A 56,269-nucleotide genomic window follows, 5' to 3' on the forward strand; every position below is an offset into this window, starting at 1 on the left:
ACGTCCTTCTTCTGCTCGGTGCACGCGGTCAGCGCGACTCCGGCCACGGCGACGGTGAGCAGCGCGGCGAGGTGCGAACGGCGGACGGACATCAGCGGACTCCACGGGCGGGGGGAAGGACACGGGGAAGGACATGCGGAGGGTGAGGGGCACTTAGGCCACCCTCACCCACAAGTAAAGTAAGGCATGCCTCAGCTCATGCCCACCTCGGGGTGATAACGGATGGGCAAAACCCTCCGCCCGGACACTCCGTCAGGTCCGGCGAGGTACCCGAACGATCCGCCCGACGCCTTGTCGGGCCACCGACACGCACGCTGAGCTGTGACGTTCACCGCAGCCACACGCGTTTCCGGTACGCACGGCCGCACCGGAAAACCGACCGGGCGCCCCGTTCTGACGCACCACCGGTCCGCTTCATGGGCAGGTCTCCGGCCCCGGTGCGATCCTTCCGGCGTGCACAACGGGCGGACCCGCACTCCGCCGTGACGTGCCCTCAGGCCGCCCCGGTGTCCGCTGCTGCGCACTGCCCGCGCCACATCGCCTCCGAGCCGGAGAGAGCTGCCTCCATGCTGTCCGAGATAGAAGCCCCGCCCGTCGCCGCCGCGACCCCGAGACCGCCCTTCTGGGTCGGCCTGCGCCCCCTCCTGCTGCGCCTGCACTTCTACGCCGGCGTCCTGATCGCACCCTTCCTGCTGGTCGCCGCCTGCACCGGCGCCCTCTACGGTGCCTCGTACCAGATCGAGAAGGTCCTCTACTCCGACCAACTGACGGTCTCCCAGGTCGGCACCGCGCCCCGCCCGCTCTCCGAGCAGGTGGCCGCCGCCACCGCCGCCCACCCCGAGAGCAGCTTCGCGCTGGTCCGCACCTACGACGACCGCGAGGCCACCACCCAGGTGCTGCTCAACTCGCCGAACGTGGCCGAGGGCAACCGGCTCGCCGTCTTCGTCGACCCCTACACCGCCAAGGTGCAGGGGGCGGTCGAGAGTTACGGCTCCACCGGCGCCCTGCCGCTGCGCGCCACGCTCGACAAGCTGCACACCAGCCTGCTGCTGGGCGAGACCGGCCGGCTCTACAGCGAACTGGCCGCCAGCTGGCTCTGGGTCGTGGTGCTCGGCGGCCTGGGGCTCTGGATCGGCCGCCGCCGCAAGCGCTACCTGCGCCCGGACGGGAAGGCGACGGGACGCCGTCGCACCCTCTCCTGGCACGGCGCGGTCGGCCTCTGGGCCGCCATCGGCCTGATCGGCCTCTCCGCCACCGGCCTGACCTGGTCCACCTACGCGGGCGAGAACGTCGAGAACCTGCGCACCTCGCTCAGCTGGTCCACCCCCTCGCTCTCCACCACCGTCGGCGCCGAGCACGCCGGCCACCAGGCCGCCGACGGCGGCTCCGGGGAGGCTGCGCCCGGTTCGGTGGGCCTCGACCAGGTGCTGGCCACGGCGCGGAAGGCCGGCCTGGACGGGCCGCTGGAGATCACCCCGCCCAAGCCCGGCAAGGCCTACGCGGTCAAGGAGATCGACCGTCAGGTGCCGGACCGGCTGGACCAGATCGCGGTGGACCCGGCCTCCGGGCACATCACCTCCCGGCTGGACTTCGCCGACTACCCGCTGGCCGCCAAGCTCACCCGCTACGGCATCGACCTCCACATGGGCCTCGCCTTCGGCCTGGTGAACCAGATCGTGCTGGTCGCGCTCGGCCTCGCGGTGATCACCCTGATCCTGCTGGGCTACCGGATGTGGTGGCAGCGCCGCCCCACCGGCGGCGTCATGGGCCGCCCCTACACCCGGGGCGCCTGGCGGCAGAACCCGGTCGCCACGGTCGTCCTGCTCCTGCTGGCCGTCCCGATCGGCTGGTTCATCCCGCTGTTCGGACTCTCCCTGCTGGCCTTCCTGGTCATCGACCTGCTCCTCGGCCTGCGGCACCGGACCACTGCCTGACGGACCGTCCGGGCCGGGGCGGCTGACTGCGGGTCAGCCGCCCCGGCCTGCCGTCCGGGTGACCCGGCCCGGCGTGTCCGGGCCTTCGGGACCGGCGGGCGGGCAGGGTCGGGGTGCCGACGCCCCCGACCGGACAGGACACCTCCCCCATGCCCCGGCCCGCCAGCCGGCGCCTCCGCGCCGCCGCCCTCCCCGCCGCCACCGCGCTGATCCTGCTCGCCGCCGGGCCCGCCAGGGCCGCCGACTCGGCCTACGGGGAGTGGAACGTCGCCGGGGCCGGCGGCACCCTCACCGACCCGGCGATCGGCTTCCCCGCCGCCCGGGTCACCACCGACAGCACCAACCCGACGGTGCCCAGCGGGAACTCGGCCTTCCTGAACGGCGCCACCCCGTTCGGCGCGGCGTACGGCAGCTCCCAGGGCCACACCTACCTGAGCCTGCGCACCGCCTCGGGAGGATCGCCGTCCACCACCACCCTCGCCTTCGCCTCGCCCCCGGCGGCGGGCAGTTGGGCCTTCGCCCTGGGCGACGTCGACGCGGACACCGTCACCGTCTCCGGCACCGCCGCCGACGGCAGCGCGCTCACCTCCGCCGACCTCGGCTTCCAGGGGTCCTTCAACTACTGCACCGGCTCCCCCATGCCCTCGGGCTGCGGCGGCGCCCAGACCGACCGGCCGACCTGGGACCCGGCCGACGCCAAGCTGACCGGCGGCGGGACCGACACCTCGGGCGCCGCGGGCTGGTTCCGGCCCGTCAAGGCGGTCCGCTCCCTGACCCTCACCTTCGCGGTGCAGACCGGCGTCCCGGTGTACCAGGTCTGGGTCGCCTCCGACACCACCGCCGTCTCCGGCCGGGTCACGGCCCAGGGGTGCACCGCGCCCGACGGCGCCACCGTCGAGCTGCTGGACTCCACCGGGGCCCCGGTGACCGGCCCGGGCGGGCAGCCGGTCACCACCACGACGGACGCCGACGGCGGCTACGGCTTCGACGGCCTGGCGCCCGGGGGCTACCAGGTCCGGGTGGTTCCGCCCGAGGGCTACCGCGCCCTGCGGGCCGACCGGAGCGTGACCGCCGGCCCGGCCGTGACCGGCGCCGACCTCTCGCTCTCCTGCCGGCCCGTCAGACTCCCTGCCCCGCCGCCGGTCCGTACCGGCGACGACCAGCCCGTGGTGATCCGGCTCCCGCAGGCCCTCTGCGGCGGCGAGCACCTGACCGTCGTCCGCCCGCCGAAGCACGGCAGCGTGCAGGTCCTGGACAACTGCCGGGTCCGCTACACCCCCGAGCCGGACTACACCGGCCCGGACGGCTTCGCCTACACCGGCCACACCGCGACCGGCGCCCTGGTCACCGGCGAGGAGCGCCTCACCGTCTACGCCCGCCCGCAGTTGGCCGACTCCGGCCGCCCGACCGGACCGCTGCTCGCCGCCTCGGCGGCCTGCCTGGCCCTCGGTGCGGCGGCGCTGTCCGCCTCGCGACGCCTGCGCCGACGGCCCGCCTGACGGCCCGTAGGCTGCCCGCCATGACGGACTTCCTGGTGGTCACCACCACCCACGAGAGCGAGCAGCAGGCCCGGGACCTGGCCGGGGCCGCGGTACGGGAGCGGCTGGCCGCCTGCGCCCAGGTCTACCCCGTCCGGTCGGTCTACTGGTGGGACGGCGAGGTCCAGGACTCCGAGGAGTGGCGGATCGACCTCAAGACCCGCGCCGGACTGGCCGCCGGACTACGGGAGTTCATCACCGCCCGGCACTCCTACGACACCCCCGAGCTGATCGCCGTGCCGGTCACCGACGGCAGCCCCGCCTACCTGGACTGGCTCGCCGCCGAGACCCGCTGAGGAGTCGGCGCCCGGTCCGCCGCTCGGGGCCCGCCGCCTCGCCCGGTCCGGGCCCGGACATGCCTCGGGGCCCGCCGACGGTCGCGCGTGCGGCGGGCCCCGAGGAGTGGAGCGGGGTGGTGCGGGTCAGGCGGCCGGGACGGCGGCCGCCCTCGGGGTGGCCGGGGCCTGACGGGGTGCCAGGAGGCGCTCCGCCAGCTGGCCGAAGACCAGCCCGAAGGCGGCCCAGAGGACGACCTGGATGCCCAGCGTGGCCACCCGGAACTTCCAGAGCACGGCGGCCGGGAAGGTGTCCTTGATCGCGTCACCGTTGCCCGGCAGCAGGACGAACGCCAAGGTGACGGCCACCGCGAAGGCGAGGCCGGCCACCACCGAGGCGTTCCAGTTGCCCAGCCTCGGTGCCAGACGGCGGCCCAGGATCAGGGCCGCCACCCCGAGGAGCACGCTCAACAGGATCATCAGGAAGAAGAGCGTGGTGCGCTTCCCGATGGTGTCCGGATTGCCGACCGCGGGCGGCGTCGCCGGGTACTTGAGGAACGGCACCAGGTAGACGGTGGTGAAGGCCGCCGCCGACACCAGGGCGGCGGACGCCCTGGGCGAGAAGCGGCCGATCCGGCCGAGCGCGAAGCTGTACACCAGAGCGGCGATGCCGCCGAGCGCGACCCCGTAGACCAGGACACCGGTGGCCAGTCCGGCGGTCGACTGCAGCGACCGGCTGACCAGCTCCTCTTCCTCCTCGGCGGCCGGAGCCGCCGGGGCGGCGGCATCGCCGCCGTGGACGTGCTGCGGTGCCGAGGCGGCGCTCTCCTGCGCGATCGACTGGTCGACCGGCCCCTCCCCCACGAAGAAGGCGAAGGCGAAGGCGATCACACCGGCGACCAGGCCCGCGAGCATGCCGCGGACCAGGAGGTTTCTGACAGTTGAGGCAGGCATGTTGTGCGGCGCTCCGTCAGTGGCAGGGGAAACCGAGCAGGTGGCGGGCGTCGTGCACCCACTCGTGCACACCCGCACCGGAGAAGACGGAGGTGGCGCCCTGTTCGGCGCCCACGAAGTAGAGGGCGACGAGCATCAGGGTGCCGACGAACAGCGCCCAGGGCAGGATCGCCCGGACGGGAAGGCTCCCGGCCGCTTCGGCGGCGGGGGAGACGATGGCCTGTGCCATGGCAGGACCTCCTTGGGGAACGCGCGTCCCAGTCGTTGGAGCTCGAACGACGGCCATCGGGTCTGACTCACCGCCAACTCCCGCACCGAGGTAGGGCGCTGTCGGCATACAGTGGCGCGACCGTGCCGGTTTCCCACCGGCTTCCGTCCTGCCGTCGTCATGTCGCTGCGAACCGTACCGCCATTCGGGTGCAGCGGCCAAGGGAGCGCGGGACGGCGCGGGCCTCGGCGAAACGCGCCGTTCCGCTCGCGATCCCGCCCCGGGGAACGGCAGTTGGACAGAACGGGAGTGACAGGTGACCACGCGGGTGACGTTCATCTCACCGGCCATCGGTGCGGAGCTGCGGGCCGCCGCCTTCGAGGACGGCGCAGGTCTCGACCCCTCCGGACGGGCCCGGGCGGCCGAAGCGGGGGCCGCACTGCGAAGCGGCCGTCACTCCGTCACCTTCCGCACCACCGTGCACTCCCCCACGGCCCGCTGCCGTGAGACCGCCGAGGCGCTGGACCTCCCCGCCGTCCCCGAACCCGCCCTGGCCGCCTGGTCGATGGGCCGCTGGCGCGGCCGCACCCTCGAGGAGCTGACCACCACCGAACCGGCCGCCCTCGCCCAGTGGCTGACCGACCCGGAGGCCGCCCCGCACGGCGGCGAACCGCTCACCGCCCTGTGCGCCCGGGTGGCCGGCTGGCTGGACGCGCTCGCCGACGCCCACCCCGACGGCCGCGTGCTGGCCGTCGCCGAACCGGAACTCGTCCGCGCCGCCGCCCTGCACGCCCTCGGCGCCCCGCCGGCCTCCTTCTGGCGGATCGACGTCCCCCCGCTCACCGCCACGGAGCTGAGCGGCCGCACCGGACGCTGGAACCTCCGCTGCGGCCGCCCGCTCGAACTCCTCTGACCCGAGCGCTACTTGCCCTCCGCCAGGGTGGCGGCGACCAAGGCGTTGGCGTGACCGTGGCCGAGGCCGTGCTCGGCCTTCAGCCAGGCGACCAGCTCCATGTGCTTGGTCAGCGGGGAGCTGCGGATCAGCTCCTGCCACTCGGCGATCGGGCGGCCGTACTTCTTCTCGATGGAGGGGAAGTAGCTGGCGGGGCCCTTCACGGCGTTCTCGGCCATCTCGGTCGTCCTGTCTCTCGTGCGGTACGCGATCCGCGTTCTCCTGAGGGTGGACCGTGCGGCGGTCCCCGACTCATCGGCACGAGCCTATGACCCGCGTCACATCCAGGGGGGCGCCGGTGCCTCGTGCGGCACCGGCGCCCCCACCGACGCGGATCAGCCCTTGGCGAGCAGCCCGTTCATGGTCGCGATCTCGGCGCTCTGACCGGTGATCACCGCCCCGGCCAGCTCCTTGGCCGGGCCGAACGCGCCCTTGGCCTTCTCCTCCTCGGCCATCGTGACCGCACCGGTGTGGTGAGCCACCATCAGCTTGAGGAAGGCCTTGTCGAAGGCCGCCCCGGTGGCCTCCCCGAGCGAGGCCATCTCGGCCTCGCTCATCATGCCGCTCGCCCCGGCGCCGTGGCCGGAGTGGACCCCGCCCGCCTGGGGCACCTGCTCGCCCCAGGTGGTCAGCCAGCCGGACATGGTGGTGATCTCCGGATCCTGCGCCTTGCGGATCTGCTCGGCGAGCTGCTTCACCTCCGGCGCGGCGGCCCGCGAGCCGGCCAGCTCGGCCATCTCCAACGCCTGCCGGTGGTGCGGGATCATCCCCTGCACGAAGGCCAGGTCGGTCGCGTTGTACGGCTTGGCGCCGGCGACCGCCGGGGCGGACGCCGAGGCGGTGGCCGGGGCACCGGAGTGGCCGCCGGCGTGCGAGGAGCCGCCGCTGCCGCAGGCGGTCAGCAGCAGACCACCCGCGAGGAGCGCGGCGGTGGCGAGCGAGGTACGACGGATCAGCTTGCTGTTCATGGGTGTTGGTTCTCCTGCGACTGGATCGTTCGGGGGGCTGGGTCGACCGGCCTCCCCTATCTGCGCAGGACCTGCAACTCCGTCAGGTCGGGCGGAGCCCGGCCGCCCTCCGGCCGACCACCCGTCAACCCGCCCACCGGGCAGGCCGTCCGGGCCGCCACCCCCAACGGCGCCGGCCCGGGCGGCGGCGGGGCGAACGGCGCGGCCACCGCACCCGCCAGGCACATCGGCCCGGCGTGCAGGTCGTGCCCGCCACCGCTCCCGGGGGCCTCGTGGTGGTGCTCCCCCGCCGCCATCGCGACCACGGGAGCGGGTGGGGCCGGAACCGCGCCGAGCCCGTGCATGCCGAGCACCCCGAGCAGCGCGACCAGGACGAGCAGCACCCTCGCGGGGGCTCGGCGTCGGCGGTGCTCGGGGTGCACGGTGATGTCCTCAGCGGATCGTGGTTCGTTGCCGGATCAGTGGTGCTGGTGGTGCTGGTGACCCTCGTGGCCTTCGTGGCCGTGGTGACCCGCGTGGTCGTGGTGGCCTTCGTGTCCGGCGTGACCCTCGTGGCCCCCGCCGTGGTAGGCGTGCACCACCGCGTGGCCCTTGCCCCGGGCGATCAGCCAGCGGTTCACCGGGACGGTCAGCAGGAAGGCGACCACCAGCGAGAAGGCCAGCGAGACCCAGAACAGCACGCTGTCCAGACCCGCGTCCATCGCCCCCGGCACACCGACCATGACCGAGTTGTCCACGATCTCCATCACGATGATCGAGACGGTGTCGGCCGCCAGCGCGACCTTCAGGGCGCTGCCCAGGTCGAGCCCCGCCTTCAGGACGCCCCGCATGGTGAGCGCGTAGCCGAAGACGAAGGCCAGGGCGATCGAGATGACCACGGTCGCACCGTTGTGGAGCCCGAGGGCGGTTCCGATGATCATGCCGAGCACCTCGCCGATGGCGCAGCCGGTGAGGCAGTGCAGGGTCGCCTGCGCCGCGCCGCGCCAGCTTCCGCCGCTCGACCCGTGCCCGTGGTGCATGTGGTGCTGGTGCTGGTTCATGAGCTCTCCCCGTGCTCTCGTTCGCCCTCTCGGACGACTCAGAAGATATACCCCCTGGGGGTATCTGGCAATCAGTGCTTGTGCCCGTCGGCGAAGTGCCCGGTGCCGCTCGGCTTCGGGCTCGCCGGCGGGGGTGACACCGGTGGTACGGAGGTGGGCGCCGCCGCGGACGGCGCCGGGGCCGGTGCGGACGCGGGCGCCGCCGGGGCCTCCTCGTGCTCCTCGCCGCCGCTCCCGTGGCTGTGGCCGCCCGACGGGACGTCGAGCCCGGCCGCGACCTGGCGCAGCCCGGCGTACGCCACCAGGGCGACCACCAGCACCGCGAGGCCCGGCAGGCCGAGGATCCGGCGGGCGGGGCGCTCGGCCTCCTTGGCGGTGTAGGCGAGGAAGGAGAGCAGCAGACCCAGCGGGATCAGCACGGCGGCGCGCGCCGGGAAGTCCTCGAAGTGCTGGAGGCCGCCGCTCAGCATCCCGATCCCGAAGGAGAGCGCGAGCGAACTGCCCAGCACCAGCACCAGCCGCCCGGGCGAGGTCCGGCCCGGGCCCTGCACCTCGGCGAGGACGGCCGCGCAGAGGAACACGGCGGCCCCGGCCAGGCCGATCACGGTGTAGCGGGCCGGGTCGAGCGGGTGGTGCACCACGGCCCCGCTGATCAGCCCGGCGCCGACGAAGTAGCCGACGTACCCGAGGTAGCGGCCGAGCAGCCCGGGCTGCCTGGGTCTGGCCCGGCGGCGGCCTCCCGACCTCGGCGGGGCGTGCAAGCCGGACGGACCGGACGGTGGGGGCGGGCCGGGACGCGAACGGCCACGCGTACCGACGGAGGAGCGGACTGGTGGGGCGGAGGAGGACATGGGCCGGCCTTCGGGCGCGTGGCGGAGCCGCTGCCCACGGCGAGGAACGACACGCGGGCACGGCGGAGCGGGGGCGTGACCCGCACGGCGTCCGTCGGTGGAACGCGCGCGGGTGGGCCCCGCTAAATCCGCAGCCTGCCCGGTGACGGCCCGTCAGCCGGAGGTGGCCGGGCCTCGGCCCGCCCAGCCGTCCCGGCGGCGCATTGGTGCCCGGCCGGCTCCGGCAGGGCGAGGGCGACGGCCGCGCCCGGCACCGGCAGGTCGATCCCCTGGTCGGGCTGTCCGGACAGGCAGGCGTGCATGCCGTGCCCGTCCTCCGAGGAGTCACCGCCCTGGTCGCCGTCGGCGGCATGGCCGTGATCACGGCCGTGACCGTGATCGTCGGACGCGGACGCGGTCCGCGGCTCGCCGTGCGCGTCGGCCCGGGCGACCGCTCCGGCCAGGTGGTGCCCCGAGGGGCCCTCGGCGCCCAGCCCGTGCGAGAGCGCGACGGTGAGGACCAGGAGCAGCGCCGCCCACCAACCCACCGCGCTGCCGCGGCGGCGGCCGCGGCTCGGTGACTGGCTGGGGGCTGGCATGGGCGCGATCCTAGCCGAGCCGGGCCCCGGGGCTCAGGGGGTGGCGGATCCCGTCAGCGAGCGGTAGTCGGTGCCGCTGCGCACCAGGGCCTCCACCTGCTCCGGCTCCATCGGGCGGTCGAAGAGGTAGCCCTGGCCGAGCGGGCAGCCCATCTTGGCCAGCAGTTCGCGCTGCCGGGCGGTCTCGATGCCCTCGGCGATCACCCGCACGCCCAGGGTCTCGGCGATCCGGGTGATGCCCTCCACCAGGGCGTACTGCTGCGGCGAGTCGTCCAGGCCGTCGATGAAGGACTTGTCGATCTTCAGGATGGTGATCGGGAACTCCCGCAGGTAGCTCAGCGAGGAGTACCCGGTACCGAAGTCGTCGATGGCCAGGCGGACGCCGAGCTCGCTGAGCGTCATCAGGTCCGCGCGGACCCGGTCGTCACGGCGCATCAGCACGCTCTCCGTCAACTCGAGCACCAGCGAGTCAGGTTCCATGCCGACCCGGTCGAGGGTCTCCCGGACCACGTCCACGAAGCCCGGATCGCGGAACTGGCGGGCCGAGACGTTGACGCTGACGTACCGATCGCACGGAGCGGCGCCGGGGCCCGCCCCGGCCACCGGCCCGGCCAGCCGCCAGCGGGCCGCCTCGGCGGTGGCCCGGCCGAGCACCCAGGCCCCCAGCGGGACGATCTGCCCGCTCTCCTCCGCCAGGTTGATGAACTGTTCCGGCGGCACCTGCCCGCGCTTCGCGTGCGGCCAGCGCACCAGGGCCTCGAAGCCCGCCAGGCTCCCGGTGTCGAGCGCCACGATCGGCTGGTAGAGCAGGTTGAACGAGGAGTCGGCGACGGCGCTGTGCAGGCTCTCCTGGAGCTCGTGGCGCTCGATCATGCCCTCCTGGAGGACCGGCTGGAACCGCCGCCACTGCCGCTTGCCGGCCGCCTTGGCCGCGTACATCGCCAGGTCGGCGTGGGTGAGCAGCTCGGTCGAGTCGCCGCTGTCCTCGGTGGTGGCCACGCCCAGGCTGATCGAGACGTTCAGCGGGCCGCCGCTGAGCCGGAACGGCTCGTCGAAGGCCCGGATCACGTGCTCGGCGAAGCCCTCGGCGTCCTCCGGGCCGCGGGCGTCCTCCAGCAGGACGGCGAACTCGTCGCCGCCGAGCCGGGCGGCGGTGTCGGAGGCCCGGGCCATGCTCGCCAGCCGGAGCGAGACGGCGACCAGCAGCTCGTCGCCGACGCTGTGGCCCATGGTGTCGTTGACCACCTTGAAGTCGTCGATGTCGATCAGCAGCACGCCGGCGGCCTGCCCACCGCGCTCGCCGCGCCGGAACGCCTGGGTGACCCGGTCGTGGAAGAGCACCCGGTTGGCCAGGCCGGTGAGCGAGTCGTGGAAGGCCCGGTGGCTCAGCTCCCGCTCCAGCTGGCGCTGCTCGGTGACGTCGCGCAGGGTCAGCACCAGGCCGGCCACGGTCGGGTCGGCCCGCAGGTCGCTGTGCCGGACCTCGACCTCGATCAGCACGCCGTCGGGGCGCAGCATCCGCCAGTGCTCCTGACGCTCCCGGGTGCCCGGACCGCGCATCTGCTCCAGCGCGCCGACCACCGCGAGCGCCTCCTCGGGGGGCACCAGGGAGACGATCGGGGTGCCCACCAGGCCGGGGTGGCCGAGCACCCGGTCGGCCGAGGTGGAGGCGTACCGGACCCGGTCGTCCTCGTCGAGGATCAGGATCACGTCGGAGGCGTTCTGCACCAGGCTGCGGAAGTAGGCCTCGCTGTTGCGGCGGTTGACCTCCTGGCTCAGGGTGATCCGCTCCAGGGCCAGCGCGGCCTGCGAGGTGAGCGCGCCGAGGGTGTCGGTGAGGGCGGTCAGCTCCTGTTCCGCACCGCCGACGATCAGCACGCCGATCAGCGGGTCACCGGTGGGGCGGTCCTGGAGGGCCAGCGGGCAGACCAGGGCGTGCGGGGCACCGGCCAGCTCGCCGGAGAGCTGGGCGCCGAGGTCCGCGGCCCGGCACTGGTGGGTGCGTTTGGTTGCGGCCAACAGGTGGACTGCGCGCGGCACTTGGAGCAGGGGCACGTCTCCGTCCCGGCGGTGGGCGAGCTGGAACCGGACCCGGCCGTGGTCGCTCAACCCGAGCAGCACCCGGCGGCGCGGGTCGGCCGGGGGCAGCGCGGCCACCGCGGCCCGCAGCGCGGCCGCGACCTCCTCCACCCGGGTGGAGGAGGCCAGCGAACTGACCGCCACCCGCAGCACCCGCTCGCGGGCCACCGCCTCGCGGTGGGTGGAGACCACCAGGGCCAGCCGGGCCAGCACCAACAGGTAGAGCAGGCCGGAGAAGGCGGCCACCACGCCGACGTTGCTGATGTCCCCGGCGAAGGCGTCCACCATCAGGATCGCCGGGGCGACCAGGGCGGCGGCGGTGAGCAGCACGATCCGGCCGCGGGCCACGTCCGGGGTGCGGGCGCGGAGCGCGGGCCTGGTCATGGTGACCATCGACGGGTGCAGCGCGGCCACGCCCCAGGCGGTGTAGAACGCCGCCCAGCCGAGGTCCACCGGCGTGCCGATCCGCCACATGCCGTGCAGCTGGATCAGGCCGAAGGCGATGTCGGAGGTCAGCATCCCGAGGGTGCCGACGGTGAGCAGCCGCAGCGACCAGCTGCGCGGTCCGTGCGGCACCAGCAGCCGCAGCAGCAGGGCCAGCACCAGGATGTCGCCGAGCGGGTAGGCGATCGAGAACGCCTTCTGGGTCCAGGTGAGTTCGGAGTTCTGTGCGGAGGGCAGCACCAGGTAGATCCAGAGCAGCAGCCCCAGGCCGGCGGTGATGGTGAGCGCGTCGAGCAGGCTGCCGCGGTCCCGGCCGGCGCTGCGGCGGCGGACGAAGACCAGCAGACCCGCCGCGTAGAACGGGTAGGTGAGCAGGTAGAAGCCGTCCGAGATCGAGGGGAACGGGTTGACCCTGCCGAGCAGTTCGGTCTGCACCACCTCGGCGACCTCACCGGCGGTGAAGGAGAGGTTGGCCGCCGCGAGCAGGAACCACGGGAGCGGGTGGGTCGGGCGGTTGCGGAGCGTACCGATCACGATGGCCGTCACGCCGCTCAGGCCAATGCCGGTCCACCAGATGATCCGCTGATCCGGGTGCGCGTAGTACATCGACGTCAGGAACGCCATCCAGACGAGGAGGACGAGCGCCGGGTACGGCCAACGCCATCGTGTCATCGCGGCCTCTGGGCACGGAGAGCGAATGGAATTCCCGACCAGGATACCTGTCGGTTATTCAGCGCGTATATTCGGAAACAGATCACCAGGGGGCTCCGGAGCACACCGGGAGGGCCGAGGTGGCAGACCGTGAATCGCGGGTGACGGTGGTCAACGACCAAGGGCAGTACGCCCTCTGGCCCGCGCCGTCGGAAATCCCGCAGGGCTGGCGACAGGTGGGCCCGGCAGGGTCGGCCGAGGAGTGCGCGGCGCGGGTGGACGCGAGCTGGACGGATATCCGGCCGAATTCCCCGGCCGGGCCCGACGTGCGTACGGTACCGGAACTCGTCGCGGACCGCGCGCGGGAAATGCCGGACCACCCGGCGGTGATTTCGGAACACGGATCGCTCGATTACGGGGAGTTGGACCGCAGGGCGGACCTGCTGGCCGCCCGGCTGCGCGCCCACGGCGTCGCCCACGGCTCCGGGAACGGGCACGGCCCCGGAGCGCAGCCGCTGGTGACGGTCTGTCATGACCGGAGCCCGAACCTGGTGGTCGCGCTGCTGGCCGTGCTGCGCGCCGGGGCGGCCTTCCTGCCGCTGGATCCGGGGCTGCCCCGGCAGCGCCTGACCAGGCTGATCGAGGACTCGGGCTCGGGCCTGGTGCTCACCGACTCGGCGCACACCTGGCTGGTGCCGCACTCCCTCGCGGTGGACGGCCCCGAGGAGGAGACCCCGACGGTCCCGCCGGAGCTGGCGCCGCCGGGGGCCGACACCCCGGCCTACCTGATCTACACCTCCGGCTCCAGCGGCACCCCGAAGGGGGTGATGGTCAGTCACCGCTCGCTGGCCACCGTGCTCGCCGGACTGGTCGAGGCGTACGGACTGGGGCCCGGTGACCGGGTGTTCCAGCTGGCCGCGCTCGGCTTCGACACCTCGCTGGAGCAGCTGTTCGCACCACTCACCGCCGGGGCCACGGTGGTGCTGGCGGACCGCCGCGGGTGCGCTCCGAGCGAACTCTGGGGACGGCTGGCCGCGCACCGGATCACCGTGGCCGACCTGACGCCCGCGTACTGGCACCAGTACCAGAACGCCATCGAGCGGGACGACCGGAGCCCGTTCGGGCTGCGCCTGATGATCGTCGGCGGCGAGGCGGTCGCGGCCGAGGACTGCCGCCGCTGGTTCCGCCTGCGGCCCGGGGTACGGCTGGTGAACGCCTACGGACTGACCGAGACGACGATCACCTCCACCCTCTGCGAACTCTCCCCGGCCCTGCTGACCGGGCCGGAGGACGCCCCGGTGCCGATCGGGCACCCGGTGGCCGGCGCCACCGTGCACCTGCTGGACGAGCGCCTGCGGCCCGTCCCGGACGGGGAGACCGGGGAGCTGTACGTGGGCGGGGCCGGGGTGGCGATCGGGCTGTGGCACCAGCCGGGGCGGACCGCCGGTCTCTTCCTGCCCGACCCGTTCTCCGAGGTCCCCGGGGCGCGGATGTACCGCACCGGGGACCTCGCGCGGCGCAGGCCCGACGGCGAGCTGGAGTACCTCGGCCGGCGGGACCGGCAGGTGAAGATCCGCGGCTACCGGGTGGACCCGGCCGAACTGGAGGCCGCGCTGGCCGCCCACCCGGCGGTCGACCAGGCGGTGGCGGTGCCAGAGGACGGCGCGCTGGCCGCCTTCTACACCACCCGCGCACCGGTGACCGAGCAGGAGCTGCGCTCCCACCTGTCCGAGCGGCTCCCCCGCTACATGGTCCCGCCGCGGCTGGCCGAGCTGGCCGAGCTGCCGCTGGACCACAACGGGAAACTGGACCGCCGCGGCCTGCTGCTCTCCACCCCGCCGCTGGCCGGCCGCGAGCCGGACCAGGCCTCCCCGCTGGGCACCGGCGTGGCCGAACTCTGGTCCCGCATCCTCCAGTTGGAGCAGGTCGGCCCCGAGGACGACTTCTTCGTGATCGGCGGCGACTCGCTGCTGGCCACCGAGATGCTGGCCCGGGCGCGGATCATGTTCGGCATCGGCGTCAGCCAACTGCGCTCGCTCACAAGGGCGTTGCTCCAGGAGCCGACGCTGGCCGCGTTCACCCGGCACACCCAGGCCGCCCGGGCCGGGACCCTCGCCTCCGGCGACCGGCCGACCGACTTCGCCGCCGAGTCGGTGCTCGACGTCCCGGTCCGCCTGGACGGCGGGCCGCCGCCGGACTGGCGCCACCCGCGCGAGGTCCTGCTCACCGGCGCCACCGGCTTCTGCGGCATCCACCTGCTGGACGAGCTGCTGACCGGCACCGACGCCCGGGTGCACTGCCTGCTGCGGGGAGACGACCCGAGGGCCGCGCTGGCCCGGCTGCGCGCGGCCGGGCTGCGGCACCTGCTGCGCGATCCGCTGGACGGCCCGCGGGCCGACCGGGTGGTGCCGGTGCTCGGGGACCTCGGGCAGCCACTGCTCGGGCTCACGGAGCGGGAGTTCGGCGAGCTCGGCGACACCCTGGACCTGGTGGTCAACTGCGGGGCCCGGGTCAACTTCGTCTATCCGTACGGCGAGTTGAGCGCCGCGAACGTGGCCGGGGTGCGCGAACTGATCCGGCTGGCCGGGTGGTCGCGCGGGATCCCGCTGCACCACGTCTCCAGCATGTCGGTGCTGGCCGGCCAGGGCGCGGCCGGGGTCCGCCAGGTCACCGAGGACACCCCGCTGGGCTTCCCCGAGCACCTCTCGGTGGGCTACGCGGAGACCAAGTGGGTGGCCGAGGAGCTGCTCCGGCAGGCCACCGAGGCCGGACTCCCGGTCGCGGTGCACCGGTTGAACGACGTCACCGGGGCCCAGGACACCGGGGTGATGAACTCCGGCACCGAGATGTGCGCGCTGATCCGGCTCTTCGCCGACGCCGGGTGCGCCCCCGACGTCGACCTGCCGCTGGACTTCCTGCCCGCGGACTGCTTCGCCCGCGCCCTGGTCCACCTGGCCACCCACCAGGAGGCGACCGGCCAGGCGTACCACCTGACCACCGACCCCGGGCACCCGCTGATCGGCGAACTGGCCGCCCGGCTGCGGACCTTCGGGTACCCCGTGGAGGAACTCCCCTACCGGGACTGGGTCAGCCGCTACGCCGAGTACGCCGCCGGGCACCCGACCCACCCGGCCACGCCGTTCCTGCCGCTGTTCGTTGACCCCTGCGCCGGGCGGCCCGAGCTGACCGTCAGCGAGATGTACTTCCGGCGCACCTTCCCCCGCTTCGGGCGGGAGCGGCTGGTGGCCGGGCTGGCCGGCAGCGGGATCACCTTCCCGCCGGTGGACGCGGCCCTGCTGGACCGCTACCTCAAGCACCTGATCGGCACCGGCTTCCTGCCACCGGCCACGGCCGGGGCGGTGGAGTGACCTGGCGGTGGGGTGACGTGGCCGCCTGGTGGGAGGAGTTGGACCTGGCGGGCGCACCGGCGGACGGGCCGGTGGCCTTCGGCGGGGAGCTGGATCCGGAGACGCTGCTCGGGGCGTACCGGGCCGGGCTGTTCCCCTTCCCGGCGGGCGATCCGGCGGTGGCTGCCTTCAACGAGGTGCGGTGGGAGGAGGGCCCGGCGGTGGTGGTGGGCGGGGCGGACCCGTACGCGCTGGCCTGGTGGTCGCCGGACCCCCGGCCGGTGCTGGCGGCCGGGGGCCTGCGGGTGAGGCTGCCGGCCGGCCGGGAGCTGACGGTGGGGCGGGCCTTCGGGAGGGTGGTGGAGGAGTGCCGCCGGGAGCGTGAACCGCGCTGGCTGACGGACGAGTTGGTGGATGCGCTGGTGGAGCTGCACCGGGGCGGGTGGGCGGAGAGCGCGGAGGTGTGGGAGGACGGGGAGCTGGTGGGCGGGGTGTACGGGGTGCGGGTGGGGGCGGTGCTGAGCCTGGACTCGATGTTCCACCGCGCTCCGGGGGCGGGGCGGGCCGCGGTGGCGGGGCTCGGGGCCCGGTTCGCGGAGGTGGGAGGGCGGGTGCTGGACGTGCAGTGGGACGGCCCGCACGTACGGCGGCTGGGGGCGGAGCCGATGGCCCGGAGCGCGTACCTCGCGCTGCTGCGGGAGCCGGACGTGGGGCCGCTACGGGCCGTCGGAGAGGGCTAGCCCGGCGCCGGGGAGGGCTGGTTCGCGGTCGGGGAGGGCCTGTCCGGGGTCGGGGAGGGCCAGTTCGCGGTCGGTGGTGACGAGGGACCGGTCGTGGGTGATCAGGAGGACCGCCAGGCCGGTGCGGTGGCGGAGCTCGGCGAGGTGGTCGAGGACGCGGGCCCGGCTCGGGGTGTCGAGGCCGGAGGTGATCTCGTCGCAGACCAGGACCCGGGGCCGGGCGAGCAGGGCTCGGGCGAGGGCGGCGCGCTGGAGCTCGCCGCCGGAGAGGGTGGCGGCGCGGCCGTCGGACGGGACGCCGAGGGCGGCGAGGACGGCGGCGGCCTCGGCCCGGGCGGCGCGGGTGCCGAGGCCGTGCAGGCGGACGGCGGCACGGGCCACCTGGTGGAGAACGGGGCGGTGGTCGTCGAAGGCGGCGCGGGCGTCCTGCGGGACGTACTGGACGGCGGCGGTCTGGGCGGTGGACCGGGAGCGGAGCGACGGCGGGAGGGGGTGGGCCTCCAGGCGGACGGTGCCGCGCTGGTGGACGTGCAGACCGGCCAGGCAGCGGCCGAGGGTGGTCTTGCCGCTGCCGGAGCGGCCGGTGAGGGCGAGGCACTCGCCGGGGGCGAGGGTGAAGGAGAGGTCGGTCAGGACCCGGGTGCCGTCGGGGTGACGGGCGGTCAGGCGGTCGACCGTGAGGACGGGGTGCGGGGGCCCGCTCGCGGGTGGCCGGCCGTCGACGGCAGCCGGGAGCGGGGCCTCGCTCCCGGGGCGGCCTTTCGGACCGCCGAGGAGGTGGCGGGTCCACGGGTGCTCCGGGTGGGCGAGGACCTCGGGGGCCGGGCCGGACTCGACCGGTCGGCCGTCCTTGAGGACCACCACATCGTCGGCCAACTGCCGCACCGCGTCCAGGTCGTGGCTGAGGAGGAGCAGCCCGAGGCCGTCCCGGACCAGGGCCGCCAGCTCGGCCACCAGGCGGGCCCGGGTGGCCGGGTCCTGGCCGGTGGTGGGTTCGTCGGCGACCAGGAGGCGGGCGCCGGAGAGCAGGGCCTGGGCGAGCACCACGCGCTGCTGCTGGCCGCCGGAGAGCTGGTGCGGGAAGCGTCGCAGCAGCTCCTGCGGCCGCTCGACCCGGGCCCGGGCCAGGGCGCGCTCGACCGCCTCCGGGCCGCCCAGCTCCCGGAGTTGGGGGCCGATCCGGCGGGCCGGGTTGAGGACCGCCGCCGGGTGCTGGGGGACGTAACCGACCGGGCCGGGAGGGGTGCGGATGGTCCCCGAGACCCGGGCGCCGGGCGGGAGTTCGCCGAGGACGGCCAGGCCGGTGGTGGTCTTGCCGCTGCCGGAGGCACCGAGCAGTGCCGTCACCCGGCCCGGACGGACCGTCAGGCCGACACCGTCCAGCAGCACCCGGCCGGCCACCTCGATCCGCAGGCCGTCCACCACCAGGAGTTCGCTCACCGTCGTCCGTCCTCTCCGTGCAGGGCCGCGTCGAGCAGCAGGTTGGTGCCCATGGAGAGGGCGGCGATCAGCGCGGCGGGCAGGGCCACCGCCCAGGGCTGGAGGTCGATGCCGGGGCGGTTGCGGTCCACCATCACCGCCCAGTCGGCGGCGTCGGGGGCCACCCCGACGCCGAGGAAGGCGGCGGTGCTCACCAGGTAGAGCGAGCCGACCAGGCGGGTGCCGGCGTCGGCGGCCAGGGTGCGGCGCAGTTCGCGCACGGTGTGGCCGAGGGCGATCCGCGCCCAGGACTCGCGGTGCATCCGCATCGCCTCGACCACCGGACGGGCGGCCACCTCCAGGGCGGCGGCGTGCACCACCCGGGCGGCGTCGGGCACCGCGACCAGGGCCACCAGCAGGGCCAGCCCGGCCGGGCCCGGCTCCAGTGCGGCGGCCACCAGCAGCACCAGGATCAGCGAGGGCACCGCGAGCAGCACGTCCAGCGGCCGCATCAGCAGCTCCTCCGCCCAGCGCCGCCCGGTGAGGGCGGCGGCCAGCCCGACGGGGAGGGCGAGGGCGTAGACCAGGGCGGTGGCGGCGAGGGCGACCAGGACCACCGAGCGTCCGCCGAGCAGGAGTTGGCGCCAGAGGTCGCGGCCGGTGAAGTCGGTGCCCAGCCAGTGCCCGGGGCCGGCCGGGGCGTACGAGACCCCGCGCGGCCCCGCCTCCCCGGCCAGCCAGGGACCGGCCACGGCGAGCGCCAGCGGCAGCAGGACCAGCGCGGCGCCCAGCAGGTACCGGCCCGGGCGGCGAGGCGTCCGCTGTGCGGGCTGCGGGGGCGCGCCGGTGTCCGGACCGGCCGCCGTGGGGGGAACCGTCATGCCGTCACCTCCGTGCGGGGTGCGAAGCGGCGGGCCACCAGGTCGGCGGCCAGGTTGAGGACGACCGCGAGCAGGGCGAAGACCACGGCCAGGCCCTGGACCACCGGTACGTCGCGGGCCGCGACGGCGTCCAGCAGGACGCTGCCGAGGCCGGGCAGCACGAAGAGGGACTCGACCACCACCACGCCGCAGAGCAGCCAGTCGCAGGTGCGGGCCAGCTGCTGGGCGGCCGGGGCCAGGGAGTTGGGGAGGGCGTGCAGCCAGTGGATCCGCCACTCGGGCACGCCGTAGCGACGGGCCTGGCGGATGTACGGGCGGGCCAGGGACTCGATCATCCCGGCCCGGACCAGGCGGCTGATCGAACAGACCGGCCGGGCGAGCAGCACCAGGACCGGGAGGACCAGGACCGCCGGGTCCGCGCCGATGCCGCCGACGGCGGTGGGCGGGAGCCAGCCGAGGTGGAGGGAGACGACGGTGACCAGGAGCACGCCGAGGGCGAACTCCGGTGCGGCGTAGACCGCGAGGGTGGTGGAGCTGATCAGGCGGTCCAGCGGTCCGCCCTCCCGGCGGGCGGCCCGCATGCCGAGCCAGACGGCGAGCGGCACCAGCGGCAGCAGCACCAGGGCGGCGAGCAGCAGGGTGGTGCCGAGGCCGTCGGCCAGGTAGTCGGCGACGGGGCGTCCGGTGACCAGGGAGCGGCCGAGGTCACCGCGGAGCAGCCCGCCGAGGCGGTCGAGGAAGCGCTCGACGGGTGGGTGGTCGAGCCCCATCGCCTCGCGCAGCCGGGCGATCCGCTCCGGGTCGGGGCTGTCCCCGGCCAGCGCCACGGCGGCGTCGCCCGGGAGCGCCTCGGTGAGCAGGAAGACCAGGACCAGGACCGCCGCCGACTGGGCCACCCCGAGCAGCAGCCGCCGGAGCAGCCAACTGCCGTGGCGGGTCCGGCTCATGCCAGCCAGACCCGGTCGAACCTCGCCCAGTCCAGGGTGTTGGCCGGCGCCTCGCGGGACACGCCCCGGACCTTGGGCGCGGTGGCCACGATCCAGTCGGCGAAGCCCCAGATCAGGAAGCCGCCCTCCTCGTGCAGGCGCCGCTGCATCCGCCCGTAGAGCGCGGTGCGGGCCGCCTCGTCGCGGGTGGACTGGGCCTGGCGGTAGAGCTCGTCGAAGTCCGGGTGGCGCCAGTGGGTGGCGTTGGTGGTGGAGTCGGAGAGCAGGCGCTGGGAGAGGTGGGACTCGATCGGCATCGCGCCGGAGCGGTAGGAGGCGAGGACGCCGCCGTCCAGCACGTCCTTCCAGTAGGTGTCCTTGTTGCCGACCTTCACCTCGACGGTGACCCCGGCCTTGGCGGCCTGCTCCTTGAGGATCCCGGCCGCCTCCACGAAGCCGGCCGCCACCGGGGAGGTGTCCAGGGTGACCTTGAGGCCCTCCTGTCCGGCCTCCTTCAGCAGGGCCCGGGCCCTGGTCAGGTCCTGCTCCCGCTGCGGGAGTTCGGCGGCGTAGTAGCGGGCGCCCTTGCCGAAGAGGTCGTTGCCGATCTCCCCCGCACCGGAGAGGGCACCGTCCACCAGCTCCTTGCGGTCGGCGATCAGGAAGAAGGCCTTGCGCACCCGGGGGTCGTCGAAGGGCGGCCGGTCGGTCTTCATCACGAAGCCCTGCATGGTGGAGTTGCGCAGTCGGACCACCTCGATCCGCCCCTTGCCCTCGTGGGCCCGGGCGGTGGCGGGGTGCAACTCGTGGGCGTAGTCGGCCTGTCCGCCGAGCAGGGCGCCGATCCGGGCGGACTCCTCGTTGGCCACCAGGACCTCCAGCTCGTCCAGGTGCGGAGCACCCTCCCAGTAATCGGGGTTGCGCCGCAGGAGCAGGGAGCCGCCGGGGGTGAACGAGACGAAGCGGAACGGCCCGGAGCCGATCGGCGCGCTGAACTCCTGGGTCCCCTCGGGGACGATGTAGGTGCCGAACGCGGCCAGCACGTTGGGGAATTCGGCGTACGGACGCTTGAGGCGGAACTCGACGGTGGCCGGATCGACGGCCCGGCTGGCCGCCAGGTCGATCGGCTCCAGGGAGGCCCGGGCCCGGAAGGCCTTCTTCGGGTCGGCGATCCGGCGGTAGCTGTGGAGCACGTCGGCGGCGGTGACCCGCCGGCCGTCGTGGAAGGCCGCCTCGCGCAGCCGGACCGTCCAGAGGTCGAGGGTGGCGTTCGGCTCCCAACCGGCCGCCAGCCGGGGTACGGCGGCCAGGTCGGAGCCCGAGTCGGCGAGCTTGTCGAAGAGCGCCTTGGCCCGGGCGGCGTCCACGAAGAGGTTGGCCAGGTGCGGGTCGAGGGTCTCGTTGGTGCCGCCGCCGGCGAAGACGGCGCGCAGCCGCCCGCCGCTGCGCGGGAGGGTGGCGGCGGCCTCCGACGCGGTGGGCGCGTCGGCCCGGGAGCAGGCGGCGGCGCCGAGGGTGACGGCGGAGGCGAGCAGCAGGGTGCGGCGGGGTATCGGACGGTGCATCAGGATCGGCTTCCTTCGGCGGTGGCGGCGGCGGTTTCAGTGGTGCCGGAGGTGGCGGTGAGGCGGGCGACCAGGTGGATCCGGTCGGAGTCGGCGCTGTCGGCGGGCGCGGCGCCCTCGCTCCAGGCCGGCTCGGTGCGGGGGCCCGGGCGGTCGTACAGGGAGAGCACCTCGAAGCCGTGCGCGGCCAGCAGGTACCGCAGCTCCTGCGGGAAGAGCAGGCGCCAGGCGGAGTGCTGGACGGCGACGGGGCCGAGGTCCGTGCTCCATGCCCGGGTGCGGCGCAGGAGTTGGGCCCCGTGGTCGATCCGCAGGGTGGTGCTGGAGGTGTAGCGGACGCCCTGGTGCTCGACGGTGTCGGTGCGGACGGCGTCCAACAGGTCGGTGCGGCCGAGGAAGTAGGCGCCGTTGCGCATCTCGGCCACCAGCAGGCCGCCGGGGGCGAGGTGGGCGCGGACGGCGGTGAGCAGCGCGTCCAGATCGGCGTTGGTGTGGCAGTACAGCAGGGCGCTGTCCAGGCAGAGGACGGCGTCGAACCGCCACTCCCCCAGGCCGGGTTGGCGCATGTCGCCGAGCAGGTACTCGGGGCCGGGGTGGTGGGTGCGGGCGTGCTCGACCATGGCCGGCGAGCTGTCGAGGCCGACCACCTCGCGGCCCGCCGTGCGGTGCAGCCAGGCGGCGTCGCGGCCGGTGCCGCAGCCGAGGTCCAGGACCCTGGGGCCGGCGCCGTGGGCGCGGAGGACGGACTCGGCCCAGCGGGCGGCCAGGTGGTCGGGGTCGGGGAAGCGCAGCTCGTACAGCGCGGGGGTGTCGGTCAGCAGGTTGCCGCTGGTGGCGGGGCCGGTGGTGGGGTCCGTACCGGTGGAGGTCGTCATGTGGGCGCTCCGAGCGGGGAGTTGGGGTCAGGGAGGGAGTCGCGTCGGCGGGCGACGGCGGCGGCGCAGGCCAGGCCGAGGGCGCAGCAGAGCAGCCAGGGGGCCCAGCGGGCGGCGTCCATGGCCCAGCCGACGGCGGCGTTGCCGAGGGCGGCGGCCAGGCCGGAGATCAGGTAGAAGACGCCGTAGTAGGTGCCGGTGAGCCGTTCGCGGCCGAAGGCGGGTATCAGCTCCAGCACGAAGGGCTGGGAGATCATCACGCCGATCCGCAGCAGCACGACGGCCAGCAGCACCGGCACCGGCCCCGGTATCAGCAGCGGGGGCAGGAAGCCGAGCCCCGCCACCAGCATCCCGACCGCTATCCACCGCCCCCGGCCGCCGAGTTGCTGCAGCCGGGCGGTGATCCGGAGCTGGAGGGCGAGGTTGACCACGGTGCTGACCAGGAAGAGCAGGCCGACCGCGCCCTCCCAGCCGGTGGTCTCCCTGGCCGCCTGCGGCAGCAGCAGGTAGAGCTGGCTCTCCAGGGCGTAGAGGCCGACCAGCGCCAGCGAGAAGGCGAGGAAGGGCCGGTCGGTGAGCACCTCCCGCCAGTCGCCCAGCACCCGGGTGCCGGTCGGCTCCACCCGGTGGACGGGCAGCACCAGGGCCTGGGCCACCGTCAGCACGGCGAAGATCCCGGCGGCGGTGAGCGCCGCGACCCGGAAGTCCACCAGGAGCAGGACGGTGCCGAGCACCGGGCCGAGCAGGGCGCCGGTGTTGGCGAAGACGCTGAACAGCGCGAAGGCCTCGGCCCTGCGCTCCCCCGCCTCCTGGGCCAGGTAGGCCCGCACGGCCGGGTTGAACAGCGCCCCGGCCAGCCCGCTGAGCAGGGAGGCGGCGAGCAGCACCGGCAGCCCGTCGCCGAGGGCGAACAGGCCGAACCCGAGGGTGCGCAGGCCGCAGCCCGCGATGATCACGCCCCGGGCTCCGAGCCGGTCGGCCGCGGAACCACCCAGGATGAACAGACCCTGCTGGCTGAGGTTGCGCACCCCGAGCACCACGCCGACGGCCACCGCCGACATCCCGAGGTCCCCGCCGAGGTGGGTGGCCAGGTACGGGATCAGCAGGTAGAAGCCGGTGTTAACGCCCAGTTGGTTGACCAGCAGCAGCCGGACCGGGAGCGGGAACGAGCGCAGCGCGCGAAGGGTCCTCACCGGGCGGCGGCCTGCTCGGCGAGGTGGACGGGCTCCGCCGGGTGGACGCCGAGACCGGCCCGGTCGGCGGCCCGGACCACACCGTCGGTGCCGCCGATGCCGCGCCAGGGGTCGTGCCGCAGCAGCAGGTGGCCGTCCAGGTCGACCCAGCGGGCCCGGTCCACCAGGTGCACGGCGGGGGCGATGCCGAGCGAACTGGCCGTCAGGCAGCCGAGCATGACCTCGGTGCCGCTGCCGTGCAGGGCGGCGCAGATCCGCAGCGCGGCCGAGACCCCGCCGCACTTGGCCAGTTTGACGTTGACCCCCTGCACCCGGCCGGCCAGCCGCTCGGCCTCCTCCTCGGTCGCCGCGTCCTCGTCCGCGATCACCGGCAGCGGGGAGGCGGCCGCCACCTCGGCCAGCCACTCCGGGTGGCCGGGCGCGGTCGGCTGCTCGACGGCGGTGACGCCGAGCTCGGCGAAGCGCGGGATCAGGTCGAGCGAAGTGCGCACCGTCCAGGCCCCGTTGGGGTCGAGCAGCAGCTCGGCCTCGGGGGCGCCGATCCGCACCGCGGCCACCCGGGCCAGGTCCTCGGCCGGATCGGGCGAGCCCGCCTTCACCTTGACCACCCGGAACCCGGCCACCGCCAGCCTGGCCGCCTCGGCGGCGGCCCGGACGGGGTCGGTGATGCCGATGGTGCGGGCGGTGGCGGCGATCGGCGGGCGGAGCGTTCCCAGGAGTTGGTGGACCGGGGCACCGGCCCGCTTGCCGACCAGGTCGAGCAGGGCGGACTCCACCCCCGCCAGTACGCCGGGAGCGAGCTCCTTGAACGGGGCGTCCCCGCGCTGGAGTTCGACCAGGGCGGTCTCCGGGTCCGGGTAGCGGGCCAGGTCGAGGTCCTGCACCTCGCGGCGGATGCGGTCGGTCGGCAGCTTCAGGTAGTCGCTGGCCACCACCTCGCCGTAGCCGCTCAACCCGCCGTGCCGCAGGGCGAGTTCGACCGCGTCGCGGGCGGCCATCACCGAGCGGGAGATGCGGAGCGGTTCGGTCAGGGTGAGCTGCACCACCCGTATGTCGAGCTTCACTTGCGGTCCTCCTGGGGGCCGTTGGGGTGGGCAGGGCTGATGGTGGGGCGGGCGGTCCGGGGGCGCTGGTGGTACTCGGTGGCGGGGGCGAGGGGGTCGATGACGGTGCGGCAGCGGGCCCAGCCGGAGACCTCGACGGCGCCCGGGTGCGGGATCTCCACCGGGCGGGTGACGGGCGCCGGCAGGTCGCGGGCCCGGCACCAGTCGTCGTCGTAGACGGTGCCCAGGTAGCGGTGCGGGCCGTCCGGGAAGACCGTGGCGACCACCGCACCGGGCTGGACCCGGGCAGCCCAGGCCGCCACCAGGGCCACCGCCCCCGTCGACCAGCCGCCGCTGACGAAGCTGTGCCGGGCCAGCCGGCGGCAGGCGTCCACCGCCTCCGCCGGGCCGACCCAGTGCACCTCGTCGAAGTGCCGGTAGGCGACGTTGCGCGGGTGGATGCTGCTGCCCAGCCCGCGCATCAGCCGGGGCCGGGCCGGCTGGCCGAAGATGGCCGAGCCGACCGAGTCCACCCCCAGCACCCGCAGCCGGGGCCAGCGGCGGCGCAGCGGCTCCACCAGCCCCGCGCTGTGGCCGCCGGTGCCGACGCTGCACACCAGCACGTCCAGGTGGTCGAGTTGGTCGGTCAGCTCGCGGGCCATCGAGAGGTAGCCGGCGGCGTTGTCCGGGTTGTTGTACTGGTCCGGCCAGTACGCGGCGGGGTCGGCGTCCAGCAGCTCGCGCAGCCGGGCCAGCCGGGCCGCCTGCCAGCCGCCCTGCTCGGCGGGCCGGTCGACGAGTTCGAGCCTCGCCCCGTGCGAGCGGAGCAGGCTCCGCATGGACGGCTCCAACTCGGTGTCGCCGACCAGGATCACCGGATGGCCGAGCGCCTGCCCGGCGAAGGCCAGGCCGAGGCCGAGCGTCCCCGAGGTGGACTCCACTACCGGTGCCCCGTAGCGGAGTTCGCCTCGGGCATGGGCGCCGCGGAGCATCGCGACGGCGGAGCGGGCCTTCATCCCGCCGGCCGCGAGGTGCTCCAACTTGGCGTGGAAACCCGGCTGTTCGTACGGCAGCGGGGCGGTGATCCGGGCCAGCGGGGTGTGGCCGAGGAGCGCGAGCAGTTCGGGGCGGGCGGTGACCGCCGGCTCGACGGTGACGGTGCTCAACGGGGGCCTCCGTAGAGGTGGATGGTGCCCGGATTGCCGTCCAGCCAGAAGAACGGGTACGGCTCGGCGCTGACCGCCGTGACGCCCTCGTGCAGCAGCTGCGGCAGGACGGCGCTGCCGGTCTGGGCGAACATCACCAGGGGGGTCGCCGTGCGGCGGGCGTGGGCGGCGAAGGCCTCGAAGCTGCCGTTGCCCAGGGTCATGCCGGAGACCAGCATCGCGTCGCAGTCGGCGAGGGCCTCGGCGGCGTCCTGGTGGACCTCCTCGCCCCACTCCGTGCGGCCGCCCTTGAGGTCGCAGGGGACGTAGGCGGTGCCGCGGTCACGCAGGCGCTCCAGGAGGGAGTTGACCACGCCGACCACCAGGACCCGGCGGGCCTCGGTGGGGACCAGGCTCACCACGGCCGCGGCCCGGGCGCGGGAGCGTTCGATCGAACTGCCGCCCGGGATCGGGACGTCGAGCGCACCGTTGGCGGGGGTGTGGGGGCGGGCCAGGGCCAGAAACGCGTCCAGTGCGGCGATCCGGACGGCCGGCAGGGGGTGTGTCAGCAGCTGCGCCACGGTCGCACCGACGCACTCCTCCAGTGCGGGGAGTTGCCCGGGCTCGACGGCACAGGACCCGACGGCCTTGCCGACCCGCAGGCTCAGCACCTCGTTCCGGTACCCGCCGGCGCGGCCGTCATGCCGCACCGCCTGACTGGTGGCGAAGGCCACCGCGACCCGCTCGGCTGCCGGGTCGAGGCCGAACGCCCCGGCCAGCACGCGCTCCACCAACCGCGCCAGGGCACCGCCTGCGGCGGGCTGGGGCTCAGGACGGACAGAAACGCCTGCGGCGGGCTGGGACACGGCGGGAAGCACTGCGCCTGCGGCGAGCTGGGGCACCCCGGGAAGCACTGCGCCTGCGGCGGACTGGGACACGGCGGAAACGACTGCGCCTGCGGCGGGCGCGGGGGCCGGGTGCGCCGGTCGGGGCCCGACCGGGGCCTCGCGGAGGAGGGTGGGGTTCGGGTTTGGGGTCATGCGCGGGCCGCCTCTTCGGCGTAACACGGGGTCAGGCGGGAGAGGAGGCGTTCGGCGGTGTCGAGGGCGTCGGGGCCCTCGGTGTCGGTGGTCATCAGGTGGCCGAGGTACTCGTTGTTGCTGACCGCGCGGCGGACCTGGCGGCCGGGGTCGGCCAGGGTGAGTTCGACGACGGCGGGCTCGCGGGAGACCTGGTCGGCCCCGTCCACCCCGGTCAGCAGGCCGTCCCGCTCGGGGAGCAGGAAGGTGACGGCGGCACTGGCGACCCCGGTCGGACGGACCGTTAGGTCGGGTTCGTGGCCGAGGGCGACGTCCACCGCCGCTGCCGCCAGGTCGATGCCGGTCACGCGGCGGACCAGCTCGGTGATCCGGTTCCCGGCCGGCCGGGGGTTGACCTCGACCACCCGGGGGCCGTGCGGGGTGAGTTTGACCTCGGTGTGGGCCACCACCTGGTCGAGCCCGAGCGCGGCCAGGGCCGCGACCGCCGTCGAGGCGGCGGCAGCGGCGTCGGCACGGCCCAGCGGCGCCGGGAACTGGTGCCCGGTCTCGATGAAGGCGGGTGCCCCGCCGACGGTCTTGCTGGTGACGCCGACCACCTCCGTCCGGCCGCCGCGGGAGACCGTCTCGACGCTGACCTCGGGCCCGGTGAGCAGCTCCTCCAGCAATACCGCCGGCTCCCGCCGCTGCCCGCGCGCGTTCACCGGGAACTCGTCCAACTCCCGGTAGGCTGCCAGCAGTTCCGCCTCGTTCGCGACCTTGCGGACCAGCATCCCGGCGCACAGGTCGACCGGCTTGACCACCAGGGGGTACCCGGCCCCGGCGGCGGCCGCGACCGCCTCGGCCCGGTCCCGGCAGAGCGCGTACCAGGGCCCCGGGACCCCGGCCGCCGCCAGCCGGCCCCGGGTCAGGTCCTTGCGGCAGGCCGCCTCGACGGCCGCCGCCGAGGGGCCCGGCAGGCCGAGGCGTTCGGCCACCAGGGCCACGGTGGGCAGGTAGTAGTCGCAGGAGGAGACCACCCCGTCGAAGCCGAGCACGCCGTGCAGCCGTTCGACGTACGGCAGCAGGGCGGCCGGGTCGTTGGTGTCGGCGGTCAGCACGTTGGCGGCGGCGAGCAGCGGGTGGGCGGTGTCGCCCGGGGCGGCCCGCAGGTAGTGGTGCAGGTCCCTGGTCAGGAAGGTGAACCGGTGGCCGCCCTCCCCGATGGCCCTGGGCAGCAGCCTGCTCATCGATCCGACCCAGCTCTCGATCACCAACAGATGTGCCACGGGGCTCCCTCTTCTCCACCCGGCAAGGACGGTGTGAGGCAGCAAGGTACTCGACACACGTTTTCATTTTCAATACAGCTACATGGAAACCGTTTCCATGTACGCTGTGATCCCGGCCACCCACCGAGCCCACCGAGGAGCTGACCGATGACCCGTCAACACCCGTACGAGGTACGGCCCGCCCGCCCCGAGGACCTGCCCGGCGCCCGCGCGCTGATCCTGGACACCTTCTACCGCGAGTTCGGCTACGGCTACGTCCCCGCCTGGCACCAGGACGTGGTCGAGCTCGGCCCGACCTACCTCGACCACCCCCGGCACGCACTCTTCGTGGCCACCGCCGCCGGAGGCGAGGTGGTCGGCACCACCGCCCTGCACTCGCGCGGCCCGGCCCACCCGCCGCACCCGGCCTGGCTGGCCGACCGCTACCCGTCCGGGCTCACCGCCCAGCTGCTGCGGGTGTACGTCAGGAGCGAGCACCGCCGGCACGGACTCGCCCGGCAACTGGTCAATCTGGCAACGGAGTTCGCGATCGCCGACGGCGGCTACCAGCACCTCTACCTGCACACCAACGTGGACGTCCCCGGCGCCGAGGCGTTCTGGCGCAGCCTCGCGGTGGAGGTCTGCGACGCCCGGACCACCGGCGAGCACGGCCCCGGCCTGGCCACCGTGCACTTCGAGATCCCGCTCCACCAGGGCGCCGGACGGTCCGGAAAGCTGGCAGGAGTCCGGGTCTAGATGAAGATGGTTGTCATCCCCTAGTGTGAGCGGCCACCGACCGGTCGGACCACGACCGGGCGGTCCTCGCGCTGCCACGAGCAGCCTCCACGTCAGGGGCGGACATTGACGACCGGACAGCAGACGGCCCGCCGACCACGGGTCCCGGCCGAACCACTGACGGAGGAGCGGCGCCGCGGCCCCGCACTGCCGCTGCTCGGCCTGGCCGGCGTGGTGCTGGCCGCCACCGGGGTGCTCGGGCTCGCCGAGGCCGAGGTGGTGCAGGCCTGGCGGACGCTGCTGGTCTCGATCGTGGTGCAGGGCATGCCCTTCCTGCTGCTGGGCACCGTGGTCTCGGCGGCGATCGGGGCCTTCGTGCCGCCCTCGCTGTTCGCCAGGGCGCTGCCGAAGCGGCCGGCCCTGGCGGTGCCGGTGGCCGGAGTGGCGGGGGTGGTGCTGCCCGGCTGCGAGTGCGCCTCGGTGCCGGTCGCCGGCAGCCTGATCCGACGGGGCGTCACCCCGGCGGCCGCGCTGACCTTCCTGCTGGCCGCACCGGCCGTCAACCCGGTGGTGCTGGTCTCCACCGCGATCGCCTTCCCCGGGCAGCCCGGGATGGTGGCGGCCCGGCTGGCCGCCTCGCTGGCCACGGCGGTGGCGATGGGCTGGCTCTGGGTCCGGTTCGGCCGGGAGGAGTGGCTGCGGCTGCCCAAGCAGCCGGGCGGGCACGGGCACGGGGGCTCGCGCTGGGAGGAGTTCCGGCGCGGCATGCAGCACGACTTCCTGCACGCGGGGGGCTTCCTGGTGGTCGGTGCGATGGCCGCCGCGACCTTCAACGTGGCGGTGCCGCCGGGAGTGTTGGCGCTGTTCACCGACTCACCCTGGCTCGGCGTGGTGCTGCTGGCGCTGCTCGCCGTGCTGCTCTCGGTCTGCTCGGAGGCGGACGCCTTCGTGGCCGCCTCGCTGACCGGCTTCTCGCCGACCGCCCGGCTGGCCTTCATGGTGGTCGGCCCGATGGTGGACCTCAAGCTGATCGCCCTGCAGTCCGGCTCCTTCGGCCGGGCCTTCGCCGTCCGCTTCACCGGGACCACCTTCGTGGTGGCCGTGCTGGTGAGCGTCCTGATCGGAGCCGTGCTGCTGTGAAGAGGATGACCCACCCGGCCCTGCTGGTGCTGCTCGGCGGAGCGCTGCTGCGGATCACCGTCGGCAGCGAGGTGTACCTGCGGTACGTGAAGGAGGGACTGCGGCCGATGGTGATCGTCACCGGGGCCGTGCTGGTGCTGCTCGGAGCCGCCGGGCTGGTCCGGGAGGGGCGGGCCTGGCTGCGGCAGCCGGTGCTCAACCACCGCCGGGCGGCGGACGGTTCGTACCGCGTGGAGCCGCACGCGGCCCACCCGGCGCACGGGGAGGAGGACGAGGACGGGCACGGGCACGGGGCCGGTCCCAGGGTGGCGTTCCTGCTCGGGGCGCCGGCGCTGGCGCTGCTGTTCTTCGCGCCGCCCGCGCTCGGCTCGTACACCGCCTCCCGGGACGGGGCCGCGGCCGCCGTCGAGCAGGCCGACTACCGGGCGCTGCCCAGCGGGCCGTTGACGCCGATGTCGATGCGCGAGTTCATCGGGCGCAGCCAGCACGACACCGCCGGCCTGGAGGGCCGGCAGGTGGTGCTGACCGGCTTCGTCAGCCGGGGCGGCGGCGGGGTGGACTGGCACCTCAACCGGCTGACCGTCAACTGCTGTGCGGCGGACGCCCGTCCGCTGCGGGTGGCGGTGCACGGGGCGGGCGGGGCGCCGGCGGCCGACAGCTGGGTGCAGGTCACCGGCCGGTGGCGGGCCGGGGCGGTGGACGCCCGCTCGCCCGTGCCGCACCTGGACGTGCTGAGCGTGACGGCGGTACCGGCCCCACGGAACCCGTACGCGGACCGGGCGCCCGAACTCGCCTCCTAGGGAGGGTGGTTCAGGCGAGTGGGGCGGCGGCCAGGCGGACCACCCCGGCCGGGCCGGCCCGGAACGCGGGGCTGGCGGCGTCGGCCTCGACCATGTGCGGGGTGACGTCGTGGGCGGCGAGCGCTTCCTCGGAGGCCCAGAGCTCCAGCAGCACGAAGCGGTCCGGGTCGCCCTCGACGGCGTGCAGGTCGTACTGCAGGCAGCCCTCCTCGGCACGGACCACGGGGGCCAGGCGCTCGAAGGCGGCGACCTGCTCGGGGCCGTGGCCGGGGCGGGTGGTGATGTGGATGACGAGTCTGACGGGCTGCGACATGCCCGGCAGCCTAGTGTCGGCGATCACCACCCACCCTGGCCGTCCGCATGTCGAACCGCAGGTCACGGCGGTGCGGGCCCGGGAGTCGGCTGGACGGAAGCTTCCATGGACGCTTGTGGCCAGGCGAACGAGCTTCTGCGGAAGGTGAGTTGGGGCCACGCTGGGTCCTGTCCGAGAGCGAAGGTCCGGACCGGGCGGCAGGCCCGGGACGCAGGACCGCCACACCGCTCGCGCCTTCCCACACAGCCCCTGGAGACAGCCATGTCCGAGCAGAGCCGCCTCGCGGTCCGCACAGCCACCGCCCTCCTGACCACCGGCCTCACCCTGCTCTCCGTCGCGGCGGCACCCGCCGGGGCCCGCACCGGGCGGGACGGCGCGACGGTGACGGCCCTCGCCGACAAGGGCGGTTCGGGGCAGGGGGCCACCTCGTTCGGCCAGGGCCTCTCCGCCGCATCCGGTGCCGGGGCGTCCGCACTGGCCGCAGCGCCGCAGATCACCCGCTCCGAGGTACTGGCCCGGGCCGAGTCCTGGGTGGGCCTCGGGCTCTCCTACAGCTGGACCACGACGCACCAGGGGTACCGTCAGGACTGCTCCGGATACGTCTCGATGGCTTGGCGGCTGAGCACGCCCGGCCTGGACACCACCAGCTTCATCCCGAGCGGCACGGCCTCCTGGATCGGCAAGGAGCAACTTCAGCCGGGCGATGCGCTGTTGAACGACGCGGCGGGGGCCTACGGCCACATCGCCCTGTTCGAGCGCTGGGCCGATGCGGCGCACACCTCGTACGTGGCCTACGAGTTCACCGGCAGCGGCGTGCACCACCGGACCATCCCGTACCCGTACTTCCCCGGCTACGGCACCTACCGGCCGGCCCGCAACAACAGCGTGCTCGACACGCCCACTCCCCCCGCCGCCCGCCAGCGGCTGGACTTCAACGGTGACGGCAAGGCGGACGTCGCCGGAAAGCTCGCCGACGGCAGCCTGCTGCTCTGGACCGGAAACGGCGACGGCTCCCTCAACACCGCCAGCGGCTACGCCATGTGGCCCGACAACGGATTCGGCAACGTCAGCGACCTCATCGCCGCCGACTTCAACAACGACGGCAAGACCGACATCGCCGGAAAGCTCGCCGACGGCAGCCTGCTCCTGTGGACCGGAAACGGGAACGGAACCCTCAACACCGCCAGCGGCTACAGCATGTGGCCCGGGACGGGATTCTCCTCCGTCCACAACCTGATAGCCGCCGACTTCAACGGTGACGGCAAGGCAGACGTCGCCGGAAAGCTCGCCGACGGCAGCCTGCTCCTGTGGACCGGAAACGGCGACGGCTCCCTCAACACCGCCAGCGGCTACGCCATGTGGCCCGACAACGGATTCGGCAACGTCAGCGACCTCATCGCCGCCGACTTCAACAACGACGGCAAGACCGACATCGCCGGAAAGCTCGCCGACGGCAGCCTGCTCCTGTGGACCGGAAACGGGAACGGAACCCTCAACACCGCCAGCGGCTACAGCATGTGGCCCGGGACGGGATTCTCCTCCGTCCACAACCTGATAGCCGCCGACTTCAACGGTGACGGCAAGGCAGACGTCGCCGGAAAGCTCGCCGACGGCAGCCTGCTGCTCTGGACCGGAAACGGCGACGGCTCCCTCAACACCGCCAGCGGCTACGCCATGTGGCCCGACAACGGATTCGGCAACGTCAGCCCGCTGATCTCGTAGTGGCGGGCGGGCCGCTCCCGGCCGCCCTCCGGGAACGGACGACGTCGGGTCGGTCAGACGGTGACGGCCCCGCTATCTCCTCGCAGGCCGAAGGCGGACCAGGCAGCGAGGGTGCGGGGGTGGCCGGTGGAGCCCGCGTCGCCGTGGAAGCGGAGCGGGGTGCGGACACCCTCGACGGGCCGGCGCCGGGGTGGACGGATGTACTCTGCAACCATGAGCGAGGAGCCGACGGACCGGGCCCGGGACGAGGCCGTCCACACCATCCAGCGCGAACTGACGGCCTTCGCGCGGCGGGCGCGCGGCCGGGCCGCCGAGCTGCATCCGCAGCTCAGCCTGGTGGCCTTCAGCATGCTCGACCTGATGGCCGAGCGCGGTCCGGTCCGGGGCGCCGACCTGGCCGCGTACTTCATGCTCGACAAGTCGACCGTCAGCCGTCAGGTCGGCTCGCTGGAGAAGCTGGGATTCATCGCCCGCGAGGCCGATCCGGAGGACCACCGGGGTCAGCTGCTGCGGCTCACCCCGCACGGCGAGCGGGCCGTCGGCGAGGCCACCGAGCGGCGGCGGCTCGCCTTCCTCACCCGCTTCACCGACTGGGAGGACGAGGACCTCGGCCGACTGGCCGGCTACCTGTCCCGGTACAACGCGGCGGAGTGACCGGGCGGGCTTGCCCCTGACCCGCACGTCAGGGTCTACCGTCGCCGCTCCCGAACTCCTGGAGCGCACCGATGAGCCGCGTAGCCCTGCCCACCGCCACCCGTGAGGTCCGCCTGCTGGCCCGCCCCGAAGGGCTGCCCGAGGCGCGGCACTTCGCGGTCGTCGACACACCGCTTCCGGCCGTCGGGCCGGGGCAGGTCCTGGTCCGCAACCGGTACTTCCTGGTCTTCCCCGGCCTGCGCACGCTGATCGGCGGCGAGACGGAGGGCGTTCCGCTCCCGCAACTGCGGCCCGGCGACGGGCTGTTCGGGCCCGCCGTGGCGGAGGTGTTGGCCGCCCCCGCGGGTGGACCGCTGCGCCCCGGGGACCTGGTCTCGCACCTGGCCGGATGGCGGGAGCACGCCGTGCTGGACGCCGTCGACTGCGCACCGCTCGACCCGGCGCTGCCCGAGGCGGTGGCGCAGCTCTCCTCCGGCGAGGCGGCGTACGGCGCCCTGACCCGGCTGGCCGAGGTCCGGCCCGGGGACACCGTGTTGGTGACGGGCGCGGCCGGGGGCGTCGGCTCCCTGGCCGGGCAGATCGCCCGGCTGCTCGGCGCGGGGCGGGTGGTCGGCACCACCTCCTCGGCGGCGAAGGCCGGGCGGCTCACGGCCGAACTCGGTTACGACGCGGTCGTGTTGCGCGCCGGCGGGCGGCCGTTCGCGGACCGGCTGGCCGAGGCGGCACCGGAGGGGATCGACGTGCTGGTGGACACCGTCGGCGGTGAGCAGCTGGCCGGCGCGGGACGGCTGGCGCGACCCGGGGCCCGGTTCGCCCTGATCGGCGCCGTCTCCGGGCAGTTGGCGGCGGACCGGGCGGGCGGCAGCGCGCCGGTGACGCTGGACAGCTTCCGGATGGTGGTGCAGGGCGTCTCGGTGCGGGGCTACCGGGGAGCGGACCACCCCGACGTGGCGGGCGAGTGGACGGAGCGGTTCGGCGGCTGGCTGCGGTCCGGGGAGATCGCCTTCCCGCACGTGGTCCTGCCGGGCATCGAACGGGCGCCGGGAGCGTTGCGGGAGTTGATCGACGGTCACCACCTGGGGGCCGTCCTGGTGGGGGTCTGACCGGAGGGGCGGCGGCGGGGATGGCGGACCGGTTGAGGATCGGCGACGCGGCGGCGGCCACCGGGGCGACGCCGCGGGCACTGCGGTTCTACGAGGAACGCGGGCTGGTCGCGCCGCAGCGCAGCTCCTCGGGCCAACGGGAGTACGGGCAGGCGGAGTTGGACCGCATCCGGGCGGTACGGGAGCTGCTGGCGCTGGGGCTGACGGTCGAAGACGTGCGCGCGTGCGCGGGGCGGCTGCACCTGCTCACCGAGCAGCCGCCGCCGCGCTGCGGCCGGGCCGGGGGCCCGCCCTCCCCCGCGGCCGCCGTGGTGGACCGTCGGCTCGCCGCGCTGGACGCCGAGATCGCCCGGCTGACCGCGCTCCGGACGGCGCTCGCCGCTCGGCTGAGCCGCTGAGCCGCTGAGCCGCTCAAGGCGGGCAGGCGGGGGATAGGCGCAGGAACGGCAAGAGGCGGGCGGGCAGGCGGGGTGAGGGTTCGTCAGTAGGTGTCGGACTGCCAGGTCTCGTCGGTGCGGAGCACGCTGTAGCCGACGCCGTCCCACCACTGGCCGCTGCGGAAGGCGACGCTGCGCAGGACGCCCTCGCGGACGAAGCCGGCGCGTTCGAGGACCCGCTGGGCCGGGACGTTGGCCACCTCGGTGGCGGCCTCCACCCGGACCATCTGGGTGTGCGAGAAGAGGTGCCGGACCAGCTGCCGCATGGCCGGCGCGCCGTAGCCGCGGCCGCGGGCCTCGGGGACCAGTGAGATCCCGGTGTTCCAGCAGAAGGAGCCGCGCCAGCAGATGGCCTCGCGCCAGGAGACGAATCCGGCCGGCTGGCCGTCGCCCTGGATCATCAGCAGGCCGTGCTTCTCGCCGAGCATGCCGTTCTCCTGCCACTGGCGGCGCCACCGGCCCGGGTCCTCCCAGCCCAGCCACTGGTACTCGCCGACCGTCTCGGGCTCGGTCGAGAACCGCTCCAGCACCGGCAGGTCGCTCTCCCGCACCGGCCGCAACTCCACGCTCTTCTGGGTCATCCCGTCACCCTAGTGCGCACCCGGACGGACCGTCAGGGCCCGGTGACATGAGTCCATTTCGTCCATGTTTGTCCGAGCACGGTGCGTCGCGGCTCGTCACCGCACCCGACGTGATTGGCTCATGCCCGGTACGTCCTCGGGAGGCCTTTCGTGCGGGTGACTGGTCAGACGGTTGTCCGTACGGCAGCCGCAGGGTTCCTCGCCCTGTGGTCTGTGGCTCCGGGGACGGGCACGGGTGCGGCGACCGGGAGCGTGGCGGTGCGGGCGGGCGCACCCGCCCCGCTCTCGGTCACCTTCGCCGCGCGGTCCTGCGACCGCTACGACGAGGTGATGGCCAACAAGGCCCGCAACAACGTGCAGGAGTCGCTGCGCGACCTCGGCCCCGACTCCAACTACGCCCGTACGGAGGCGGTTTCGGCCGCCAAGGAGGCGGCCGGCACCCCGCTGCCGCCCTGCCGCCCACTGCCGGGCTGGGCCTTCTCCACCGGCACCGGCTTCACCGGCAAGACCTCGGCCAGCCTCCAGCTCAGCACCGTCACCGGCCTGATCCGCGACGGCCTCACCACCGGGACCGACACCCCGGAGCTGGACGACCAGGGCCGCCCGACCGGCCGGACCCTGAGCGGCGCCGTCACCGTCCAGCTCGACCAGGCCGAGGCCACGGCGGCCGCGCAGAACCGGCTGATCGTCCAGGGCGGCACGCCGTCCGCCCCGCTCAACGGGCTCCAGGACCGGTACGGATTCGCCGCGCTGCGCTGCGCCCAGGACTCGGTGAACGGCGACAACGTCGAGTACCTGACCTTCCCGGCCGGGGCCCGGCACGTGTTCTGCTACTACTACGCGATCACCCCGCCGCCCGGCGCCGGGACCATCACCGTGGTCAAGCAGCTGGCCGACGGCTCCAACGGCCCGGGCACCTTCCGTTTCGACGGGAACGTCTCCTACGCCGACACCAACGGCGACGGCACCAACGACTTCCCGCTCACCGCCGACACCGGCAAGCCCGGTTCGATCAGCTTCGTCCGGGGCGAGACCCGGGACGGGGACGCCCCGTGGAGCTTCCAGGAGGCGAGCACCCCCGGCTGGGAGCCGCCGGCTCAGCCCAGCTGCGAGGTCGTCGACTCCCGGGGCGGCACGGGCACCAGCGCGGTGACGGCCGACTCGGCGGGCAAGGTCTCCGTCCGGCTGACCGCCGGGGACACCGTGACCTGCACCTTCACCAACCGCCGGACGGCCGGGCAGGCCCTGCTGCAGAAGCAGTCGATCGGCGGCACCGGCACCTTCGACGTCCGCCTGGACACCCCGCCCGGCTCGGCACCGATCGCGATCGGCCCGGTCACCACCGTGGCGGAGGCCACACCGGTGGACGTGGCCTCCGCCGCGGGCGCCACCGCCGGGCGGTACACGGTGCGCGAGCGCGTCCCCGCGCCCGACGGCACCGGCACCTGGCAGACGCCCGACGCCACCTGCGACGGCGTGCCCGCCCCGGTGACCCTGTTGCCGCCGAGCCCCGACGCGCCGAACGGGACCTGGACCGCCGAGCACGACCTGGCGGCGCCCGGCGGCACCACCTGCCTGCTGACCAACCGCTTCGTTCCCGGCGGGGCGATCAACGTGGAGAAGGTCACCGAGGGCGGCACCGGCACCTTCGCCTTCGCCGTCACCCCGCACCTGACAGGTCGTCCGGCCGTGGCGCGGGACGTGACCACGACCGCCACGGCCACCACCACGGCCACTGGGACCCCCGCCGCCGCCCACCCCTCGGGCAGCGACAGCGGTCCGGCGGCGAGCGGACTCAGGGTCGGCCCGGCGTACTCCTACACCGTCCAGGAACTGCTGCCCGCACCGACCGCGACCGGGCGGTGGCAACTGGCCTCGGCCGACTGCGGCGGCGGCGGGGAGCGGCCGGACCTGACGGCCGGAACGGTCGAGGTGCACCTGACCGCGGCCGCGCCGACCCCGACCTGCCGCTTCACCAACAGCTTCGTGCCGTACCCCACGCTGGACGTGACCAAGACCACCAGCGGGGACACCTCGCTCCGGCCGGCCGCCGTCCGACTGACCGTCAGCTGCGAGGACGGGACCACCGACGAACTGACGGTGGCCCCCGGCGCGGAGCAGGGCGACCTGCCCCGGCACACCTTCGCCGCCGCCACCCGCTGCACGGTGGCCGAACCTCGGACCGGGGCCGCCGACGCCGCCGCGGTGACCACCTGGGCGAGGCTCCGGGTGGACGGTGAGCCCGACCGGCCGCTGATCCTGGGGACACCGTTCGAACTGACGGACGGCCGGGCCACCCGGGTGCTGGTCGGCAACGACTTCGCGCTGCCCACGCCGCCGCCGAGCGGCCCCTCCGGGCCGGCCGGCGGACCGACCCCGCCCGCCTCGGCCCCGCCCGTTCCCGCGCCGCCCGCTCCCCCGGCCGCCCCGGCCACCCCGCCCGCCGGGGACCTGCCGGGCACCGGACTGCCCGGGCCGCTGCTGCTGGCCGCCGTGGTCGCGGTGCCGCTGCTGGCAGCCGGGGCCGTGCTGGCGGCGGCCTCCAGGCGGAGCCGAAACTAATAGAACACTTTTTCGAACATGGGCGTACGCTGGGGCCATGCACTTCCAGGGATCACTGCTCAGCGCCGACACCCCGGCCCCCGGCCCGCTCGACGGCATCCGGCGGACGGAGCTGGCGCACGGCGCCTGGGTGGACGTCCGGCCGGGGTGGCTGAGCGGGGCCGACGCGGTGTTCGAACGGCTGGCGGACGGGGTGCCCTGGCGGGCCGAGCGGCGCGAGATGTACGAGCGGGTGGTCGCGGTGCCGCGGCTGCTGGCCTCGTACGGGGCCGGGGCCGAGCTGCCCGATCCGGTGCTGGCGCAGATGCGGGACGCGCTGAACGCGCACTACCGGGAGGAGCTCGGCGAGGAGTTCGTCTCCGCCGGGCTCTGCCTCTACCGGGACGGCGAGGACAGCGTGGCCTGGCACGGCGACCGGTTCGGGCGCGGGCGGACCGACGACACGATGGTGGCGATCGTCTCGGTCGGCGAACCGCGCGCCCTGCTGCTGCGGCCCGCCGGGGGTGGCGGGCCCACGCTGCGTCACCTGCTGGGCCACGGGGACCTGCTGGTGATGGGCGGCTCCTGCCAGCGGACCTGGGACCACGCCGTGCCCAAGACCGCCCGGCCGGTCGGACCTCGGATCTCGATCCAGTACCGGCCGCGCGGGGTGGGGTGACGGGTGCTCAGGTGACAGGTGCTCAGGTGACGGGTGCTCAGTCCTTGACCGCGCCTCCCAGCCCCGAGACCAGGTGACGCTGGACCAGGACGAAGAAGGCCAGCACCGGCAGGGTCATCAGGGTGGAGGCCGCCATGATGCCGCCCCAGTCGTTCTCGTCCGGCTTGAAGAAGACCATCAGCGCGGCCGGGAGGGTCTGGTGGTCGGTGTCCAGGATCAGGGTCCGGGCGAACACGAAGTCGTTCCAGGCCATGATGAAGGAGAACACCGAGGTGGCCGCCAACCCCGGTGCCACCAACGGGAAGAGGATCCGCCACAGGATGGTGAAGCGGCTCGCCCCGTCCAGCCGGGCCGCCTCCTCCAGCGACTCCGGCACCGCCGCCACGAAGCCCCGGAGCATCCAGACCGCGAACGGCAGCGAGAAGGCCAGGTTCACCAGCATCAGCGAGCCGAGCGTGGACAGGCCCAGCCCCGGGGCCACCGTGCCCAGGTCGCGGATCAGGAAGAACAGCGGGATGGTCAGCGCCTCGATCGGCACCATCTGCGCCACCAGGAACATCACCAGCACGGTGGTGCGGAAGCGGAACCTGAACCGGCTCAGCGCCACCGCCGCCAGGAAGGCCACCCCGGCCGAGAGCACCACCACGACCACGGCGACCAGCAGGCTGTTCAGGAAGTACCGGCCGAAGCCGCTCACCCCGAGCGCGTCCCGGAAGTTGTCCAGCGTCGGTGCCCAGGTCCACGGCCGGGGGTGGGCGGAGGTGAGCTCGCCGTCCGGCTTGAAGGCGGAGAGCACCATCCAGTAGAGCGGGAAGGCGGTGACCAGACCGGCGAGCACCGCAAGGGAGTTGGCGATCCTCCGGGATCCCTTCTGCGTGGTCCGCGTGGTCACAGTTCCTCCCCGGAGCGCCGCAGGGCGCGGATGTAGAGCGCCGTGATCGCCAGCAGGATCAGCGTCATCAGCACGCCGATCGCCGCGCCCAGGCTGTAGTCGGAGGCCGCGAAGGCCTCCTGGTAGGCGTAGACGTTGAGCACCAGGTTCTGGCCGGCGATGCCGCCGCCGCTGGTCATCACGTAGATCTGGGTGAAGACCTTGAAGTCCCAGATCACCGACTGGATCACCACGATCACCAGCAGCGGCCGGAGCATCGGCAGCATCACCAGCCGGGCGGTGGTGAAGGTGGAGGCACCGTCGAGCCGGGCCGCCTCCAGCACCGAGTCCGGGATGGCCTGGATGCCCGCGTAGAGGGTGATCATCACGAACGGGAAGGAGTGCCAGACCACGACGGCGCCGACCACCGCGAAGGCGGGCCACTTGTCGTACATCCAGTTGTGCCCGGCCATGCCCAGGACGTCGTTCACCAGACCGGAGTTGGTGTCCAGCAGGAAGAGCCAGACGGTGGAGCCGGTCATCGCCGGGGCGGCCCAGGCGCCGAGCGCCGCGAACATCAGGAACAGCTTGGAGCGCCGGCCGACCCTGGTCAGCAGCACCGCCAGCGCGCCGCCCACCGCGAGGGTGGCGACCACGCAGCCGCCCGCGAAGACCAGGGTCTGCGCCAGCACCTCCCAGAACTGCGACTTGCCGAGCAGCTCGGTGTAGTTGGCCAGGCCGACGAAGGCGGCCGGCACCCCGCCGCTGGCCTGCGGCTGGCCGAAGTCCAGCACCGAGAGCAGGCCGAGCTGGTAGAGCGGGTAGCCGAACAGCGGCAGCAGCACCAGCGCGGCGGGCAGCAGCAGCCAGATCGGGGTCAGAACCCGCTTGCGCCTGACGGTGATCGGCGCCTTCGCGGGCGTGGCTGCGGTCAGCGTGTCACTTGCCATCGAAGGCGGCGTTCATCGCGCTGGCGGCCTCGGCGGTGGCGGTGTTGACGTCCGCCTTGCCGGTGATCACCTTCTGCAGCATGGTCGGCACCACCGCCTGGGCGTCGATCTTCGCCCAGGCCTGGTCCTTGGGCACGAACTTGGTGCCCGCCGCGATGGTGTCGGTGAAGGGCTTGAGCCACGGCTCCTTGGCCACCACCTCGGCGCGGGCGCTGGTCAGCGTCGGCAGCGTGCCCATCGCGTCGAAGAGCGCCAGCTGGTGCTTCTTGCCGCCCAGGGTCTTGAGGAAGTCCGCTGCCAGCGTGCGGTGCTGGGTCGACTTGAGGACGCCCAGGTCGTTGCCGCCGGAGAACGCGGGGGCGATCGAGCCGGCCGTCGCACCGGGCAGCGGCACCACCGCGTACTTGCCCTTGGCCGCGCCCGCCTCCACCGCGCTGCGCGAGGAGTTGGGCAGGATCGCCATGCCCGCGGTGCCGGAGGCGAAGGCCTCCACCGTCTTGCCGCCGGTCAGGTCGGCACAGCGCTGGGCCGGACAGATCGCGTCGGTGAACAGGTCGGTGTAGGCCTTCACCCCGGCGCGGGAGCCCTGGGAGTCCACCGCCGCCGCGTACTTGGCACCGGGCTTGGCCGCCAGGTCGCCGCCGTTCGCCCAGAGGAAGGGGAGGGCGCCGAAGGTGTACTTGCCGCCGACCGCGATACCCAGCAGGTCGGGCTTGGCGGCCCTCACCTTCGTTGCGGCGTCGGCGAGTTCGGCGTAGCTGGTCGGGGGCTTCAGGCCGAGCTCGGTGAAGACGTCGGTGCGGTAGTAGAGCGCCCGCACGCCCAGCCACCAGGGCAGGCCGTAGGTCTTGCCGTCCACCACGGCGGTGTCCCGCAGGTCGGCCGGGAGGTCGCCGCCCTCGGACCAGCCCGCCAGCTCGGAGGTCAGGTCCGCCAGGCCGCCGGCCGCGACGTAGCCGAACAGGTCGGTGTTGCCGAACTCCACCACGTCCGGCGCGCTGGCCGGGTCGTTGAAGGCGCCCTTCATCTTCTCGGCGCGCGGGCCGGCGTCGGTCGGGATGTAGGACACCTCGACGTCGGAGCCGGGGTGGGCGGCCTTGAAGTCCGCCACGGCGGCCGCGATCACCTTCTCCTTCGGGGCCCGGTTGGCCTCGTCGTAGAGCCAGACCTTCAGGGTGCCGGTCTGCTGGTCGGCCGACTTGGTGCTGGAGGCGGTGCCCGGCGCGCAGGCGGCCAACACGGCACCGGCAGCGGCGAACAGGACGAGACGGGACAGCTTCACGGAACCCCCTCGGGAGGTGGTAGAGCGGTGGTAGGGCAGGTGAGCGGTGACGGTAGGAAGCCGCCCGGCGTGGCGGCAAGACGCCCCGGCGAATGTTGTGCAGTGCAAAACTGTGTGCCGCGTAGCTGGTACGCCGTCGGTGCTTGGCGTACGGTCCGTTGAATCCGACGGTCCGTTCATGGGTCGTTCATGGGGATTTCTTGATGCGCCTGAGGAGGGCCGGTGGAGGTCACGCAGCGGAACCAGTCCGCCTCGCTGCGCCGGGCGCTCGCTGTGCTGGAGCACGTCCGGGACCACGCCGGCGGCTCCACCGGGCTCTCGCTCACGGCGGTCGCGGAGGCGCTGGGCCTGTCCAAGAGCACCGTGCTACGACTGGCCGAACCACTGCTCGACTCCCAACTCCTCAGCCGGGAACGGGAGTCGGGGCACTTCCGGCTCGGCCCCGGCGCGCTGATGCTGGGCCAGTCCTACCTCTCCGGGCTCGACCTGCGCACCGTCGCCGCCGAACAGGCGCACCGGCTGATGCACGAGGTCGGCGGCACCGTGCACCTGTGCGTGCCGGACCCGCCGCACGTGGTCTACATCGACAAGGTGGAGAACGAGACCGCCGTCCGGATGGCCTCCCGGATCGGCAGCCGCGCGCCGATGTACCGCACCGCCGTCGGCAAGGCCATGCTGGCCTGGCTGCCGGAGGAGGCCTTCACGGCGGTGGTGGCCGCCGGACTGCCGCCGAGCACCACCCGCACCCTCACCGAACCGGCCTCGCTGCGGGCCGAGTTGGCGCGGATCCGGGCCCGCGGCTACGCCGTGGACGACCGGGAGAACGAGCCCGAGGTGCGGTGCGTGGCCGCGCCCGTCTTCGACCACACCGACACCGTCGCCGGGGCGCTCTCGGTCTCCGGGCTGACCTCGCGGGTGACGGCGGCCCGGGTGCGCGTCCTCGGGCCCGCGGTGGCGGCCGCCGCGCTGCGGGTCTCGCGGGCGCTGGGGTCCTCGCGGCACTGAGCGGCCGGCCCCGGGGCCCTCCGGGGCGCTGCGGCGCGCTGCGCGCCACGCCCGGGCGGACAAGGCATTTGCCCATCGGGGTGGGCCCGGGGCAGACTCGACGGGACGGACCGGCACGGGCCTCACGCCCTGCCGTGCACACCCACCCGTGTCGACGAGCGATCCCGTCGGCGGACGATCCCGAGGGGAGGCAAGCCATGCGCAACGAACCTCCCAGTCCCGGCTTCCTCCCCGTCGCTCACTGATCGTTTCCCGTAGCACCCCGCACCCCCGTGCCCGCGCCCCGTCGGCGCGCGCCCCGGTGCGGGCGGAGGTCGTTCCGCCATGTCGTTCTTCCGTACCCCCGCTCCGTCCACCCGCCGCCGCTTCTCGCTGACCGACGTCACCGTCGCGGCCGGCGTGCTGCTGCTGTTCTACGCCGCACTGCGCGTGGGACACGGCACCACCGTCTCCTTCACGCCGGGCGAGAAGCTCGGCATCGACACCGATCCGGCCCGGCTGCCGTACTACGCGGCGCGCAGCCTGCTGCGGATGTTCGCCGCACTGGCCGCCGCCGTGGTCTTCACCTTCGTCTTCGCCTACGCCGCCGCGCGCAGCCGACGGCTCGGCAAGGTGCTGGTCCCGGCGCTGGACATCCTCCAGTCGGTGCCGGTGCTCGGCTTCCTGACCGTGGCGGTGACCGGCTTCCTGGCACTCTTCCCCGGCTCGATGCTCGGGCCGGAGTGCGCGGCCGTGTTCGCCGTCTTCACCTCGCAGGCCTGGAACATGACCTTCGCGTTCCACCGCTCGCTGACCTCGCTGCCGCGCGAACTCGACGAGCTGTCACGGTCGTTCGGCTTCACGCGGTGGATGCGGTTCTGGAAGGTCGAGCTGCCCTCCGGGACGATCGACCTGGTCTGGAACGGCATGATGAGCTTCGGCGGCGGCTGGTTCTTCCTGGTCGCCTCCGAGATGATCGCCGTCGGCGGCCAGGACTACGCCCTGCCGGGCGTCGGCTCCTACGCCGGGGCCGCGATCGCCGAGGGCGATCTGGGCAAGGTCGGCTGGGCGGTGCTCGCGATGGCCGTGATGGTGACCGGGGTGAACTTCCTCTTCTGGCGCCCGCTCACCGCCTGGGCCGAGCGCTTCAAGAACGAGCAGTCGGGCAGCCGCGAGCCGCAGCGCTCGGCCGTCCTGGAGCTGCTTCGACGCTCCAACTGGCCTGCACTGCTGGGTCGTTGGCTTCGCCCGGTGGGGCAGTTCTGCTCCCGTGCCGGGCGGGTGTTCGGCGTCGACGACCGGCCGCTGCGGGTCGCCCCGACGCGCCGCCGGGCCGGGGACCTGGCCTTCGGCGTGGTCACCGGCGGCCTGATCGCCTGGGGCCTGTACGACCTCGGCTCCTACCTGCACCGGAGCACCGGGCTGAGCGTGCTCGGAGAGCCGCTGCTGCTCGGACTGGCCACCCTGGCCCGGGTGGTGGTGCTGGTGGCGGCCGCGACGGTGGTCTGGGTGCCGGTCGGCGTGTGGATCGGCGGCTCGCCGAGGCGGACCCGGATCGCCCAGCCGGTGGTCCAGGTGCTCGCCTCCTTCCCCGCCAACTTCCTCTTCCCGCTGGCGGTCTGGTTCTTCCTCAGGACCGGTCTCTCGCTGGACGTCGGCGGCGTGCTGCTGATGGCACTCGGCGCCCAGTGGTACATCCTCTTCAACACCATCGCCGGGGCGATGGCCATCCCCGCCGACCTGCGCGAGGCGATGGACGACCTGGGTGTCCGCGGCGTCCGGCGCTGGCGGCGGCTGATCCTCCCGGCCGTCTTCCCCTCCTACGTCACCGGCGGCATCACCGCCTCGGGCGGCGCCTGGAACGCCTCGATCGTCTCCGAGGTGGTCACCTTCGGCGCCACCACCCTCACCGCGACCGGCCTCGGCGCGTACATCGCGCAGGCCACCTCGGCCGGGGACTTCCCGCGCCTGCTGGCCGGGGTCGCCGTGATGAGCCTGTACGTGATCGTGCTCAACCGCGTGGTCTGGCAGCCGCTGCACCGGCTCGCCCGGGTCCGCTACGCCCTCTGAACCTCGCTTTCCGCTTGGAGCTTCCGATGAACCTCAACCTGCTGCGTCCGCGCCGTCCCACCACTGCCCCGGCTCCGGCCACCGATGGTGAACTCCTCCTCGAAGCGGTCGAGTTGACCAAGACCTACGCCGGCTCCGACGGCGAGCTGCCCGTGCTCGGCGGCATCGACCTGGAGATCCGGGCCGGCGAGGTCGTCGCCCTGCTCGGCCGCTCCGGCTCGGGCAAGTCCACCCTGCTGCGCTGCCTGGCCGGGCTGATCGCTCCCAGCTCCGGCAGCGTCCACTACCGCGGCACCCCGCTGAACGGGGCCAACCCCGGGACGGCGATGGTGTTCCAGACCTTCGCCCTGCTGCCCTGGCTGACGGTGCAGCAGAACGTCGAACTCGGCCTGGAGGCGAGGGGGTCGGCGGCGGGCGAGCGGGCCGAGGCCGCCCGCCGGGCCATCGACCTGGTCGGCCTGGACGGCTTCGAGGCCGCCTACCCCAAGGAGCTCTCCGGCGGCATGCGCCAACGGGTAGGCTTCGCACGGGCGTTGGTGGTCGAGCCGGACGTGCTGATGATGGACGAGCCGTTCTCCGCCCTGGACGTGCTGACCGCCGAGAACCTGCGCGGCGAGCTGATGGAGCTCTGGGAGTCCGGCACCTTCCCCACCCGGGCGATGGTCCTGGTCACCCACAACATCGAGGAGGCCGTCCTGATGGCCGACCGGGTCGTCGTGCTCGGCTCCCGCCCGTACGGCACCGTCCGCGCCGTCTTCGAGCCCGGCGCCGAACTCGGCCCCGGCCGCTCCCGCGACCGCGGCTCCGCCGCGTTCCAGTCCCTGGTCGACCAGGTCTACCGGACCCTCACCGGCCGCGACGCCGCCGTCCCCTCCCCCGCCCTCGCCGAGCCCGCTCCGCGCACCACCGCCAACACCCCGCTCCCGTCGGCGGGCGTCGACGGCCTCTCCGGGCTCGCCGAACTGGTCGCCCACGCGGGCGGGCGCTGCGACCTGGCCGACCTCGCCGACGACCTCGGCCTGGAGGCGGACGACCTGCTCCCGCTGGTCGACGCACTCGACCTGCTCGGCTTCGCCGCCGTCGACGGCGACTCGCTCCGCCTCACCGAGCACGGCAGCGCCTTCGCCGCCGCCACCGTCCAGACCTCCAAGGCCCTGTTCGCCACCGCCGCGATCACCGTCCCGCTGATCCGCCTGATCAGCGCCAGCCTCCGCCAGTCCCCCGACGGCACCCTCCGGGCCGGCTTCTTCCGCGACCTGCTCGCCCACCACTACACCCGCGAGCAGACCGACCGGCAGCTCGCCACCGCCACCGACTGGGGCCGGTACGCCGAACTCTTCACCTACTCAGCCGACCGGGAGGAGTACCGGCTCGACACCTGAGCGTCCGTCACTCCCGCAGGCCGTCCGCGACCGCCGCCACCTGCTCCGGCGCGAGCGGACGACCCGCCAGGAGGAGGGTCCACTGCCGGCGCTCGTCCCGCCAACGCTCCAGGTACGTCGCCGGGCCGTCGCCACCCGGACGGGTGGTGCTGCGCACTCGCCGGGCCGGGGCCAGGCACCGGACGGCCGCCCCGGCGCCCCGGCTGGCCGGCTGGCCGGCTGCCCCGCTGCCCCGCTGCCCCGCTGCCCCGCTGCCCACGGGAGCTGACACCGGGTGGGCGGGAATGGCGGGTGGGTGTGCAGACTTCTCGGTAGAACGTACGGAGTTCCGGCCCGGTACGCGTGCCGCGGTGCGCGGACGAGGTGGGCCGGGCGAGAGAGGACTGGTGACCCATGGGCACCCCCGTCGACCAGCTGGTGGACCTGCTCGACCTGGAGCAGATCGAGCTCAACATATTCCGGGGACGCAGCCCGGAGGAGGCCCTGCAGCGGACCTTCGGCGGCCAGGTGGCGGGCCAGGCCCTGGTGGCGGCGGGGCGCACGGTGGACGGTGACCGCCCCGTGCACTCGCTGCACGCCTACTTCCTGCGCCCCGGTGTGCCCGGCGTGCCGATCGTCTACCAGGTGGACCGGATCCGCGACGGCCGCTCGTTCACCACCCGGCGGGTGCTCGGCATCCAGCAGGGCCGCAGCATCTTCGCCCTGACCGCCGACTTCCACGTCCCCGAGGAGGGCGGGATCGAGCACCAGGAGGCGATGCCGGTCGTACCCGGGCCGGAGGAGGTGCCGAGCGCGCTGGACGAGGTGGGCCAGAAGCTGGGTGAGCTGCCCCCCTTCATCAGCCGCCGCCAGCCCTTCGACATCCGGTACGTGGACCGGCTGCGCTGGAGCAAGGAGGAGCTGGTCGGGGTCGAGCCGCGCAGCGGGGTCTGGCTGAAGACCAACGGCGCGCTGCCCGACGACCCGCTGATCCACGTCTGCGCGCTCACCTACGCCAGCGACATGACCCTGCTGGACGCCGTCCGGGCCCCGGTCGAGCCGCTCTGGGGCGTGCGGAACTTCGACATGGCCTCGCTGGACCACGCGATGTGGTTCCACCGGCCGTTCCGCGCCGACGAGTGGCTGCTGTACCAGCAGGAGTCCCCGATCGCGCACGGCGCGCGCGGGCTGGCGCGGGGTCAGATCTACGACCGGAGCGGGCAGCTGGTGGTGTCGGTGATGCAGGAGGGCCTGTTCCGTCCGCTCGCGAGCCGCAAGGCCTGACGGGGCGGGAGTGTTGCACGACGGTTCGGCACTGTTGCCGGCCGTCACGCGCCGTTGCGGAACCATGTCGATCACGCACGGCCGGAAGACCCGGGGTACGGTTCGCGTTCGACCTTGAGCACGGGCCTGAGCTTGCTTGGGCTTGAGCACGAGCACGAGCACGAACACGAGCACGAGAGCCGTACCCCGGCGCTCCGGCCACTCCCGGACCCGGGCCACGTCCCCGGCGCCCGCCCGTATCCCGGGCCGGGCCCGGCGATCCGAGGGAGGAAGCCGACATGACCGACACCGCCGCCCAGGAGTGGGAGCACTGGACGGAGCGCCGCGCCGCGAGCGTCAGCGCCCCGCACGGCGCACTCGCCCTCACCGGCACCCACTGGCTGGAGCCCGAGCCCGCCGAGGTACCCGGCCTGCCCGGCCGCTGGTGGGCCGTGGACGGGGCGGTGCACGTCGAGGCGACCGCCGCTGACGGACTGTCCGTCGAGGGCGCCGGGGGCGGGCCGGTGGACGGCGTCCGCCGCCTCACCCCCGACACCTCCCCCGGCGCCGACCTGCTGACGCTCGGTGAGGTGCTGCTCGTCCCGATCGAGCGCGAGGGCGAGCTCGCGCTGCGGGTCTTCGACCCGGAGTCGGAGGGGCGGATCGGCTTCGCCGGGATCTCCGCGTTCCCGTACTCGCCGGACTGGGCGGTCCCCGCCGTCTTCACCCCGTTCGAGCAGGACGAGGACGTCCTGGTGGAGAACGCGGACGGCCGCGAGCGCCCGCTCGCCACCAGCGGCCAGATCGCCTTCCAGCTGGCCGGCGAACCGCACACCCTCACCGTCGGCCGCTCCGGCGACCAGCTCAGCGGCGTGATCGCGGACGCCGGCAGCGGCCGGGAGAGCTACCGCTTCCGCTTCATCACCCTGCCCGCCCCCGACGAGGAGGGCCGCACCGTGCTCGACCTCAACCGGGCCTACCTGCCGCCGTGCGCCTTCGCCGACCACTTCATCTGCCCGTTCCCGCCGCCGGGTAACCGGCTGCCGCTGGTGGTCGAGGCGGGCGAGAAGCAGGTCCTGACGAAGTAGCGGCGGGTTCGCGGGCCCGCCTGGGCGCTGTCCTGGCACTGTCTGGGCCACTGCCTGGGCAGTGCCTGCGGGCCTCGTCACACCGGCGAAATCCGTTCGTCCACGGGCTGCGGGGTAGGTGAGGATGAAGCGCGTGTCGACGCATCCCACCTCCTCGCAGTCCGTGCCCCCGCCACCCGACGAACAGTCCGCGCCTGACGGACCGTCCGCGCCCGGCCGGCCGAGCGCTGCCGTCACCGCCGAGACTGCCGCCCCGGGACGGTGGCAACGGCTGCGGCGGTCCGCCTTCGCCGACCTCAGCCCGCTGCGCGAGCACCCCGACTACCGGCGGCTGTGGACCGGCCAGGCGGTCTCCGCCATCGGCCAGCAGATGACCGCGGTGGCGGTCTCGGTCCAGGTCTTCCAGCTCACCGAATCCACCTTCGCCACCGGCCTGGTCGGCCTCTTCTCCCTCGTCCCGCTGGTCGTGCTCGGCCTCTTCGGCGGGGCCATCGCCGACACCGTCGACCGCCGCCTGCTCGGCCTCTTCGGCTCCGCCGGACTGGCCGTCACCTCCGCCGTGCTCGCCGTCCAGGCCCTGCTCGACCTCCGCTCGGTGCCCCTGCTCTACGCGATGGTCGCGGTGCAGGCCGGCTTCTTCGCCCTCAGCTCACCCGCCCGCTCGGCCATGATCCCCCGCCTGGTGCCGTCCCATCAGCTCCCGGCCGCCAACGCCCTCGGCAGCATGAGCATGAACCTCGGCACCACCGTCGGCCCGCTGGTCGGCGGCCTCCTGATCGGCACCCTCGGCGTCCAGTCCGCCTACCTCGTCGACACCGTCGCCTTCAGCGGCGTCCTCTACGCCATGTGGCGACTCCCCGCGATGCTCCCCGGCGACGGCACCAGCGCGTCCGGCACGGCGAAGAAGCGCGCCTCCGTCCTCGACGGCCTCCGCTTCCTGCGCAGCCGCCCCAACCTCCGCACCAGCTTCGTCGCCGACCTCATAGCGATGATCCTCGCCTCACCCCGCGCCCTCTTCCCCGCGATCGCCGTCGGCGTCTACCACGGCGGCCCCGGTACGGTCGGCCTGCTGGTCACCGCCGCCGCGGCCGGCGCCCTCACCGGCGCGCTGTTCTCCGGCTGGGTCTCCCGGGTCCACCGCCACGGCACCGCCATCATCGCCGGAGTCGCCGCCTGGGGCCTCGCCATCGCCGCCTTCGGCCTCACCACCCACCTCTGGCTCGGCCTGCTCGCCCTCGCCGCCGCCGGAGCCGCCGACTCGGTCAGCATGATCTTCCGCAACACCATCCTCCAGGTCGGCGCCCCCGACGACATGCGCGGCCGACTCCAAGGAGTCTTCATCGTCGTCGTCGCCGGCGGCCCCCGCCTCGGCGACTTCTTCGCCGGCACCACCGCCTCCCTCACCTCCACCACCACCGCCCTCCTCATCGGCGGCCTCGCCTGCATCGCCGCCGTCCTCCTCCTCGCCGCCCTCCGCCCCGCCTTCCTCCACTACGACGCCCGCCACCCCACCCCCTGACCTGCACGGCACCACCACCGCCGTCCCCGGAAACCTGGCAGCGAGCACCCCTCCGCGTGCTGTATTGTTTTCCACGTCGCCGGGACACCGGGGACGAGGTCGGAGAGCAGAAGCCGCAAGGCCGAAGCATTCGGACCACGGGACGTGGCGCAGCTTGGTAGCGCACTTGACTGGGGGTCAAGGGGTCGCAGGTTCAAATCCTGTCGTCCCGACAGCGATGTCGGAAGCCCCGCTGACTGGACGAACGTCCAGTTCAGCGGGGCTTTTTCGTGTTTTGACGCGGCGTCAGCGGACCAGCCGCAGGTCCCGTCCGTTGGAGGGCTGCGGGACCAGCGCGGGACCAACTGCCTCCCGCTGGCCGCTCAGGTGAGCGCTCAGGGCCTCCCCCGCCCGGTCGATCGACTGCTGATCCGGGTGGAGGTACCGCTGAGTGGTCGTCAGCGATCCGTGCCCGGCGATCTTCCGCAGGACGTGCACCGGGACGCCGGCGTCGGCCATCCACGTCAGGCCGGTGTGGCGGAGGTCGTGGCGGCGCAGGTGCTCGTAGCCGAGGCTGACGACCACCTCGTCCCAGTGGGTGGCGTCGCGGAGGACCGCCGTGGTGATCCGGCCGCCCCGGGGCCCGGTGAAGAGCCGGGCCATCGGGTCCTTGCTGATCACCGCGAGGCGGCTGGCCACCAGCTCCCGGATCTCCGGGATCAACGGCACCGTGCGCCGGCGCTTGCCCTTGGTCCCCTTGTCCACCAGCCCGCCGGGCGCGGTGGTGGTCTGGCGGCACAGGTCCCAGGTCCAGCGGTCGGGGTCGATGTCCTTGCGGCGCACGCCGGAGACCTCGCCGATCCGGGCCGCGGTACAGGCGGAGAAGCGCACCACGTCGCCCCAGCCGCCGAACTCGCCGTGTGAGCGCAGCACCAGGGCGTTCGCGAGCGTGTCGAGCGCGTCCCAGTCCTTCAGCGCCAGGGAGCGGGGGTCGTTCAGCTCGTCCTCGGCCTTCTGGTACTCGCGCTGCCAGCCGCTGACCCTGGCCGGGTTGATCTCGATCAGGCCGTCCCGGACCGCCTGCTCCATGACGCGGACGAGCATGGCGAGGGTGTTCTTCACCGTCGAGCGGCCGGCCTCGTCAGCGATCCACCCGTAGACGGCGCGGTCGACCACGCCGTTGGTGATCGCGGTCGGCAGGATGTGGCCGATCGTCGGCACGATCCGCAGGCGCCACCCCGCGAGGTACGGGTCATGGGTCTTCAACTCCGTTCCTCGAAGGGCCAGTTCCATCACCGACTCGCCGTACTCGGCGAGCGTCAGCGTGGCCGTGTCCGGGGTGACCCCGCGAGACGCGAGCCGCAGCATGTCGTCGATCCACTGCTCGGCCGCCTCGCTCGTCGGATGCATCTCCGACCGGCCGGGCCGCGCACCGGTGGCCGGGTCGGTCCAGCGGACCCGGGCACGGTACGGGTTCGTGTACTGGGGCCGATACTCGATGTCGGTCGAGAGCTTGACCCCGATCGGCGGGAGCTGCTGGGGCATCAGGCAGCCTCTCCGGGGACGACGCGGCGAGAGCGCAGCCACTCCTGCACATCGGGGATGCTGTACGACGTGACACGGCTGCTCATCCGCACGAAGGGTGGCCCCTCGGGCGGCGTCGACGTCCGCCAACGGCGGAGGGTCGACGGGTCAACGTCGATCAGCTCGGCCACTTCCTCCGTGGTGTACCAGCCGCCGTGGAGCAGGCCACCCTGCTGCCCAGCCTCAGGTCGATTGCGCGTCAGCATCTTAGGCAGGACAACGGCCTGGTCTATCGTCAGCGTCGAGTCGGACAACCTGGCGTTCCTCGACGTGGTTGCAGAGCTCTGGCGGATTGTCGAGGTGTGTACGGGCATGACCTCACCCTTGTTCTCTGAGGGCCGCTACTTCCGCTACTCCGCTACCTCGCAGGTCAGCGGGAGTGTGGCGGTAGCGGATGGGGTAGCGGTAGCGGATAGCGCTGGTCAGCCGAGGGTGGCGAGGTCGGCCCGGTCGAGGGTGTCGGGGGCGGTCTCGGTTGCTGCTGCCGCTACCTCTTCCGCTACGGGAAAGCTCAGGTCGTGTCGGGCTCGGCGGCCGACGGCGAGGGCGAGAGCTCGTCGCGGCTCTCCGGGGTGAAGGCGTCGCGGCGGGCGAGGGTCACTGACAGAGGCAGGCCCAGCCGCTCGGCCGCGCGTCGGCGGACACGCACCTGTGATGGGGTCCGGGGGCGGAACGAAGGGAGCCGCGAGCAGCCACAGCCGGGGCGGTGGTCGTAGGTCAGCCCCTCCGCGAGCACGGTGGCCACGACGGACCACGCCTTCACGTCGCGTCGCCGGGGCGCGGCGAAGTCGTAGCCCGCGAAGACGAGCTCCTGACGACAGCCAGGACAGGTGCGCTTCCGGATCGGCCACGTGCTGCCCTTGAAGGAGAGCCGGCACTCGACGCACACGTAGTGCCGGAAGGCGCCGTTGAACGCGTGGTAGCACATGGCCAAGAGGCTACGCGTCGCCCACCGGCGGACCCAAGCGGATTCGTGGCGCCCCAGTCTGGCCAGTCAGCCGCGCATCCGCGGTCGTAGCGCGAGCGAATAGCGGGACAGCCCTAGCGCAATCAAAGCGGTCGCCGCGGGCCGCCGTGCCGAAGCACGAAGTCTCCTGGACACGATCGCCAGCGGCCCAAGGACGGCACTTTTGGCACATCACCGTGCTCCGTGCCGTCGAGGGGGCCCGGGCGTTGCCCACCACCCTGTCCCCGCTGTGGACCATGCCTGGGCACCTCGCTCAGACCGGGCCGCTGACCACGTCCGTACCCCACTTGGTCAACAACGCACGCCACTCGGTGACCTGCTCCACCTTCAACTTCCAGCGAACTTCCAGCCTTTGGACGGCCCTGCAAGGAGCATCCCAGCGTGCTGGCATGACCGTCCGCGTCTACCTCGACACCAGAGCAGCTAACAGCAACGGACAGCACTGGTCACCGACCACCGTTAAGGTCGCCACGCACCTCAAGCCCGCTGCGGTCTGGCGGACCCGGGAGTTCGACGGCAGCTACGTGCGAAACCACGCAAAGCTCCTTGCGCTCGACCACCGCTTCCTGCTCGTGACCAGCGCGAACTTCTCTTGGAGCGCGGAGAACAACAATGTCGAGTTCAGCGTCCTCATCGACAACCCGAGCCTCACTGAAACCGTGGAACGAGAACTGTTCGAGGCAGAAGGGGTGTTGTACGAGCAGGCCTCAACTGCATGACGGTCGCGTTCAGATGCAGAGCACTGGCCGAGTGACCCTGAGGGTAAGACGGAATGCGCCAGCATTTCGGCTGCGCGGACGAGGTTGCTGGCGCATCGAGCCGGTCCCGCCAGCCTGGCCGGAGCGGTCGCCGGGTCCTTGGACGGTGGACGACCGGCAGCGTTTGAAGCTCACCGGACATTGTGGCTGACGGATACTCAAGAGCCGATTGTTCGCCCAAGGCTGCGCAGCCAGGACTAGAGTGCTCGACTGAGCAGGCCAGAAGGCATCCGCACTATCCACGACCTCGGGGGGCGCCGTTCATGACCGCTGAGTCCGCCGCGACCCCGGACATCGAGGCTCTTCGTCGAGCTGAGTTGATGCGGCGGGAGCAGCGGCGCCAGGCTCGTGAGCGAGGTGAGCTTCCGAGGCTGCGTGCGCGCCGTAGGACGCTCCCAGGGGAGCCTGTCTCTACCGGGACGTGCTCTCCGGTGGCCAACGAGGAGCTGTCGAGCGAGGATGCCTTCCAAGTGAGCCTGCCAGTGCGGCTCGCGGCTGTACTCGACCGGATTGCGGCCGAGACGGGCGACCGTGACCTGAAGTTGAGGTTCCGTCAGCATGGCGGGGATGCTGCTGATCTCCTCTCAGCTGCTGCTGAGTACGTCTGGGACCTCGCAGCGCGGCTCCCGCCGCTCACTGCGCTCGGGTACCTCGTGGAGCTGACCGCCAGTGGCCTCCGACTGCTAGGGGAACGCGATCTCGTACGGGCGGAGGCGCTTAGGTCAGGGCGAGTGCCAGCACCCGCTGTTGACCCGTCGGGCGATGACGCCTGGCAACTACACCTTGAGGCGGTGGAGGCTGCCTCTCGTGGCGTGCTGTCGTCGGTGGCGTGGCAGCGCCTGGTGAGTCGGCTTCCGCTCCCGGTGATCGACGATCTGATCGACTCCGGGAAGATCCGCAAAAAGCTGCGACCTGCGGAATGGCCTGGGCCAGCCGACCGACTGCCGTATGTCCTCGCCCGGGTGGACCCCGCGGCGTTGACCAATGAACAGATCGAGACGCTGGGCTGGCAGGATGAACTGCGCCGTCGGGCACTGGTCGCCGGCGAGGGGGTACAACCGGTTGGCGGGCGGCATGATCAGTGGAGTCTGCGTTCTGCGCTTCTCGACGGTGACCTGAACGCGCTGGAAACCGTCGAGCCCTACGCCCAAGATGAGTTCCCGAGAAGCCTGGCCCAGCTCGTAAGTTCGCTTCAGGCCATACGCCGGGGCAGCGCCGTAACCCGAGATCTCGGCAACGACAAAGCGCTGTTCGGTGTGCTCGAGGACTGCATGCGGCCCGATCGACTCATAGCGGGCAACACCCCCTTCCATTACTGGGCAGGCACGCGTCGGCTGTATCGCCTGCTGGATGATCTCCACTGGGCCCTGGCAGTCGAACCCGAGACCACGGAGACCGCGAGGCGGGAGGTCATGCAGCAGGCGAGTGCCCTGCGTAACGATCACCAGGCTCGATTCGCGGAGAAGGCAGACCAGGAAGCCCGCGCGGTTCAGGCGTACTTGTGCTTCCTCTGCGCCCGTCCTGGGGATGGCGAGCAGCTCGACAAGGGTGTCGGTCTTCTGGAGGAAGTCCTCAGGCGGGGCCCGAGCCGGAACGGAGGGGCAGGCCGTTGGGGTCGCCAACGCCTGTCTGCGCTCAGTCAGTTGCTGCAGCGCCTCCGGCAGAACCGCAAGCCGCACGAGATCCTCAATCCCTATCTGGCCCTGTGCGTGGAGCACGGCTCGACGGAATGGCGACAGGGATGGCGTGACCTTCGCAAGCAGGTCCCACCGGAGCGTTTCGAGTACATCAACGGCGCCAAGGACCGCATCCAGCGCATGGAAGCCGCCCGGCGGCTGGGGACCTCGTACGAAGAGCTGTACGAGCTCCCAGTGGACGAGCGTTTCCTCTGGGTTCCGGGCGTTCGATCGCTGGATTTGCACCCGCCGATGACACCCATGGCTCGGCGCAGCCCGGACAGTACAGCCCAGGACACAGGCTGGACGGCCGTTGAAGCAGCCCGTCAGATCATCGACAGCGGACACAAGGCAAGGAACCCGCACTGATGCCTCCGAAGAAGAAGCAATCGAGGCCGGAACCGCAGCACATCGCGGCCTTCGAGGGACAGCGGTCTCGTCCCGGACCGAGCAGGCCACCGCGGCCCGCTCGGGCGGAGCCGGATCAGGGACACCAGGGCCGGGAGGTCCAGTCGCAGCCTGCCGCGGGAGATCCGGGGGAGTTCTTCGAGCGCCTCAGCGAGAAGGTGGCGCACAAGGCGCAGAAGGCGGCAGCCACGGCCGGCAGTAGCGCCACCCGGGAGATCACCCAGAAGCTGACCACGAAGCTTGACGAGGCCATCGCCGACGCGATGCGGGCCGCGGACACGGTCGGGACGATGGTTCGCAGAGAGGTTCAGGCCGCAATCGACGACACCCTGCGCAACGCTGTTATGGACGCCATGCGCATTCGGGAACAGCATCTGGCCCAGCTGGCACTGATCGACCGCGCGGTCACGGTTGCACAGGACCTGGCCGCCGTGCGGCTGCGCCTGGACGCGGAGCTCAAGCGCTCCGGTCTGATCCGAGTCATCGAAGCCGATCCTGAACTGTTCGATCTGGTCAACCCGGAAGAGTACCCGGACAGTCAGACCTTCGAGGTCATCACGCCGGCCTACGTGGAAGGCAGCACTGGCCGTGCTGTTCAGCGCGGTGAGATGCGCCGGCGCTCTGCCATGACATGGCTGGGGCCGAGTGATGCCATCACCGTTGGAGGGGAAGGACGGGAGCAGCTGTGACTTTCGGTATTGACTTCGGTACCAGCAACTCGGTGGTCGCCCGTTGGACCGGACACGGCACAGAGGTGATCCGTGTGGACAGCGAAGGACTGCCGGCCGAGTGGAACCGTCCCGGTTTCGACGAACTGTTCCCGTCTGTGGTTTCCCTTCGCGATGTTCAACGCACACTGTGCTTCGGATGGGCCGCCAAGTGTGAGACCTCTGCACCCCAGGACGCGGTCAAAC

At 73.3% G+C, this 56,269-nt stretch carries 52 protein-coding genes, 1 tRNA gene and 1 pseudogene (1 of these 54 cut by a window edge); 26 read left to right on the forward strand and 28 right to left on the reverse strand.

The window, feature by feature from the left end; genetic code table 11:
• Window positions 1–566: 566 nt before the first annotated feature.
• The 3 genes from ACWEPF_RS17975 (at window position 567) to cutA (ending at window position 3,768) form a co-directional block, all read left to right on the forward strand.
• Window positions 567–1,934, forward strand: a complete 1,368-nt coding sequence (locus tag ACWEPF_RS17975; protein ID WP_452173332.1) for a PepSY-associated TM helix domain-containing protein — start codon at window positions 567–569, stop codon at window positions 1,932–1,934.
• A 149-nt stretch (window positions 1,935–2,083) separates the two neighbouring features.
• Entirely contained in the window at window positions 2,084–3,433 is a 1,350-nt protein-coding gene (locus tag ACWEPF_RS17980) for an SdrD B-like domain-containing protein (protein WP_452173333.1), read from the forward strand.
• A gap of 20 nt (window positions 3,434–3,453) precedes the next feature.
• On the forward strand, window positions 3,454–3,768 hold the full coding sequence (gene cutA, locus ACWEPF_RS17985) for a divalent-cation tolerance protein CutA (RefSeq protein ID WP_452173334.1): 315 nt from the start codon (window positions 3,454–3,456) through the stop codon (window positions 3,766–3,768).
• A gap of 126 nt (window positions 3,769–3,894) precedes the next feature.
• Here the strand turns inward: cutA and ACWEPF_RS17990 are convergent, their stop codons facing one another.
• Both ACWEPF_RS17990 and ACWEPF_RS17995 read right to left on the reverse strand, forming a co-directional pair.
• Window positions 3,895–4,701, reverse strand: coding sequence for a CbtA family protein (locus ACWEPF_RS17990; RefSeq protein ID WP_452173335.1), 807 nt, complete (start codon window positions 4,699–4,701; stop codon window positions 3,895–3,897).
• Window positions 4,702–4,717: 16 nt separating this feature from the next.
• On the reverse strand, window positions 4,718–4,930 hold the full coding sequence (locus ACWEPF_RS17995; RefSeq protein ID WP_345288756.1) for a CbtB domain-containing protein: 213 nt from the start codon (window positions 4,928–4,930) through the stop codon (window positions 4,718–4,720).
• 295 nt (window positions 4,931–5,225) lie between these two features.
• On the opposite strand from ACWEPF_RS17995, the gene ACWEPF_RS18000 reads away from it, so the two are divergent.
• Window positions 5,226–5,822 (forward strand): histidine phosphatase family protein, encoded by a 597-nt coding sequence (locus ACWEPF_RS18000; protein ID WP_452173336.1) that lies wholly within the window; start codon window positions 5,226–5,228, stop codon window positions 5,820–5,822.
• An 8-nt stretch (window positions 5,823–5,830) separates the two neighbouring features.
• On the opposite strand, the gene ACWEPF_RS18005 is transcribed toward ACWEPF_RS18000, so the two are convergent.
• The 7 genes and pseudogenes from ACWEPF_RS18005 to ACWEPF_RS18035 all read right to left on the reverse strand — a co-directional run bounded on the left by ACWEPF_RS18005 (window position 5,831) and on the right by ACWEPF_RS18035 (window position 12,445).
• Window positions 5,831–6,040, reverse strand: coding sequence for a DUF4287 domain-containing protein (locus ACWEPF_RS18005; RefSeq protein ID WP_345288757.1), 210 nt, complete (start codon window positions 6,038–6,040; stop codon window positions 5,831–5,833).
• Between the two features lie 156 nt (window positions 6,041–6,196).
• On the reverse strand, window positions 6,197–6,829 hold the full coding sequence (locus ACWEPF_RS18010; RefSeq protein WP_452173337.1) for a DUF305 domain-containing protein: 633 nt from the start codon (window positions 6,827–6,829) through the stop codon (window positions 6,197–6,199).
• Between the two features lie 56 nt (window positions 6,830–6,885).
• A complete protein-coding gene (locus tag ACWEPF_RS18015; protein ID WP_452173338.1) occupies window positions 6,886–7,251 on the reverse strand; it encodes a DUF6153 family protein in 366 nt (121 codons plus the stop codon).
• A 141-nt stretch (window positions 7,252–7,392) separates the two neighbouring features.
• Window positions 7,393–7,869, reverse strand: a pseudogene (locus ACWEPF_RS18020) (DUF4396 domain-containing protein); the annotation flags it as partial.
• A 71-nt stretch (window positions 7,870–7,940) separates the two neighbouring features.
• The gene (locus ACWEPF_RS18025; RefSeq protein WP_452173339.1) at window positions 7,941–8,630 is read right to left on the reverse strand and encodes a hypothetical protein; all 690 of its coding nucleotides are present in this window, start codon (window positions 8,628–8,630) and stop codon (window positions 7,941–7,943) included.
• 212 nt (window positions 8,631–8,842) lie between these two features.
• Window positions 8,843–9,298, reverse strand: a complete 456-nt coding sequence (locus ACWEPF_RS18030; protein ID WP_452173340.1) for a hypothetical protein — start codon at window positions 9,296–9,298, stop codon at window positions 8,843–8,845.
• A gap of 33 nt (window positions 9,299–9,331) precedes the next feature.
• Window positions 9,332–12,445 (reverse strand): putative bifunctional diguanylate cyclase/phosphodiesterase, encoded by a 3,114-nt coding sequence (locus ACWEPF_RS18035; RefSeq protein WP_452173341.1) that lies wholly within the window; start codon window positions 12,443–12,445, stop codon window positions 9,332–9,334.
• Between the two features lie 194 nt (window positions 12,446–12,639).
• Here ACWEPF_RS18035 and ACWEPF_RS18040 point away from each other — a divergent pair, with 194 nt between their 5' ends.
• Both ACWEPF_RS18040 and ACWEPF_RS18045 read left to right on the forward strand, forming a co-directional pair.
• Window positions 12,640–15,840, forward strand: coding sequence for an amino acid adenylation domain-containing protein (locus tag ACWEPF_RS18040; protein WP_452173426.1), 3,201 nt, complete (start codon window positions 12,640–12,642; stop codon window positions 15,838–15,840).
• A gap of 17 nt (window positions 15,841–15,857) precedes the next feature.
• Complete coding sequence (locus tag ACWEPF_RS18045) at window positions 15,858–16,559, forward strand: leucyl/phenylalanyl-tRNA--protein transferase (RefSeq protein ID WP_452173342.1); 702 nt, start codon at window positions 15,858–15,860, stop codon at window positions 16,557–16,559.
• Here the strand turns inward: ACWEPF_RS18045 and ACWEPF_RS18050 are convergent.
• The 10 genes from ACWEPF_RS18050 to ACWEPF_RS18095 all read right to left on the reverse strand — a co-directional run bounded on the left by ACWEPF_RS18050 (window position 16,536) and on the right by ACWEPF_RS18095 (window position 27,911).
• Entirely contained in the window at window positions 16,536–17,999 is a 1,464-nt protein-coding gene (locus ACWEPF_RS18050) for an ABC transporter ATP-binding protein (RefSeq protein ID WP_452173343.1), read from the reverse strand. The genes ACWEPF_RS18045 and ACWEPF_RS18050 overlap by 24 nt on opposite strands.
• Entirely contained in the window at window positions 17,996–18,859 is an 864-nt protein-coding gene (locus ACWEPF_RS18055) for an ABC transporter permease (protein WP_452173344.1), read from the reverse strand. Before ACWEPF_RS18055 ends, ACWEPF_RS18050 begins: the two co-directional genes overlap by 4 nt.
• Complete coding sequence (locus tag ACWEPF_RS18060) at window positions 18,856–19,806, reverse strand: ABC transporter permease (RefSeq protein ID WP_452173345.1); 951 nt, start codon at window positions 19,804–19,806, stop codon at window positions 18,856–18,858. The genes ACWEPF_RS18055 and ACWEPF_RS18060 overlap by 4 nt, the downstream gene beginning before the upstream one ends.
• A complete protein-coding gene (locus ACWEPF_RS18065; protein WP_345288767.1) occupies window positions 19,803–21,350 on the reverse strand; it encodes an ABC transporter substrate-binding protein in 1,548 nt (515 codons plus the stop codon). The genes ACWEPF_RS18060 and ACWEPF_RS18065 overlap by 4 nt, the downstream gene beginning before the upstream one ends.
• Complete coding sequence (locus tag ACWEPF_RS18070) at window positions 21,350–22,225, reverse strand: class I SAM-dependent methyltransferase (RefSeq protein ID WP_452173346.1); 876 nt, start codon at window positions 22,223–22,225, stop codon at window positions 21,350–21,352. Before ACWEPF_RS18070 ends, ACWEPF_RS18065 begins: the two co-directional genes overlap by 1 nt.
• Window positions 22,222–23,418 (reverse strand): MFS transporter, encoded by a 1,197-nt coding sequence (locus ACWEPF_RS18075; RefSeq protein ID WP_452173347.1) that lies wholly within the window; start codon window positions 23,416–23,418, stop codon window positions 22,222–22,224. Before ACWEPF_RS18075 ends, ACWEPF_RS18070 begins: the two co-directional genes overlap by 4 nt.
• Entirely contained in the window at window positions 23,415–24,482 is a 1,068-nt protein-coding gene (locus tag ACWEPF_RS18080; RefSeq protein WP_449795875.1) for a mandelate racemase/muconate lactonizing enzyme family protein, read from the reverse strand. The genes ACWEPF_RS18075 and ACWEPF_RS18080 overlap by 4 nt, the downstream gene beginning before the upstream one ends.
• Complete coding sequence (locus ACWEPF_RS18085) at window positions 24,479–25,627, reverse strand: pyridoxal-phosphate dependent enzyme (protein WP_452173348.1); 1,149 nt, start codon at window positions 25,625–25,627, stop codon at window positions 24,479–24,481. Before ACWEPF_RS18085 ends, ACWEPF_RS18080 begins: the two co-directional genes overlap by 4 nt.
• The gene (locus ACWEPF_RS18090) at window positions 25,624–26,400 is read right to left on the reverse strand and encodes a Rossmann-like domain-containing protein (protein WP_452173349.1); all 777 of its coding nucleotides are present in this window, start codon (window positions 26,398–26,400) and stop codon (window positions 25,624–25,626) included. The genes ACWEPF_RS18085 and ACWEPF_RS18090 overlap by 4 nt, the downstream gene beginning before the upstream one ends.
• Before the next feature lie 242 nt (window positions 26,401–26,642).
• Window positions 26,643–27,911 (reverse strand): ATP-grasp domain-containing protein, encoded by a 1,269-nt coding sequence (locus tag ACWEPF_RS18095; protein WP_452173350.1) that lies wholly within the window; start codon window positions 27,909–27,911, stop codon window positions 26,643–26,645.
• Window positions 27,912–28,058: 147 nt separating this feature from the next.
• On the opposite strand from ACWEPF_RS18095, the gene ACWEPF_RS18100 reads away from it, so the two are divergent.
• The 3 genes from ACWEPF_RS18100 to ACWEPF_RS18110 all read left to right on the forward strand — a co-directional run bounded on the left by ACWEPF_RS18100 (window position 28,059) and on the right by ACWEPF_RS18110 (window position 30,565).
• On the forward strand, window positions 28,059–28,646 hold the full coding sequence (locus ACWEPF_RS18100) for a GNAT family N-acetyltransferase (protein WP_452173351.1): 588 nt from the start codon (window positions 28,059–28,061) through the stop codon (window positions 28,644–28,646).
• A 210-nt stretch (window positions 28,647–28,856) separates the two neighbouring features.
• Window positions 28,857–29,765 (forward strand): permease, encoded by a 909-nt coding sequence (locus ACWEPF_RS18105; protein ID WP_380149921.1) that lies wholly within the window; start codon window positions 28,857–28,859, stop codon window positions 29,763–29,765.
• A 5-nt stretch (window positions 29,766–29,770) separates the two neighbouring features.
• Window positions 29,771–30,565: a TIGR03943 family putative permease subunit gene (locus ACWEPF_RS18110; RefSeq protein WP_452173352.1), complete on the forward strand. Its 795-nt coding sequence runs from the start codon at window positions 29,771–29,773 to the stop codon at window positions 30,563–30,565.
• Between the two features lie 10 nt (window positions 30,566–30,575).
• Here the strand turns inward: ACWEPF_RS18110 and ACWEPF_RS18115 are convergent, their stop codons facing one another.
• On the reverse strand, window positions 30,576–30,878 hold the full coding sequence (locus ACWEPF_RS18115; RefSeq protein ID WP_452173353.1) for a putative quinol monooxygenase: 303 nt from the start codon (window positions 30,876–30,878) through the stop codon (window positions 30,576–30,578).
• A 261-nt stretch (window positions 30,879–31,139) separates the two neighbouring features.
• On the opposite strand from ACWEPF_RS18115, the gene ACWEPF_RS18120 reads away from it, so the two are divergent.
• From ACWEPF_RS18120 to ACWEPF_RS18135, 4 genes are all read left to right on the forward strand, one after another.
• Window positions 31,140–32,600 carry an FG-GAP-like repeat-containing protein gene (locus tag ACWEPF_RS18120; protein ID WP_452173354.1) on the forward strand — a complete coding sequence of 487 codons (1,461 nt, stop codon included), beginning with the start codon at window positions 31,140–31,142 and terminating at the stop codon, window positions 32,598–32,600.
• Between the two features lie 213 nt (window positions 32,601–32,813).
• Complete coding sequence (locus ACWEPF_RS18125) at window positions 32,814–33,254, forward strand: MarR family winged helix-turn-helix transcriptional regulator (protein WP_452173355.1); 441 nt, start codon at window positions 32,814–32,816, stop codon at window positions 33,252–33,254.
• A gap of 71 nt (window positions 33,255–33,325) precedes the next feature.
• A complete protein-coding gene (locus ACWEPF_RS18130; RefSeq protein ID WP_452173356.1) occupies window positions 33,326–34,357 on the forward strand; it encodes an MDR family NADP-dependent oxidoreductase in 1,032 nt (343 codons plus the stop codon).
• 32 nt (window positions 34,358–34,389) lie between these two features.
• A complete protein-coding gene (locus ACWEPF_RS18135; RefSeq protein WP_452173427.1) occupies window positions 34,390–34,755 on the forward strand; it encodes a MerR family transcriptional regulator in 366 nt (121 codons plus the stop codon).
• Window positions 34,756–34,838: 83 nt separating this feature from the next.
• Here ACWEPF_RS18135 and ACWEPF_RS18140 read toward each other — a convergent pair whose 3' ends face one another.
• Window positions 34,839–35,375, reverse strand: coding sequence for a GNAT family N-acetyltransferase (locus ACWEPF_RS18140; protein ID WP_452173357.1), 537 nt, complete (start codon window positions 35,373–35,375; stop codon window positions 34,839–34,841).
• 258 nt (window positions 35,376–35,633) lie between these two features.
• Here ACWEPF_RS18140 and ACWEPF_RS18145 point away from each other — a divergent pair, with 258 nt between their 5' ends.
• Window positions 35,634–37,937: a prealbumin-like fold domain-containing protein gene (locus tag ACWEPF_RS18145; RefSeq protein WP_452173358.1), complete on the forward strand. Its 2,304-nt coding sequence runs from the start codon at window positions 35,634–35,636 to the stop codon at window positions 37,935–37,937.
• 37 nt (window positions 37,938–37,974) lie between these two features.
• Window positions 37,975–38,595 carry an alpha-ketoglutarate-dependent dioxygenase AlkB gene (locus tag ACWEPF_RS18150; RefSeq protein ID WP_452173359.1) on the forward strand — a complete coding sequence of 207 codons (621 nt, stop codon included), beginning with the start codon at window positions 37,975–37,977 and terminating at the stop codon, window positions 38,593–38,595.
• A gap of 37 nt (window positions 38,596–38,632) precedes the next feature.
• Here ACWEPF_RS18150 and ACWEPF_RS18155 read toward each other — a convergent pair whose 3' ends face one another.
• From ACWEPF_RS18155 to ACWEPF_RS18165, 3 genes are read right to left on the reverse strand one after another with little or no spacing between them, the layout of a single operon-like run.
• Window positions 38,633–39,451 (reverse strand): carbohydrate ABC transporter permease, encoded by an 819-nt coding sequence (locus ACWEPF_RS18155; protein ID WP_452173428.1) that lies wholly within the window; start codon window positions 39,449–39,451, stop codon window positions 38,633–38,635.
• Window positions 39,452–39,483: 32 nt separating this feature from the next.
• Window positions 39,484–40,416 carry a carbohydrate ABC transporter permease gene (locus ACWEPF_RS18160; RefSeq protein WP_452173360.1) on the reverse strand — a complete coding sequence of 311 codons (933 nt, stop codon included), beginning with the start codon at window positions 40,414–40,416 and terminating at the stop codon, window positions 39,484–39,486.
• The gene (locus ACWEPF_RS18165; RefSeq protein ID WP_452173361.1) at window positions 40,406–41,698 is read right to left on the reverse strand and encodes an extracellular solute-binding protein; all 1,293 of its coding nucleotides are present in this window, start codon (window positions 41,696–41,698) and stop codon (window positions 40,406–40,408) included. The genes ACWEPF_RS18160 and ACWEPF_RS18165 overlap by 11 nt, the downstream gene beginning before the upstream one ends.
• A gap of 222 nt (window positions 41,699–41,920) precedes the next feature.
• Here ACWEPF_RS18165 and ACWEPF_RS18170 point away from each other — a divergent pair, with 222 nt between their 5' ends.
• From ACWEPF_RS18170 to ACWEPF_RS18180, 3 genes are all read left to right on the forward strand, one after another.
• Entirely contained in the window at window positions 41,921–42,703 is a 783-nt protein-coding gene (locus ACWEPF_RS18170) for an IclR family transcriptional regulator (protein WP_345290270.1), read from the forward strand.
• Between the two features lie 324 nt (window positions 42,704–43,027).
• A complete protein-coding gene (locus ACWEPF_RS18175; protein WP_452173362.1) occupies window positions 43,028–44,752 on the forward strand; it encodes an ABC transporter permease in 1,725 nt (574 codons plus the stop codon).
• Between the two features lie 26 nt (window positions 44,753–44,778).
• Entirely contained in the window at window positions 44,779–46,134 is a 1,356-nt protein-coding gene (locus ACWEPF_RS18180; RefSeq protein ID WP_452173363.1) for an ABC transporter ATP-binding protein, read from the forward strand.
• A 7-nt stretch (window positions 46,135–46,141) separates the two neighbouring features.
• On the opposite strand, the gene ACWEPF_RS18185 is transcribed toward ACWEPF_RS18180, so the two are convergent.
• Entirely contained in the window at window positions 46,142–46,291 is a 150-nt protein-coding gene (locus ACWEPF_RS18185) for a hypothetical protein (RefSeq protein ID WP_452173364.1), read from the reverse strand.
• A 236-nt stretch (window positions 46,292–46,527) separates the two neighbouring features.
• On the opposite strand from ACWEPF_RS18185, the gene ACWEPF_RS18190 reads away from it, so the two are divergent.
• From ACWEPF_RS18190 to ACWEPF_RS18205, 4 genes are all read left to right on the forward strand, one after another.
• Window positions 46,528–47,397, forward strand: a complete 870-nt coding sequence (locus tag ACWEPF_RS18190) for an acyl-CoA thioesterase (RefSeq protein ID WP_345290273.1) — start codon at window positions 46,528–46,530, stop codon at window positions 47,395–47,397.
• A gap of 278 nt (window positions 47,398–47,675) precedes the next feature.
• Window positions 47,676–48,464, forward strand: a complete 789-nt coding sequence (locus ACWEPF_RS18195) for a DUF1684 domain-containing protein (RefSeq protein WP_452173365.1) — start codon at window positions 47,676–47,678, stop codon at window positions 48,462–48,464.
• 124 nt (window positions 48,465–48,588) lie between these two features.
• Window positions 48,589–49,983 (forward strand): MFS transporter, encoded by a 1,395-nt coding sequence (locus ACWEPF_RS18200; protein ID WP_452173366.1) that lies wholly within the window; start codon window positions 48,589–48,591, stop codon window positions 49,981–49,983.
• A gap of 138 nt (window positions 49,984–50,121) precedes the next feature.
• Window positions 50,122–50,195: transfer RNA gene (locus tag ACWEPF_RS18205), tRNA-Pro, on the forward strand.
• A 73-nt stretch (window positions 50,196–50,268) separates the two neighbouring features.
• Here the strand turns inward: ACWEPF_RS18205 and ACWEPF_RS18210 are convergent.
• The 3 genes from ACWEPF_RS18210 to ACWEPF_RS18220 form a co-directional block, all read right to left on the reverse strand.
• Complete coding sequence (locus ACWEPF_RS18210; RefSeq protein WP_452173367.1) at window positions 50,269–51,507, reverse strand: tyrosine-type recombinase/integrase; 1,239 nt, start codon at window positions 51,505–51,507, stop codon at window positions 50,269–50,271.
• The gene (locus ACWEPF_RS18215; RefSeq protein ID WP_452173368.1) at window positions 51,507–51,800 is read right to left on the reverse strand and encodes a helix-turn-helix transcriptional regulator; all 294 of its coding nucleotides are present in this window, start codon (window positions 51,798–51,800) and stop codon (window positions 51,507–51,509) included. Before ACWEPF_RS18215 ends, ACWEPF_RS18210 begins: the two co-directional genes overlap by 1 nt.
• 257 nt (window positions 51,801–52,057) lie before the next feature.
• Entirely contained in the window at window positions 52,058–52,474 is a 417-nt protein-coding gene (locus ACWEPF_RS18220; RefSeq protein WP_452173369.1) for a hypothetical protein, read from the reverse strand.
• Between the two features lie 146 nt (window positions 52,475–52,620).
• Between ACWEPF_RS18220 and drmC the strand changes: the two genes are divergently transcribed.
• From drmC to ACWEPF_RS18240, 4 genes are all read left to right on the forward strand, one after another.
• On the forward strand, window positions 52,621–53,232 hold the full coding sequence (gene drmC, locus ACWEPF_RS18225) for a DISARM system phospholipase D-like protein DrmC (RefSeq protein WP_452173370.1): 612 nt from the start codon (window positions 52,621–52,623) through the stop codon (window positions 53,230–53,232).
• A 470-nt stretch (window positions 53,233–53,702) separates the two neighbouring features.
• The gene (locus ACWEPF_RS18230) at window positions 53,703–55,316 is read left to right on the forward strand and encodes a hypothetical protein (protein WP_452173371.1); all 1,614 of its coding nucleotides are present in this window, start codon (window positions 53,703–53,705) and stop codon (window positions 55,314–55,316) included.
• A complete protein-coding gene (locus ACWEPF_RS18235; protein ID WP_452173372.1) occupies window positions 55,316–56,044 on the forward strand; it encodes a hypothetical protein in 729 nt (242 codons plus the stop codon). Before ACWEPF_RS18230 ends, ACWEPF_RS18235 begins: the two co-directional genes overlap by 1 nt.
• Window positions 56,041–56,269: the beginning of an Hsp70 family protein gene (locus ACWEPF_RS18240; protein WP_452173373.1), read on the forward strand. It continues 1,826 nt past the right edge of the window; the window shows 229 of its 2,055 coding nt (coding positions 1–229); it begins with the start codon at window positions 56,041–56,043; its stop codon lies off the right edge, out of view. Before ACWEPF_RS18235 ends, ACWEPF_RS18240 begins: the two co-directional genes overlap by 4 nt.

Source organism: Kitasatospora sp. NPDC004289, from assembly GCF_053602875.1.

Coding starts and splice junctions, on each gene's coding strand:
- ACWEPF_RS17980 (WP_452173333.1), top strand. CDS start 2,084: ATGCCCCGGCCCGCCAGCCGGCGCCTCCGCGCCGCCGCCCTCCCCGCC.
- ACWEPF_RS18100 (WP_452173351.1), top strand. CDS start 28,059: ATGACCCGTCAACACCCGTACGAGGTACGGCCCGCCCGCCCCGAGGAC.
- ACWEPF_RS17975 (WP_452173332.1), top strand. CDS start 567: ATGCTGTCCGAGATAGAAGCCCCGCCCGTCGCCGCCGCGACCCCGAGA.
- ACWEPF_RS18115 (WP_452173353.1), bottom strand. CDS start 30,878: ATGTCGCAGCCCGTCAGACTCGTCATCCACATCACCACCCGCCCCGGC.
- ACWEPF_RS18210 (WP_452173367.1), bottom strand. CDS start 51,507: ATGCCCCAGCAGCTCCCGCCGATCGGGGTCAAGCTCTCGACCGACATC.
- ACWEPF_RS18195 (WP_452173365.1), top strand. CDS start 47,676: ATGACCGACACCGCCGCCCAGGAGTGGGAGCACTGGACGGAGCGCCGC.
- ACWEPF_RS18060 (WP_452173345.1), bottom strand. CDS start 19,806: ATGAGCCGGACCCGCCACGGCAGTTGGCTGCTCCGGCGGCTGCTGCTC.
- ACWEPF_RS18130 (WP_452173356.1), top strand. CDS start 33,326: ATGAGCCGCGTAGCCCTGCCCACCGCCACCCGTGAGGTCCGCCTGCTG.
- ACWEPF_RS18035 (WP_452173341.1), bottom strand. CDS start 12,445: ATGGCGTTCCTGACGTCGATGTACTACGCGCACCCGGATCAGCGGATC.
- ACWEPF_RS18005 (WP_345288757.1), bottom strand. CDS start 6,040: ATGGCCGAGAACGCCGTGAAGGGCCCCGCCAGCTACTTCCCCTCCATC.
- ACWEPF_RS18235 (WP_452173372.1), top strand. CDS start 55,316: ATGCCTCCGAAGAAGAAGCAATCGAGGCCGGAACCGCAGCACATCGCG.
- ACWEPF_RS18125 (WP_452173355.1), top strand. CDS start 32,814: ATGAGCGAGGAGCCGACGGACCGGGCCCGGGACGAGGCCGTCCACACC.
- ACWEPF_RS18010 (WP_452173337.1), bottom strand. CDS start 6,829: ATGAACAGCAAGCTGATCCGTCGTACCTCGCTCGCCACCGCCGCGCTC.
- ACWEPF_RS17990 (WP_452173335.1), bottom strand. CDS start 4,701: ATGCCTGCCTCAACTGTCAGAAACCTCCTGGTCCGCGGCATGCTCGCG.
- ACWEPF_RS18175 (WP_452173362.1), top strand. CDS start 43,028: ATGTCGTTCTTCCGTACCCCCGCTCCGTCCACCCGCCGCCGCTTCTCG.
- ACWEPF_RS18220 (WP_452173369.1), bottom strand. CDS start 52,474: ATGTGCTACCACGCGTTCAACGGCGCCTTCCGGCACTACGTGTGCGTC.
- ACWEPF_RS18065 (WP_345288767.1), bottom strand. CDS start 21,350: ATGCACCGTCCGATACCCCGCCGCACCCTGCTGCTCGCCTCCGCCGTC.
- ACWEPF_RS18160 (WP_452173360.1), bottom strand. CDS start 40,416: ATGGCAAGTGACACGCTGACCGCAGCCACGCCCGCGAAGGCGCCGATC.
- ACWEPF_RS18140 (WP_452173357.1), bottom strand. CDS start 35,375: ATGACCCAGAAGAGCGTGGAGTTGCGGCCGGTGCGGGAGAGCGACCTG.
- ACWEPF_RS18120 (WP_452173354.1), top strand. CDS start 31,140: ATGTCCGAGCAGAGCCGCCTCGCGGTCCGCACAGCCACCGCCCTCCTG.
- cutA (WP_452173334.1), top strand. CDS start 3,454: ATGACGGACTTCCTGGTGGTCACCACCACCCACGAGAGCGAGCAGCAG.
- ACWEPF_RS18070 (WP_452173346.1), bottom strand. CDS start 22,225: ATGACGACCTCCACCGGTACGGACCCCACCACCGGCCCCGCCACCAGC.
- ACWEPF_RS18055 (WP_452173344.1), bottom strand. CDS start 18,859: ATGACGGTTCCCCCCACGGCGGCCGGTCCGGACACCGGCGCGCCCCCG.
- ACWEPF_RS18190 (WP_345290273.1), top strand. CDS start 46,528: ATGGGCACCCCCGTCGACCAGCTGGTGGACCTGCTCGACCTGGAGCAG.
- ACWEPF_RS18200 (WP_452173366.1), top strand. CDS start 48,589: ATGAAGCGCGTGTCGACGCATCCCACCTCCTCGCAGTCCGTGCCCCCG.
- ACWEPF_RS18150 (WP_452173359.1), top strand. CDS start 37,975: ATGCACTTCCAGGGATCACTGCTCAGCGCCGACACCCCGGCCCCCGGC.
- ACWEPF_RS17995 (WP_345288756.1), bottom strand. CDS start 4,930: ATGGCACAGGCCATCGTCTCCCCCGCCGCCGAAGCGGCCGGGAGCCTT.
- ACWEPF_RS18180 (WP_452173363.1), top strand. CDS start 44,779: ATGAACCTCAACCTGCTGCGTCCGCGCCGTCCCACCACTGCCCCGGCT.
- ACWEPF_RS18030 (WP_452173340.1), bottom strand. CDS start 9,298: ATGCCAGCCCCCAGCCAGTCACCGAGCCGCGGCCGCCGCCGCGGCAGC.
- ACWEPF_RS18110 (WP_452173352.1), top strand. CDS start 29,771: ATGACCCACCCGGCCCTGCTGGTGCTGCTCGGCGGAGCGCTGCTGCGG.